61 protein-coding genes, 2 other RNA genes, 1 pseudogene and 2 riboswitches (1 of these 66 only partly in view) are annotated in these 54,089 nt (G+C 57.2%); of the genes and pseudogenes, 34 read left to right on the forward strand and 30 right to left on the reverse strand.

Going from position 1 to position 54,089, the window contains the following annotated elements:
* Positions 1–123 precede the first annotated feature (123 nt).
* The 4 genes and pseudogenes from ACKXF9_RS11805 to ACKXF9_RS11820 form a co-directional block, all read left to right on the forward strand.
* Positions 124–306 (forward strand): annotated as a pseudogene (locus ACKXF9_RS11805) (helix-turn-helix domain-containing protein); the annotation flags it as partial.
* Positions 307–309: 3 nt separating this feature from the next.
* On the forward strand, positions 310–789 hold the full coding sequence (locus tag ACKXF9_RS11810; RefSeq protein WP_418266380.1) for a LexA family protein: 480 nt from the start codon (positions 310–312) through the stop codon (positions 787–789).
* Positions 790–838: 49 nt separating this feature from the next.
* Positions 839–1,588, forward strand: coding sequence for a hypothetical protein (locus tag ACKXF9_RS11815; protein ID WP_418266320.1), 750 nt, complete (start codon positions 839–841; stop codon positions 1,586–1,588).
* 67 nt (positions 1,589–1,655) lie between these two features.
* On the forward strand, positions 1,656–2,744 hold the full coding sequence (locus ACKXF9_RS11820; protein WP_418266321.1) for a tyrosine-type recombinase/integrase: 1,089 nt from the start codon (positions 1,656–1,658) through the stop codon (positions 2,742–2,744).
* A gap of 97 nt (positions 2,745–2,841) precedes the next feature.
* Here the strand turns inward: ACKXF9_RS11820 and ssrA are convergent.
* From ssrA to pta, 7 genes are all read right to left on the reverse strand, one after another.
* Positions 2,842–3,192, reverse strand: a transfer-messenger RNA (tmRNA) gene (gene ssrA, locus ACKXF9_RS11825).
* 70 nt (positions 3,193–3,262) lie between these two features.
* Positions 3,263–3,745, reverse strand: coding sequence for an SsrA-binding protein SmpB (smpB, locus tag ACKXF9_RS11830; protein ID WP_005941729.1), 483 nt, complete (start codon positions 3,743–3,745; stop codon positions 3,263–3,265).
* 98 nt (positions 3,746–3,843) lie between these two features.
* On the reverse strand, positions 3,844–4,443 hold the full coding sequence (recR, locus tag ACKXF9_RS11835) for a recombination mediator RecR (protein WP_249238578.1): 600 nt from the start codon (positions 4,441–4,443) through the stop codon (positions 3,844–3,846).
* 19 nt (positions 4,444–4,462) lie between these two features.
* Positions 4,463–4,801, reverse strand: coding sequence for a YbaB/EbfC family nucleoid-associated protein (locus tag ACKXF9_RS11840; protein WP_249238577.1), 339 nt, complete (start codon positions 4,799–4,801; stop codon positions 4,463–4,465).
* An 87-nt stretch (positions 4,802–4,888) separates the two neighbouring features.
* Complete coding sequence (gene dnaX / locus ACKXF9_RS11845; protein WP_418266322.1) at positions 4,889–6,751, reverse strand: DNA polymerase III subunit gamma/tau; 1,863 nt, start codon at positions 6,749–6,751, stop codon at positions 4,889–4,891.
* A gap of 86 nt (positions 6,752–6,837) precedes the next feature.
* Positions 6,838–6,936, reverse strand: an RNA gene (ffs, locus tag ACKXF9_RS11850) — signal recognition particle sRNA small type.
* A gap of 453 nt (positions 6,937–7,389) precedes the next feature.
* Positions 7,390–8,415, reverse strand: a complete 1,026-nt coding sequence (pta, locus tag ACKXF9_RS11855) for a phosphate acetyltransferase (protein ID WP_418266323.1) — start codon at positions 8,413–8,415, stop codon at positions 7,390–7,392.
* Between the two features lie 198 nt (positions 8,416–8,613).
* Here pta and ACKXF9_RS11860 point away from each other — a divergent pair, with 198 nt between their 5' ends.
* Genes ACKXF9_RS11860 through ACKXF9_RS11870 form a run of 3 tightly spaced genes read left to right on the forward strand, consistent with a single transcriptional unit; the run spans position 8,614 to position 12,861 of the window.
* Entirely contained in the window at positions 8,614–9,183 is a 570-nt protein-coding gene (locus ACKXF9_RS11860; protein ID WP_249238573.1) for a uracil-DNA glycosylase, read from the forward strand.
* Positions 9,184–9,240: 57 nt separating this feature from the next.
* Positions 9,241–10,326 (forward strand): hypothetical protein, encoded by a 1,086-nt coding sequence (locus ACKXF9_RS11865; RefSeq protein WP_418266324.1) that lies wholly within the window; start codon positions 9,241–9,243, stop codon positions 10,324–10,326.
* A gap of 45 nt (positions 10,327–10,371) precedes the next feature.
* On the forward strand, positions 10,372–12,861 hold the full coding sequence (locus tag ACKXF9_RS11870; RefSeq protein WP_418266325.1) for an ATP-dependent DNA helicase: 2,490 nt from the start codon (positions 10,372–10,374) through the stop codon (positions 12,859–12,861).
* Positions 12,862–12,944: 83 nt separating this feature from the next.
* Here ACKXF9_RS11870 and ACKXF9_RS11875 read toward each other — a convergent pair whose 3' ends face one another.
* The 4 genes from ACKXF9_RS11875 to glyA all read right to left on the reverse strand — a co-directional run bounded on the left by ACKXF9_RS11875 (position 12,945) and on the right by glyA (position 16,312).
* Positions 12,945–13,904 carry a ketopantoate reductase family protein gene (locus ACKXF9_RS11875; RefSeq protein ID WP_339394744.1) on the reverse strand — a complete coding sequence of 320 codons (960 nt, stop codon included), beginning with the start codon at positions 13,902–13,904 and terminating at the stop codon, positions 12,945–12,947.
* Positions 13,905–13,940: 36 nt separating this feature from the next.
* A complete protein-coding gene (locus tag ACKXF9_RS11880) occupies positions 13,941–14,201 on the reverse strand; it encodes a heavy-metal-associated domain-containing protein (RefSeq protein WP_418266326.1) in 261 nt (86 codons plus the stop codon).
* A 240-nt stretch (positions 14,202–14,441) separates the two neighbouring features.
* On the reverse strand, positions 14,442–14,957 hold the full coding sequence (locus tag ACKXF9_RS11885; protein ID WP_418266327.1) for a cob(I)yrinic acid a,c-diamide adenosyltransferase: 516 nt from the start codon (positions 14,955–14,957) through the stop codon (positions 14,442–14,444).
* 101 nt (positions 14,958–15,058) lie between these two features.
* Positions 15,059–16,312, reverse strand: coding sequence for a serine hydroxymethyltransferase (gene glyA, locus ACKXF9_RS11890; protein ID WP_339394741.1), 1,254 nt, complete (start codon positions 16,310–16,312; stop codon positions 15,059–15,061).
* 242 nt (positions 16,313–16,554) lie between these two features.
* Here glyA and ACKXF9_RS11895 point away from each other — a divergent pair, with 242 nt between their 5' ends.
* From ACKXF9_RS11895 to ACKXF9_RS11905, 3 genes are all read left to right on the forward strand, one after another.
* The gene (locus tag ACKXF9_RS11895; RefSeq protein ID WP_418266328.1) at positions 16,555–17,127 is read left to right on the forward strand and encodes a 5-formyltetrahydrofolate cyclo-ligase; all 573 of its coding nucleotides are present in this window, start codon (positions 16,555–16,557) and stop codon (positions 17,125–17,127) included.
* The gene (locus tag ACKXF9_RS11900; protein WP_418266329.1) at positions 17,118–17,753 is read left to right on the forward strand and encodes a cyclodeaminase/cyclohydrolase family protein; all 636 of its coding nucleotides are present in this window, start codon (positions 17,118–17,120) and stop codon (positions 17,751–17,753) included. Before ACKXF9_RS11895 ends, ACKXF9_RS11900 begins: the two co-directional genes overlap by 10 nt.
* Positions 17,754–17,894: 141 nt before the next feature.
* Positions 17,895–18,749: a bifunctional 5,10-methylenetetrahydrofolate dehydrogenase/5,10-methenyltetrahydrofolate cyclohydrolase gene (locus ACKXF9_RS11905; RefSeq protein ID WP_418266330.1), complete on the forward strand. Its 855-nt coding sequence runs from the start codon at positions 17,895–17,897 to the stop codon at positions 18,747–18,749.
* 352 nt (positions 18,750–19,101) lie between these two features.
* Here ACKXF9_RS11905 and ACKXF9_RS11910 read toward each other — a convergent pair whose 3' ends face one another.
* Entirely contained in the window at positions 19,102–20,055 is a 954-nt protein-coding gene (locus tag ACKXF9_RS11910; RefSeq protein WP_249238563.1) for a phospho-N-acetylmuramoyl-pentapeptide-transferase, read from the reverse strand.
* Between the two features lie 305 nt (positions 20,056–20,360).
* Between ACKXF9_RS11910 and ACKXF9_RS11915 the strand changes: the two genes are divergently transcribed.
* Positions 20,361–21,779 carry an MATE family efflux transporter gene (locus tag ACKXF9_RS11915; RefSeq protein WP_339394735.1) on the forward strand — a complete coding sequence of 473 codons (1,419 nt, stop codon included), beginning with the start codon at positions 20,361–20,363 and terminating at the stop codon, positions 21,777–21,779.
* 123 nt (positions 21,780–21,902) lie between these two features.
* Here the strand turns inward: ACKXF9_RS11915 and ACKXF9_RS11920 are convergent, their stop codons facing one another.
* Positions 21,903–22,502 carry an ECF transporter S component gene (locus ACKXF9_RS11920; RefSeq protein ID WP_249238561.1) on the reverse strand — a complete coding sequence of 200 codons (600 nt, stop codon included), beginning with the start codon at positions 22,500–22,502 and terminating at the stop codon, positions 21,903–21,905.
* 226 nt (positions 22,503–22,728) lie between these two features.
* Positions 22,729–22,928: riboswitch (FMN riboswitch) on the reverse strand.
* A gap of 344 nt (positions 22,929–23,272) precedes the next feature.
* Between ACKXF9_RS11920 and ACKXF9_RS11925 the strand changes: the two genes are divergently transcribed.
* The gene (locus ACKXF9_RS11925) at positions 23,273–24,358 is read left to right on the forward strand and encodes a mechanosensitive ion channel family protein (RefSeq protein WP_418266331.1); all 1,086 of its coding nucleotides are present in this window, start codon (positions 23,273–23,275) and stop codon (positions 24,356–24,358) included.
* 323 nt (positions 24,359–24,681) lie between these two features.
* On the opposite strand, the gene ACKXF9_RS11930 is transcribed toward ACKXF9_RS11925, so the two are convergent.
* On the reverse strand, positions 24,682–25,425 hold the full coding sequence (locus tag ACKXF9_RS11930) for a ZIP family metal transporter (RefSeq protein WP_249238703.1): 744 nt from the start codon (positions 25,423–25,425) through the stop codon (positions 24,682–24,684).
* A 447-nt stretch (positions 25,426–25,872) separates the two neighbouring features.
* Here ACKXF9_RS11930 and ACKXF9_RS11935 point away from each other — a divergent pair, with 447 nt between their 5' ends.
* Entirely contained in the window at positions 25,873–26,148 is a 276-nt protein-coding gene (locus tag ACKXF9_RS11935) for a hypothetical protein (protein WP_418266332.1), read from the forward strand.
* Between the two features lie 127 nt (positions 26,149–26,275).
* Here the strand turns inward: ACKXF9_RS11935 and ACKXF9_RS11940 are convergent, their stop codons facing one another.
* A complete protein-coding gene (locus tag ACKXF9_RS11940; protein WP_418266333.1) occupies positions 26,276–26,848 on the reverse strand; it encodes a chromate transporter in 573 nt (190 codons plus the stop codon).
* Positions 26,845–27,417, reverse strand: a complete 573-nt coding sequence (locus ACKXF9_RS11945) for a chromate transporter (protein WP_249238556.1) — start codon at positions 27,415–27,417, stop codon at positions 26,845–26,847. The genes ACKXF9_RS11940 and ACKXF9_RS11945 overlap by 4 nt, the downstream gene beginning before the upstream one ends.
* Before the next feature lie 108 nt (positions 27,418–27,525).
* On the opposite strand from ACKXF9_RS11945, the gene ACKXF9_RS11950 reads away from it, so the two are divergent.
* Positions 27,526–28,326, forward strand: a complete 801-nt coding sequence (locus tag ACKXF9_RS11950) for an aspartate dehydrogenase domain-containing protein (protein WP_249238555.1) — start codon at positions 27,526–27,528, stop codon at positions 28,324–28,326.
* Positions 28,327–28,341: 15 nt separating this feature from the next.
* The gene (locus tag ACKXF9_RS11955; protein ID WP_418266334.1) at positions 28,342–29,238 is read left to right on the forward strand and encodes an NAD(P)-dependent oxidoreductase; all 897 of its coding nucleotides are present in this window, start codon (positions 28,342–28,344) and stop codon (positions 29,236–29,238) included.
* 42 nt (positions 29,239–29,280) lie between these two features.
* Here ACKXF9_RS11955 and ACKXF9_RS11960 read toward each other — a convergent pair whose 3' ends face one another.
* Positions 29,281–29,817: a TIGR00730 family Rossman fold protein gene (locus ACKXF9_RS11960; protein ID WP_418266335.1), complete on the reverse strand. Its 537-nt coding sequence runs from the start codon at positions 29,815–29,817 to the stop codon at positions 29,281–29,283.
* Positions 29,818–29,914: 97 nt separating this feature from the next.
* Positions 29,915–30,017, forward strand: a riboswitch (TPP riboswitch).
* Between the two features lie 62 nt (positions 30,018–30,079).
* On the opposite strand from ACKXF9_RS11960, the gene thiD reads away from it, so the two are divergent.
* Positions 30,080–30,880 carry a bifunctional hydroxymethylpyrimidine kinase/phosphomethylpyrimidine kinase gene (gene thiD, locus ACKXF9_RS11965; RefSeq protein WP_418266336.1) on the forward strand — a complete coding sequence of 267 codons (801 nt, stop codon included), beginning with the start codon at positions 30,080–30,082 and terminating at the stop codon, positions 30,878–30,880.
* Positions 30,873–31,550, forward strand: coding sequence for a TENA/THI-4 family protein (locus ACKXF9_RS11970; RefSeq protein WP_418266337.1), 678 nt, complete (start codon positions 30,873–30,875; stop codon positions 31,548–31,550). The genes thiD and ACKXF9_RS11970 overlap by 8 nt, the downstream gene beginning before the upstream one ends.
* Positions 31,551–31,967: 417 nt before the next feature.
* Here the strand turns inward: ACKXF9_RS11970 and trpA are convergent, their stop codons facing one another.
* The 9 genes from trpA to ACKXF9_RS12015 form a co-directional block, all read right to left on the reverse strand.
* Positions 31,968–32,741 carry a tryptophan synthase subunit alpha gene (gene trpA / locus ACKXF9_RS11975; protein ID WP_418266338.1) on the reverse strand — a complete coding sequence of 258 codons (774 nt, stop codon included), beginning with the start codon at positions 32,739–32,741 and terminating at the stop codon, positions 31,968–31,970.
* Positions 32,734–33,924 carry a tryptophan synthase subunit beta gene (trpB, locus tag ACKXF9_RS11980; protein ID WP_418266339.1) on the reverse strand — a complete coding sequence of 397 codons (1,191 nt, stop codon included), beginning with the start codon at positions 33,922–33,924 and terminating at the stop codon, positions 32,734–32,736. Before trpB ends, trpA begins: the two co-directional genes overlap by 8 nt.
* A gap of 6 nt (positions 33,925–33,930) precedes the next feature.
* Entirely contained in the window at positions 33,931–34,551 is a 621-nt protein-coding gene (locus ACKXF9_RS11985) for a phosphoribosylanthranilate isomerase (protein ID WP_418266340.1), read from the reverse strand.
* Complete coding sequence (gene trpC / locus ACKXF9_RS11990) at positions 34,548–35,330, reverse strand: indole-3-glycerol phosphate synthase TrpC (protein ID WP_418266341.1); 783 nt, start codon at positions 35,328–35,330, stop codon at positions 34,548–34,550. The genes ACKXF9_RS11985 and trpC overlap by 4 nt, the downstream gene beginning before the upstream one ends.
* Positions 35,327–36,358, reverse strand: a complete 1,032-nt coding sequence (trpD, locus tag ACKXF9_RS11995; RefSeq protein ID WP_418266342.1) for an anthranilate phosphoribosyltransferase — start codon at positions 36,356–36,358, stop codon at positions 35,327–35,329. Before trpD ends, trpC begins: the two co-directional genes overlap by 4 nt.
* Positions 36,359–36,362: 4 nt before the next feature.
* The gene (locus ACKXF9_RS12000; protein ID WP_339394926.1) at positions 36,363–36,443 is read right to left on the reverse strand and encodes a glutamine amidotransferase-related protein; all 81 of its coding nucleotides are present in this window, start codon (positions 36,441–36,443) and stop codon (positions 36,363–36,365) included.
* 509 nt (positions 36,444–36,952) lie between these two features.
* Entirely contained in the window at positions 36,953–37,564 is a 612-nt protein-coding gene (locus ACKXF9_RS12005) for a rhomboid family intramembrane serine protease (RefSeq protein WP_418266343.1), read from the reverse strand.
* Between the two features lie 77 nt (positions 37,565–37,641).
* Positions 37,642–38,130: a CYTH domain-containing protein gene (locus ACKXF9_RS12010; RefSeq protein WP_348583661.1), complete on the reverse strand. Its 489-nt coding sequence runs from the start codon at positions 38,128–38,130 to the stop codon at positions 37,642–37,644.
* A gap of 154 nt (positions 38,131–38,284) precedes the next feature.
* Positions 38,285–39,301: a tyrosine-type recombinase/integrase gene (locus ACKXF9_RS12015; protein WP_418266344.1), complete on the reverse strand. Its 1,017-nt coding sequence runs from the start codon at positions 39,299–39,301 to the stop codon at positions 38,285–38,287.
* Positions 39,302–39,567: 266 nt separating this feature from the next.
* Here ACKXF9_RS12015 and ACKXF9_RS12020 point away from each other — a divergent pair, with 266 nt between their 5' ends.
* On the forward strand, positions 39,568–39,741 hold the full coding sequence (locus tag ACKXF9_RS12020) for a hypothetical protein (RefSeq protein ID WP_418266345.1): 174 nt from the start codon (positions 39,568–39,570) through the stop codon (positions 39,739–39,741).
* On the opposite strand, the gene ACKXF9_RS12025 is transcribed toward ACKXF9_RS12020, so the two are convergent.
* From ACKXF9_RS12025 to ACKXF9_RS12035, 3 genes are all read right to left on the reverse strand, one after another.
* Entirely contained in the window at positions 39,738–40,034 is a 297-nt protein-coding gene (locus ACKXF9_RS12025; protein WP_097775523.1) for a hypothetical protein, read from the reverse strand. The two genes, ACKXF9_RS12020 and ACKXF9_RS12025, sit on opposite strands and share 4 nt — an antisense overlap.
* 70 nt (positions 40,035–40,104) lie before the next feature.
* Positions 40,105–40,794, reverse strand: a complete 690-nt coding sequence (locus ACKXF9_RS12030; RefSeq protein WP_418266346.1) for an SHOCT domain-containing protein — start codon at positions 40,792–40,794, stop codon at positions 40,105–40,107.
* Positions 40,795–41,062: 268 nt separating this feature from the next.
* Complete coding sequence (locus tag ACKXF9_RS12035) at positions 41,063–41,470, reverse strand: helix-turn-helix domain-containing protein (RefSeq protein WP_418266347.1); 408 nt, start codon at positions 41,468–41,470, stop codon at positions 41,063–41,065.
* A 142-nt stretch (positions 41,471–41,612) separates the two neighbouring features.
* Between ACKXF9_RS12035 and ACKXF9_RS12040 the strand changes: the two genes are divergently transcribed.
* Positions 41,613–41,837 carry a hypothetical protein gene (locus ACKXF9_RS12040; protein ID WP_418266348.1) on the forward strand — a complete coding sequence of 75 codons (225 nt, stop codon included), beginning with the start codon at positions 41,613–41,615 and terminating at the stop codon, positions 41,835–41,837.
* Here the strand turns inward: ACKXF9_RS12040 and ACKXF9_RS12045 are convergent.
* Positions 41,806–42,171 carry a hypothetical protein gene (locus ACKXF9_RS12045; RefSeq protein ID WP_418266349.1) on the reverse strand — a complete coding sequence of 122 codons (366 nt, stop codon included), beginning with the start codon at positions 42,169–42,171 and terminating at the stop codon, positions 41,806–41,808. The two genes, ACKXF9_RS12040 and ACKXF9_RS12045, sit on opposite strands and share 32 nt — an antisense overlap.
* 147 nt (positions 42,172–42,318) lie before the next feature.
* Here ACKXF9_RS12045 and ACKXF9_RS12050 point away from each other — a divergent pair, with 147 nt between their 5' ends.
* The 15 genes from ACKXF9_RS12050 to ACKXF9_RS12120 all read left to right on the forward strand — a co-directional run.
* Complete coding sequence (locus ACKXF9_RS12050) at positions 42,319–42,510, forward strand: hypothetical protein (RefSeq protein WP_418266350.1); 192 nt, start codon at positions 42,319–42,321, stop codon at positions 42,508–42,510.
* A 15-nt stretch (positions 42,511–42,525) separates the two neighbouring features.
* The gene (locus tag ACKXF9_RS12055; RefSeq protein ID WP_418266351.1) at positions 42,526–42,957 is read left to right on the forward strand and encodes an XRE family transcriptional regulator; all 432 of its coding nucleotides are present in this window, start codon (positions 42,526–42,528) and stop codon (positions 42,955–42,957) included.
* Positions 42,954–43,217 carry a hypothetical protein gene (locus ACKXF9_RS12060; protein ID WP_418266352.1) on the forward strand — a complete coding sequence of 88 codons (264 nt, stop codon included), beginning with the start codon at positions 42,954–42,956 and terminating at the stop codon, positions 43,215–43,217. Before ACKXF9_RS12055 ends, ACKXF9_RS12060 begins: the two co-directional genes overlap by 4 nt.
* Before the next feature lie 2 nt (positions 43,218–43,219).
* Positions 43,220–43,549, forward strand: a complete 330-nt coding sequence (locus tag ACKXF9_RS12065; RefSeq protein ID WP_418266353.1) for a hypothetical protein — start codon at positions 43,220–43,222, stop codon at positions 43,547–43,549.
* Between the two features lie 46 nt (positions 43,550–43,595).
* Positions 43,596–43,910: a DUF3846 domain-containing protein gene (locus tag ACKXF9_RS12070; RefSeq protein WP_418266354.1), complete on the forward strand. Its 315-nt coding sequence runs from the start codon at positions 43,596–43,598 to the stop codon at positions 43,908–43,910.
* A 550-nt stretch (positions 43,911–44,460) separates the two neighbouring features.
* A complete protein-coding gene (locus tag ACKXF9_RS12075; RefSeq protein WP_418266355.1) occupies positions 44,461–44,667 on the forward strand; it encodes a hypothetical protein in 207 nt (68 codons plus the stop codon).
* The gene (locus ACKXF9_RS12080; protein WP_418266356.1) at positions 44,645–45,736 is read left to right on the forward strand and encodes a hypothetical protein; all 1,092 of its coding nucleotides are present in this window, start codon (positions 44,645–44,647) and stop codon (positions 45,734–45,736) included. Before ACKXF9_RS12075 ends, ACKXF9_RS12080 begins: the two co-directional genes overlap by 23 nt.
* Positions 45,727–47,055, forward strand: a complete 1,329-nt coding sequence (locus ACKXF9_RS12085) for an AAA family ATPase (RefSeq protein WP_418266357.1) — start codon at positions 45,727–45,729, stop codon at positions 47,053–47,055. Before ACKXF9_RS12080 ends, ACKXF9_RS12085 begins: the two co-directional genes overlap by 10 nt.
* Positions 47,056–48,141 (forward strand): AAA family ATPase, encoded by a 1,086-nt coding sequence (locus tag ACKXF9_RS12090; protein ID WP_418266358.1) that lies wholly within the window; start codon positions 47,056–47,058, stop codon positions 48,139–48,141. It begins immediately after the preceding gene.
* Between the two features lie 74 nt (positions 48,142–48,215).
* Positions 48,216–48,704: a DUF669 domain-containing protein gene (locus tag ACKXF9_RS12095; protein ID WP_418266359.1), complete on the forward strand. Its 489-nt coding sequence runs from the start codon at positions 48,216–48,218 to the stop codon at positions 48,702–48,704.
* Positions 48,705–50,336 carry a DEAD/DEAH box helicase gene (locus ACKXF9_RS12100; protein WP_418266360.1) on the forward strand — a complete coding sequence of 544 codons (1,632 nt, stop codon included), beginning with the start codon at positions 48,705–48,707 and terminating at the stop codon, positions 50,334–50,336. It abuts the gene before it with no gap.
* Between the two features lie 5 nt (positions 50,337–50,341).
* Positions 50,342–52,576: an AAA family ATPase gene (locus tag ACKXF9_RS12105; protein ID WP_418266361.1), complete on the forward strand. Its 2,235-nt coding sequence runs from the start codon at positions 50,342–50,344 to the stop codon at positions 52,574–52,576.
* 274 nt (positions 52,577–52,850) lie between these two features.
* Positions 52,851–53,255 (forward strand): RusA family crossover junction endodeoxyribonuclease, encoded by a 405-nt coding sequence (locus ACKXF9_RS12110; protein WP_418266362.1) that lies wholly within the window; start codon positions 52,851–52,853, stop codon positions 53,253–53,255.
* A complete protein-coding gene (locus tag ACKXF9_RS12115; protein WP_418266363.1) occupies positions 53,255–53,674 on the forward strand; it encodes a hypothetical protein in 420 nt (139 codons plus the stop codon). The genes ACKXF9_RS12110 and ACKXF9_RS12115 overlap by 1 nt, the downstream gene beginning before the upstream one ends.
* 234 nt (positions 53,675–53,908) lie before the next feature.
* Positions 53,909–54,089, forward strand: partial view of a hypothetical protein gene (locus tag ACKXF9_RS12120; RefSeq protein WP_349137668.1) — the 5' portion only. It continues 206 nt past the right edge of the window; 181 of the gene's 387 nt are visible here — the first part of the coding sequence; its start codon is at positions 53,909–53,911; its stop codon lies off the right edge, out of view.

Raw genomic sequence — 54,089 nt, forward strand, 5'->3', positions numbered from 1 at the left:
ACACACAACAGTCTAGCAGACTAGACAACAAATGTCAAGCAAGTTTGACAAAAGACTTGATTTTTTGTCTAGTAAAATGTATGATGTACTTGACACCATTACAAGAAAGGAAGGTGGTTCAACGTGATTCTGGGCGATTTGATAAAAGAGTACCGCCGAGAACATGGCTACAGTATGGATCAGTTTGCCAAAATGTCCGGGCTGAGCAAGGCATATATATCCATCCTGGAACGAAACGTAAACCCGGTAAACAACAAACCCGTTATTCCATCGCTTGAAACGATCAAAGCGGTGGCACAGGCGATCAACATGGATTTTAACGATGTGATAGCCGTGCTGGACGGAAATCAGCCCGTTTCGCTCAAAGATGAGCCAGAAATCCCCCCGGGCTTTGAGCCGATGCCCAAGATGAAGAAAGTGCCGCTGATCGGAGCCATTGCCTGCGGGGAACCCATCACAGCAGAGCAGAACATTGAAAAAATGGTGGACGTGCCGGAATATATCCGCTGTGATTTTTCCCTTACCTGCCACGGCGACAGCATGGTAGATGCCGGCATCCACGATAAAGATGTGGTGTATATCCGCATCCAGCCGGAGGTTGAAAACGGCGAGATCGCCGCAGTGCGCATTGATGGCGAAGCTACCCTCAAGCGGGTATATTACAACCCAGGCACGCTGACCCTGATGCCTGCAAATCCAGCTTATGCGCCCATGGTCTATACCGGCTCCCAACTGGAAGAGGTGCACATTGAGGGCAAAGCCGTAGGCTGGACTCACTGGGTGGGGTGACTTTGAACTATCGGAACCGTTCCGATAAAAATAAAAAGGAGTGTCGTGTATGAAAAAGAAAATCGCCTCATTATTATTGACATTGGCGCTGGGCCTTGTTTTAACAGTGCCTGCATTTGCTGCGAACTACAGCAAGTGGACCGCTACAGAATTTTCAGGCCAGACAGATTTCGGGTATTTTTACACCTATGCAGGGCAAGATCAATCAACTTATCCTTATCAAGATGCAAATTACAAATGCTTCTCGGTTGTCTCCGCAGATGGACAGCGTTTCTATGCGGCAATTAAAGATGCCCAGTATGAGTATGCCAAAGCTGCGCTCAATAACCAGCAGATTACACTGAAGGGATTGTATCAACAAACCGCAGGTGATGGTTCTCCTATTATTTTAGCCAGTGAGGTTATCACGACAAACGAAAAGGGCGAAAAAGTGAGCACACTGTTTGGCAATGTTGTGTGGGCAGCTATAGACCACGGCAAAACGATTGCAGAAATTTTCAAAAAGTTCTATGAGGTGTACTCGGATCGCATGATTACTGTTGCCGATGACAGTTCCTACCTCATGATCGACACAAACCCCTATAATCAGAAGGGCGGAGACTCAAGGTTGATCGAGGCAGGCCTCGACCATATTGAAACGCTTAATAAGGCACTGGGCTTACCTAACTGGCTCTATGAAGAAATGCTGAAAACTCGCGCTTTGGACGGACGTCAGAAAGAGTCCTTTGATAATGTAACTGTGACTTGGTCTTATCATCCGGATCAAGGCATGGAAGTAATTTACCGTAGCAATCACTGATCATAAAAAAAACACCCCCGGTGCTGCAAACACCGAGGGTGTCTTTGTACAAAAAGGAGGTTTTCTCATGCCGAATCGTGTTGGAACAGCCTCATGGGATGAAAAGCGCCAGCTCTGGCGTATCGATGTCACCAATGAGCAGGGAAAGCGAAAATCTTTCACCTCTGCCAAGCCGGGCCGCACAGGGCAGCGCATTGCCAATGCCAAAGCAGACGAATGGCTCGCGTCTGGCGTTGCTGTCCCCTCTTCCAGAGTAGAAGAGCTCTATGTCCAGTGGATTCAGGACGTAATGCTCACCACCGACAAAAGCAACTATCTGCCCATCCAAAGCCGATGGAAAAATCATGTGCAACCACTAATCGGCCGCAAAAAGGTTTCTTCTCTCACTGAATATGATTTGAAAAATATTGTTGATGTCGCCTATTCCAAAGGGCTCTCCAAAAAGACGTTGACAAGTCTTTGCTATGATCTTAAATCATTTTGCAAGTGGATGCGCCTGAAACGCATTTCCACGCTGCACCCGGAAGATCTCAAACCACCCGCCGGGGCTCGCAATTCTGTCAAGACGATCCTGCAACCGAGCGATGTGCTCAAACTGTTCAACATCGATACCACTCTGCTGCGCGGCCGCACGGTAGCGGATGAATATGTCAATGCCTATCGGTTTCAAGTCGTCACCGGCCTGCGACCCGGTGAGATTATCGGTCTGCGGTGGTGTGACATCCACGAAAGCCGCTGTGATGTACGGCGCAGCATCAATATTTACAAAGAGGAAACGCACGGAAAAAATGAAAACGCCGTTCGTTCTTTTGCTCTGACCGATACAGCAAAGGCAGTCCTCAACGCCCAGCGCGAGCTTACCGGTGACTTTGAAAGCGTGTTTTGCATCAAATCAGAAAGCACCTACCGGCATCGCTGGGCACTCTATTGCAGCTCCAATGGCATCAATCCGTGCACTCCCTATGAGCTGCGGCACACCTTCGTTTCCATGATGAAACGTCTTCCAGAAGGTGAGCTCAAACAACTTGTTGGCCATAGCAAAGACATGGACACCTTTGGCGTATACGGTCACGCATTTGGTTCCGATGCCGAAGATACCGCGCAAGCTGTCAACGGTGTCCTGTTTAAGATTTTGAATCCAGAATCTCGCAAATAGAATGCAATTTTTTCTTTTTTTATTTATGAGTGCGTGACCTCTTGCGTGAGTAAAAGAAAAATAGCGTTAATTCTTGACGAATTAACGCTATTTTTAGTGGTGGAGGCGATGGGAGTCGAACCCATGTCCGAAAAGAGTTCAGTGCAGGTATCTCCGGGTGCAGGCGATCTACAACATTCCCGCCGCGCCACGCCGATCGTCAGGCTAGCGCATTGGTAGCTTCATGAGTTCCTGCCGGTCCGCAAAGCTTAGGTCCGTTCAGGTGCTGTGTCTAAAGGACGCCCCGGCCCCACACGACACAAGAGTGGGCGGAACGCGCAGCACTCAGGCTGCGAGCAACTGAGAATTGTTATTGTCAGTTAATTTTTTTGGAGGAGTTATAGAGCAGTTCCCCCACTGCTACCCGCTGCCCAGACCTCGCTCTCCCCGTCGAAACCTTTACGCCCCCTTATAAAGCACACCCTGCGGTGTGCAGAAAGCTTTGGAAAAGTTCCGCTTCAGGAAGCGGTCTGAAAGAATCAATAATACTTGCCGTTGGACTTCATGGCACGGTCAATGGAACGCTTTGCGTCGCGCTGTGCGGCGTCTGCACGCTTATCGTAGAGCTTTTTGCCTTTGCAAAGGCCCACTTCCATTTTTACGCGGCCATGCTTGAAATAAAGCGAGAGCGGCACAAGGGTGTAGCCCTGCAGCTTGCACTGCTGGTGCAGCCGCCGGATCTCACTTTTGTGCGCCAGTAGACGCCGGACACGCATGGGGTCCTGATTGAACATGTTTCCGTGGTCGTAGGGGCTGATATGCATTCCCTTCACCAGCAGCTCACCGTCTTCAATATCGACCCAGCTGTCTTTCAGGTTGACGCCTCCGGCACGCAGGCTTTTCACCTCTGTGCCCTTCAGTTCCACACCCGTTTCCAGCGCTTCCAGAACAAAATACTCGTGGCGCGCTTCACGGTTTGTGGCGATGGTTTTGGTCGCCGGACGCTCTTTGGTGGGTGCCATGCTGCGCGCCTCCTTTCTCCGTTTCTGTTGTATCAGTATACCATTTTTTCACGGTTTTGCAAGAGCTGTTTTTGAAGAAACTGTAAATTATTTCCAAATTACAGCTCGCCACGGCCAGAAAGTGCACGGTACAAGGTGGTCTCGTCTGTGTACTCCAGACTTGCACCTACCGGCAGACCGTAGGCCAGACGGGTGGTTTTGATGCCCAGCGGTTTGATGAGCTTTGCCAGATACATGGCAGTAGCCTCTCCTTCTACCGTCGGGTTCATGGCCATGATCACCTCTTTCACCTTGCCATCCCCCAAGCGGGCCAGAAGCTCCTTGACGCACAGCTGCTCTGCGGTGATGCCGTCCATCGGGCTGAGCAGGCCGTGCAGCACATGGTACAGGCCATGGTATTCCCGGGTGCGCTCAAATGCCTGAACATCGCGGGGCGTTTCCACCACGCAGATGACAGAGGGATCCCGCTTTGTGCTGGCACAGATGGGGCAAAGCTCTGCCTCCGTATAGTTCTGGCAGATGCGGCAGCGATGAAGCTTGGTGTGAGCACCCTGGATTGCACCTGCCAGAGCTGCAGCGTCTTCATCCGACATGCTCAGTACCTGATATGCCATACGGGTAGCACCCTTGCGCCCGATGCCCGGAAATTTGCTGAACTCTTCGATCAGCTTTTCCAGCGGGGCTGCAGTATAGCCCATGTTCTTCCCTCCTGCCGGATCAGAGACCGGGGATGTTCATGCCGCCGGTCAGCTTGCCCATTTCAGCTTCGGCCGTTTCGTCCACCTGCTTGACGGTAGCATTGATGGCTGCAGCCACCATATCTTCCAGCATTTCAATATCATCCGGGTCCACAGCCTCCGGCTTGATGCTGATGGACAGCACCTCGTGCTTGCCATTCATCCTGACCGTGACCATTTCACCGGCAGCACTGCCAGTGTACTCAGCAGCTTCCAGTTCGGCCTGCTTTGCCTTCATGTCCTCCTGCATCTTCTGTGCCTGACGCATGAGGGCGTTCATATCGGGGCGGCCAAAGCCTGCGGGCATTCTTGCTTTCATAGTTGGTTTACTCCTTTTATTTATTGACCCTCTCAGTCAACCCCTTCGGGAGAGCTGGCGCGCATGCGCCTGAGAGGGTTTTATTGCTTATGATCTCTTTTTTCTTGCGGAATCTTCAATGGACACATCCAGACCCAGCTTTTCCAGTGCCCTGAGAGACTGTTCCGCATTGGAAACAGCCTTGCCTGCCGTTTTGGGCTCATAGGGTCCGATGGGCACTGCCACGCCGGATACATTGGCGATCAGCTTTTTGATGAGCCGCTGGCTGTCCTTATTGGCGCGGATAAAATCCCGGAAGGTCTTTCCGCCGTCGATCAGCACACGGGTACCGTCGAAATAGGCTTTTGACTTGCGCAGGTAGGTGTACAGCATGGGGTCTTTTTCCTGCAGCTGCTGCACCACCTGCTCCCAGTACGGGAAGGGAGCGATTCCCTCCTGTACCGTCTTATCGGACTTGCCGGGTACAGGGTCTGCCGTTTTTTCCTGCACCGGCGGGACAGACGGCTGCTGAACCGGTTCCGGGGCAGCGGGCTGCTCCACCGATGCGGGTGGTTCCTCCCACGGCAAAGGAGTTTCTGTCTGCTGCACCGGCGGTTCCTCGGGAAGCGGCAGTGTTTCCTCCGCCGGAGCAGGAGATATTTCTGCCTGTTCCGGCTCTACAGTCTGCGGTACGGATGCAGCAGGCACCGCCGACTGCACCGGAACAGCTTCCTGGGGCTGCGCCGGTGTCGGTTCGGCGGTCGGAGCAGGCCGGGCCGGAGCACTTGCAAATGGCTGCGCCGCCGGTGCCGAAGCAAACGGCTGCACGACTGCAGGCTGAGCCGCCGCACGGGCAGGCACGGCCTGTACGGGTACCGCCTGCATCTGCTGAGGCGGCTCCGAAAGGCTGAACAAGGCAAGTTCCAGCTCAATGCGCTGGTCGCTGCCGCGGGTCATGTGCTCCAGCGCACTGCCCAGAGCACGGATCGCACGGATGGCCTCCCGCTGTCCCAGCTGAGGGCCTTTTTCCAGATAAAGGGCTTCTTCCTCCGGCGAAACACCGGACAGCAGCGCCTGCCCGCCGGGCAGCGCCGCCAGCATCAGGGCACGATAGTGGGCGATCAGCTCCTCTGTCAGGCGCTTGACGTCCACCGACTGCTGACGCAGCTGGGCAAGCTGTGCCAGTGCCGCAGCACCGTCCTGCGCTTCCAGCGCATCCGAAATACGGAACAAATAGCTGCGGTCGGTCACGCCGGCCATACGGCGCACCACATCTGCGTCGATCTTCGCTGTCACGCCGGCGCAGGTGTCCAGAATGGACAGTGCATCGCGCAGTGCGCCATCTGCCAGACGGGCGATCAGCTCGGCTCCGTCCGGGGTCAGCTCCAGCTTTTCCTCCCCTGCGATATACTCCACCCGGCGGGCAATGTCCTCCGGCCCGATGCGGGTAAAGTCATACCGCTGGCAGCGGGACAGAATGGTGGCAGGCACCTTCTGGATCTCGGTCGTTGCCAGAATAAAGATGACATGGGCAGGCGGCTCTTCCAGTGTCTTGAGCAGTGCATTGAAGGCTGCTGTGGACAGCATGTGCACCTCATCGATAATGTATACCTTATATTTACAGGCGCTGGGCGTGTAAGCAGTCTCATCGCGCAGGTCGCGGATATCATCCACGCCGTTGTTGGAGGCAGCATCCATTTCCACCACATCCAGAATGCTGCCGTTGTCGATGCCCCTGCAGATCTCGCACTCGCCGCAGGGGTCGCCATTTACCGGATGCAGGCAGTTGACCGCCTTTGCAAAAATTTTAGCGCAGGTGGTTTTGCCGGTGCCGCGCACACCGGTGAACAGATAGGCGTGGCCCACACGGTTTGCCGTGATCTGATTTTTCAGAGCGGTGACGATGGCCCGCTGGCCCACTACGTCTTCAAAGCGCTGGGGTCTCCACTTGCGGTACAATGCGCGATACATGGTCTGTTCCCCCTTCCCGGCAAATCTGCAAACAAAAAGGACAGCGCACGACGGGGTTTTGTCCCCGCCTTGCGTAACTCGGCATACGGATGCAGGCTTACTGAAACGCACGAACGCACTGCTTAAGGCTGCTTGGTTCCCCACCTGACCTGGTTCACAGCGAATCCATCGTACAGGACCCGCATCCGTATGCCGAACCACGCAGCAGGCGCTGTCCGACACATTCATTGAATGCTAGGATATTGTACCATAAACGCAGGCAGATTGCAAGAGGGGCACGGCCGGTTTTTGCCGGTGCAAAAAAGCTGCGCCGGACGATTTAAAATGGCCTCCGCTGCGCTCTGGCCATTGTTCAGGGAATTGCATTTTAATATTTGAGGTTCCGAAACACCTGCGGGCGTTTCGGAACCTCTTTTTCACCGAAGGGGTCGCAACCGGAAACGGTATCTGAAACAATAGATGGTACTATTCTATCGCAAGACAAGATAAATCGGGTTATTTTTCTTCACGACTTCTCTCGTGAAAATGCCCAAAGCACTGCGGAGGGCATCCCTGATCGTTCTCACGCAAAAAAGACTGCCGCACAAAAAAGTACGACAGTCTTTGAAAAGGCAGATGCTATTCAGCCGGTCGGCAGTTTAGGACTGGCAGGCAGTGATCAGGCTCATCTTGTAGACCTCGTCTGCGTTGCAGCCACGGGACAGGTCGTTGATGGGAGCGTTCAGGCCCTGCAGGATGGGGCCGTAAGCTGCGTAGCCGCCCAGACGCTGAGCGATCTTGTAGCCGATGTTGCCGGCCTCGATGCAGGGGAAGATGAAGGTGTTGGCCTGACCAGCCACCTTGCTGCCCTTGCACTTGACCTGTGCAACCTCGGGAGCAACGGCAGCGTCAAACTGCAGCTCGCCGTCCACAGCCAGCTCGGGGTCCATTTCCTGAGCCTTGATGACAGCGTCATGGCTCAGAGCGACCGTGCCGCCCTTGCCGGAGCCCTTGGTGGAGAAGCTCAGCACTGCAACCTTCGGGTCAATGCCGAACAGCTTTGCGGTCTTGGCAGTCTCAACAGCGACCTCAGCCAGCTTTGCAGCAGCAGAGACCTTGACCTCGCCGGTAGCCTTATCAACGGTATCGGTGTAGTCGATGTTCACGGCGCAGTCGCCCATGGCAATGCGCTTCAGGCCCTCTTCGCCGCAGTCGCGGTCCAGAATAAAGCAAGAGCTCACCAGATGTGCGCCCTTCTTGGTCTTGACCAGCTGCAGGGCGGGACGGATGGTATCGGCGGTGGAGTAGGTAGCGCCGCCCAGCAGGCAGTCAGCCTTGCCCATCTTCACCAGCATGGTGCCAAAGTAGTTGGACTTTTTCAGCAGAGCAGTGCACTCCTCAGCGGTCTGCTTGCCCTTGCGCAGCTCCACCATGGTGTTGACCATCTCATCGAAGCCTGCGTAGTTCTCAGGGTCGATGATCTCGGCAGCGGAAATATCAAAATTACCGGCGGCGGCAGCAGCCTTGCACTCAGCCTCGTTGCCCACCATGACGACCTTCAGCACGCCCTCAGCCAGCAGCTTTGCAGCAGCCTCCAGAATGCGGGGATCATTGCCCTCGGTGAAAACGATCGTCTTGGGATTTGCCTTCAGCTGTGCTACCAGCGGTGCAAACATATCAGCCATTGTGATTACCTCCGAATTAACTTTCCAATATTCGCATCCCGGCGTCTGTTGGACACAAGGATGCCTTTCTTCTTTATTCTAGCACACCCGGCAAAAAGTTCAAGACAAAATTGGCTTTTTGTGCTATTATTTTAGGAGAAAAAGCGTTTCTATTTGTGAATAAAATATCATACTGCTTCAAGAGGAGATCGTGTCGTCATGGATTGGGAAACTTTGCGATCGGGCTGTCTGGCCTGCACACGCTGCGAGCTGTGCAAGACCCGCACCAACGTGGTGTTCGGTCAGGGTGTTGAAAATGCCGAAGTATTGTTTGTAGGCGAAGGCCCCGGCCAGAGCGAGGATGAACAGGGCCTGCCTTTTGTGGGCCGCAGCGGCCAGCTGCTGGATCGATATCTGTTTGCCATCGATCTGGACCGCAGCCGGAACTGCTATATTGCCAACATCGTCAAATGCCGCCCGCCCCAGAACCGGGACCCGCTGCCCGCCGAGAGCGAGGCCTGCATGCCCTGGCTGCGGGAACAGTTCCGTCTGCTGCGGCCAAAGATCGTGGTCTGTCTGGGCCGCATTGCCGCGCAGCGGATGATCCGCCCGGACTTTTCGGTGACAAAGGAGCACGGGCAGTTCATCGAGAAGGGCGGCATCCTGTTCATGGGCACCTTCCACCCTGCTGCCCTGCTGCGTCAGCCGCAGAACAAGCCCACTGCCTTCGAGGATTTTGTCGCCCTGCGGGAGACCATTGAAAAGGTGTGTGACCATACCTATCAATAAGAACGAACCAAACCCTTCCCTTTTGCATACTGTAAAGCAAAAGAGAGGTGTTCAGTTATGGAAACCACACGGCACGATCCCATTGATTTTTTTCTGGGTGCGACCACACCTGCCGGATTCAAGGGCTACTTTGAACCGCTGCGCCGCGAACCCGGGATGCAGATGTACCTGATCAAAAGCGGGCCGGGCTGCGGCAAATCCACTTTGATGAAGCGGCTGGCCCGCGCTGCAGAGCAGAACGGCCTGCTTACCCAGCGCATCCACTGCGCCAGCGACCCGGACAGTCTGGACGGCGTGATCCTGCCCGGGCAGCGCCGGGCCATCGTGGACGCCACCGCGCCCCACGTGGTGGAACCGGATGCCCCGGGAGCGGATGAGGTAGTGGTGAGCCTGTATCATACCATCGACGCCGAAAAGCTGCATCTGCACACTGAGGAGGTAAAAGCGCTGTTTGCCCGCAACGCCATCCTGCGCAGCCGGGCGGCGCGGTATATCGCTTCGGCGGGCAGTCTGCTTCTGGACAGCCGCCGGGCCGAGGCATGCAGTGCCAATTTTGACAAGGTGCGCCGCTACGTCAAGCGTTTGTGCGCCCGGGTGCTGCCGCGCACCGAGGGCACCGGCACCGAGGAGCTGCGGCTGCTCTCCGCCGTCACGCCCAAGGGTGAGGTATTCTATCAGGGTACCGTGCAGGCACTTGCCAGCAAGTTCATCGTGTTCCGGGACGATTATGGCGCAGTGTCGCGGCTTTTGCTGGAACTCATCCGCGCCGAAGCCCTGACCCGGGGCTACCACCTCATCACCTGCCCCTGCGCCATGCACCCGGATGACAAGATCGACCACATCCTCATCCCGGAGCTGAAGCTTGCCTTCCTCACGGACAATCGCTGGCATCCGGTGCAGCTGCCCGGCGTGCAGGCCGTGCGCTGCAGCCGCTTCCTTGACCGGGAAAATCTGGCCGGGTATCGTGCACGGCTGCGCTTCAACGAGCGCGCCGCTGCAGAATTGCTGGAGCAGGCCAGTGCCCTGATGGCACAGGCCAAGAGCTGCCACGACGAGCTGGAGACCTACTACCGTGCAGCCGTGGATTTTGGCAAGGTGGATGCGGCAGCAAAAGAATGCATTAGAATGTTTGAATTGGATTAGCTTTTTTACGGAAAGAGCATTTCAAAGCAAAGGAAGTGAACCGCCTTGTCCTCTATCCATCTGCCCATCCGCCAGCTGGTGGAGTTTCTGCTGCGCACCGGCAGCATCGACAGCCGTTTTACCGGCTTTGACCGCGCACTGGAAGGTGCACGCATCCACCGCAAGCTGCAAAAAGCGGCCGGAGAGGACTATCAGGCCGAGGTGTTTCTCTCCGCCGAGCGGCAGGCAGAGGGGCTCACGTTCCTTCTGGAAGGACGTGCGGACGGCATTTTTGCCGACGGTTCCGGCACGACGGTCATTGACGAGATCAAGACCACCGCTGTCCCCTATGAAGCGATCACCGAGGATATGAACCCCTGCCACTGGGCGCAGGGCATGGTATACGGTGCCATTTACTGCGCCCGGCAAAACCTGCCGGAGTTGAACGTCCAGCTGACCTATTATCAGATCGATACGGATCAGATCATCCGCTTTGTGCGTCACTTTTCCGCACCGGAGCTGGAGCAGTTTCTGCACAAACTCCTTTGTCAGTACGCACCATGGGCACGGCGGCAGCTGGACTGGGCGGCAAGGCGCAGCCAGAGCCTTGCCGCTCTGCCGTTTCCTTTTGCGCAGTACCGCCCCGGGCAGCGGGCACTGGCGGGGGAAGTCTACCGCGCCTGCCGTGCCGGAAGGGATGCCGACCACAAAGGCGGCAGCCGTCTGTTCTGTCAGGCACCCACCGGCATCGGCAAGACCATGAGCGTCCTCTTCCCCGCCCTGCGGGCCATGGGTGAGGGCAGCGGCGAAAAGCTCTTTTACCTCACCGCCCGCAATACGACTCAGGCCGCGGCCGAGGATGCCATTGCCCGGCTGCGCACTGCCGCGCCGGAGCTTGCGCTGCGCAGCGTGACCCTGACCGCCAAGGAAAAGGTCTGTCTTCACCCGGACCCGGAAGGGCATCCTGCCTGTCTGCCGGAGCTTTGTCCCTATGCCAACGGCTACTATGATCGCATCAAAGATGCCCTGTCCGCACTGCTGGACGATACCGGCAGCTTTGACCGCGCCGCGCTGGCCGGGGCGGCAAAGCGTTTTTCGGTGTGTCCCTTTGAGCTGGGGCTGGACCTGAGCGAATGGTGCGATGTGGTGATCGGCGACTATAATTATCTGTTCGACCCCGTCGTACACCTGAAGCGGTTCTTTGATGCTTCCGGCGACTGGCTGTTCCTGATCGACGAGGCACACAACCTTCCCGACCGTGCCAGAGCCATGTACTCCGCACGCTTTTTCAAAAGCAGTCTGACCGAGGCAAAACGCGCCCTTGGCAAAGGGAAAAGTTCCCTCCGGACCGCGCTGACCCGCGCAGACCGGGCGTTTCTGGATGTCCGGAAAGCCTGCGTGCGTCTGGCACCGCGCCGCGGCCAGACCAGCGCACCGGAAACCGACACCGCTCAGACCACTCTTCTGCCGTCTTTGCAGGACCCTGTGCCGGAGATGCCCGAGCCGCTGTATGCACAGGACGGCACCGTGTTTTTGCGGGAGCTTCCATCTGCCCTGCTCAGCCCGCTGCGGGCGGTGCAGGCTCCCTTGCAGGATTGGCTGGAAGCGAACCCGGACGCAGATGCCCATGCACAGCTGTTGGAGCTTTATTTTGCAGTGCAGGATATCCTCCGCTCTTCCGAGCGGTACGACAGCCATTTTGTCACCCAGCTGACTGCCCGTGGCAGTGAGCTGGAACTGCAGCTATTGTGTCTGGACCCGGCGCCCTTTGTGGAGGCCAGCCTTGCTGCCGGGCGCAGTGCAGCCCTATTCAGTGCAACACTTACCCCGCCCAGCTATTATCGTGGCGTGCTGGGCTGCGCGGATGCCCGGGCCGTGGCGCTGCCCAGCCCCTTCCCCGCCGAAAATCTCGGTCTTTACTGCATGGCAAATATCTCCACCCGCTACCGCGACCGAGAAACCAGTGTGCAGGCCGTTTCGGATGCACTGGCCCGGCTGACCAGCGGAAAAGCCGGCAACTATCTGGCGTTTTTCCCAAGTTACGCCTATCTCCGGCAGGTATACGAAGATTTTGCAGCACGTCACCCGGACATCCGCACACTTGTGCAGGAGAGCGGCGCAGACGATGCTGCCCGGGCAGAATTTCTTGCACAATTTGTGCCGCAGCCAAAAGAAACTCTGCTGGGTTTTGGGGTGCTGGGCGGTGTTTTTGGCGAGGGTGTGGATCTTGCAGGCGACCGACTCATCGGGTGTGCGATCGTGGGGGTCGGTCTGCCGCAGGTGAACCCCCAGCAGGAAATGCTGCGCCGCTACTACGATGCACAAAACGGCTCCGGATTCGACTATGCCTACCGCTATCCCGGCATGAACAAGGTGCTGCAGGCCGCCGGGCGGGTCATCCGCACACCGGAGGACAGGGGTGTGGTGCTTTTGCTGGACGACCGCTTTGCCCGGCCGGATTATGCCCGGCTGTTCCCGCCGCACTGGCAGCACATCCGGTATCTGCACAGCGCCGAGGAGCTTGGGCAGGCGCTGCAGGATTTCTGGCAGAAATAGCCGCAGACAAAAGCCACCGCCTTTCCGATCTTCCGATCGGTCCGGCGGTGGCTTTATTTTGTCTTATTTGCGACGGCCCGGCATCATTTCTGGTGCTGCAGTGTCTCCCATGGCGGCATCTCGCTGCGCAGCTTTTCCCACATGGGCATTGCCGTACCGGTCTGCCTGCGCAGAGCCTCAAAGGCCTCGTCCAGATATTTCATTTCGGACACCGCGTTCATTGCGTGGTCCGATGCACACAAACGGCCCAGCGGCGTTTTTGCCATCACGAGCACCATGGCTTCCACCTGACGGCGGCCTGCAGAACCCGGCTTGTAAACATCCGTGTTTTCCTTGTCATTCACCGGGATGCCGGCGTCCTTGAGCATCAGACAGGCTTCATAGGCGGCATCGATCATCGCTCCGCGCTGCTGTCGGGTGGCGCGGGTCAGGTCTCCATTGCAGGCGTAGCAGACATAGCACACCGGCAGGATAAAGGCAATGTGACACTTGAGCCACTCGTCCATATCACTGTAGAAGGTAAGCTTATATTTCGTGCCGTCAAAGGCAGTCTTGAGCCGGATGCGGAACGCACCGGACAGCGGTGCTGTTGCGCCGCCCACCGTCATGCCCACCCCGACGTGCGCGCTGACCACGCGGCCATGTTCCCGGTGCCCTGCGGAGTTCTGGAAGCCGAATGCGATCTTATCAGCCGGACGCTGCATGTACTCCAAGACCTGCTTTGCATGAGGGTCGTTGCCCACGAACACAAAGTACTGGCTCCTGTTCGCCTTGAGCACAGGCAGCACATCCGGCAGCTGCCCTGCCTGCACCACCACAAAAACAAGGTCATAGAAGTCATCCGGCGCAAGGACATCAATGGTCTTTACACGTTCTGTGGTTGTTCTGCGCTGCGCCCAGTGGCGGATGACCAGACCTTTCTGGTCGATCATCTCCTTCCACTCACCGCGTGCAAGCAGCGTTACAACGTTCTTTTTGTTCTGCAGCAGCACATGCGTCAGCTCACAGCCCAAAACGCCCGCACCATAAACCAGGATCCTCATACCGATACGCCTCCCTTGATGTGTGTTAGGGTCCGCTTATTTTTTCAAGAACGAGAAAAAGCCTTTTTTCTCGTAAGGTGCACTCTTTACGCCTTTGACCTCGTAACCGGTGGCATTGATGGCATCCCGCAGCTTCTGCTCATCCAGCGGCTGCTCCGAGTGGATCACGGTCTGCCCCTTGGCCTGCGAGGATGCGACCTTTTTCGCCTCCGGAAAGGCCTTGCGCACTGCTTCGTTGACATGGCTCTCGCACATGCCGCACATCATACCATCTACTTTTACGATCGTTTCAATCATTTTATTCCCCTCCAGATGTCCTGCGCACACCGGCCCACAGGTATCCGCTCTGTTAGGAAATACTAACCGCCGTTTCAAACAAAACGCCGCCGAGAACTGCCCCGGCAGCGGTGCGGAGCGGTTCCCTGTCTGCTGTCGGGTCTGCTCAGAAAAATGCACGCATGGTTTCTTGTCTTCATCATATCACACCGGTCGGATAAATGCAAGATAAAAATACCCCGCACCGGTGTCCCGTCTGTGTCAGTATTCAATGCCCTTCCGGGCCGCGATGCCCCTCTGGTACGGGTGGCGGCAGCACTTCATCTCGGTCACATAGTCCGCAGCATCCAGCATCCACTGCGGAGCGGCATGAGCGGTCAGGACACACTCCTGCGCTGCAGGCCGGGCCAGCACAGCCTTTTGCAGCAGGGCCTTATCCACCATATCCAGTTCCCACGCACTGCCCGCTTCATCCAGCACCAGAAGATCGGCGTCTTCGGTCATAGCAGCAGCAAGGTTCCGGTTTTGCAGATCGCGGGTGGCAGCCTTTTCTGCTTCGTTCATCTGGAACACGAATTTCTGCCCGGCCTTGCCCCGGTAGATCTTTGCGCCCAGCTGTTCCAGCAGTGGGATCTCGCCGCTCTGTCCTCCCTTGAGAAACTGCAGGACCACCACCTTTTTTCCGCTGCCCAGCGCCCGCAGCGCAAGGCCCATGGCAGCGGTGGTCTTGCCCTTGCCGTCGCCGTAATATAGATGTAACAGCCCTGTACGCTCCATGGTCATTTCTCCTTTTGTCTTTGTGTTTATGGTAACACAAACTCTGCAAAAAAGAAAGAGGAAGCACCCGAAGGCGCTTCCTCTTTCAAACAGAGCGATATTTACTGATACAGCGGGAAGTCCTGAGTCAGCTTCAGCACACGGTCGCTGATCTCGTCCTTCTTTTCGTCATAATGCCAGATGCAGTCGGCAATGCAGTCCGCAATGACCTTCATTTCGGCTACGCCCATGCCGCGGGTAGTGACAGCCGGAGTGCCCAGACGCACGCCGGAAGTCACAAAGGGACTGCGGGTCTCGCCGGGAACGGTGTTTTTGTTGGCGGTGATGTGCACACTGTCCAGACGTGCTTCCAGCTCCTTGCCGGTGCACTCCTCGTCGCGCAGGTCAATGAGCATCAGATGGTTGTCGGTGCCGCCGGATACCAGCTTGACGCCGCGAGCCTGCAGCGCATCTGCCAGAGCCTTTGCATTTTCCACGATCTTGCGGGCATACTCCTTGAACTCCGGCTTCAGCGCCTCGCCAAAGCAGACAGCCTTTGCAGCGATGACATGCTCCAGCGGGCCGCCCTGCGTGCCGGGGAACACAGCGGAGTTGATGCGCTTTGCAAGGATCGGGTTGTTGGTCAGGATCAGGCCGCCGCGGGGGCCACGCAGGGTCTTGTGGGTGGTGGTGGTCACAACATCTGCATAGGGCACGGGGCTCTGATGATAGCCGCCTGCCACCAGACCGGCAATGTGGGCCATATCCACCATCAGATATGCACCATAGCCGTGGGCGATCTCAGCGATCTTTTCAAAGTCGATGGCACGCGGATAGGCGGATGCACCGGCCACGATCAGCTTGGGGCGGACCTTCTTGACCTGCTTTTCCAGCTCGGCGTAATCGATCACGCCGTCGGCGTTGACACCGTAAGAGACGAAGTTATAGTTCTTGCCGGACATGTTCACCGGAGAGCCGTGGGTCAGATGACCGCCCTGAGACAGATCCATGCCCATGACGGTATCGCCCAGATCCAGCAGAGCAAAATAAACTGCCAGATTGGCCTGTGCACCGGAGTGCGGCTGGACATTGGCATATTTTGCGCCGAACAGTTTGCAGGCACGCTCGATGGCAATGTTCTCCACCTCGTCCACATAGACGCAGCCGCCATAGTAGCGCTTGCCGGGCAGGCCCTCAGCATACTTGTTGGTCAGGATGCTGCCCATTGCGGCCATGACGGCGGGAGAGACGATGTTCTCACTGGCGATCAGTTCAATGTTCTGGCGCTGACGGTTCAGCTCGCGATCCATGGCTGCAGCCAGCTCCGGATCAACGGTATTGACCAGACCGATGGTGTCCATCATTTCATTGTACATAATATTCTACCCCTCTCAATTTCCGGAGAAAGCCCCGGATCTCTTCAAGCCACCCTGCTCCGCGCACGAACCGAATTGCTTTCTCTTATCATAGCAGAAAGCTGCAGAATCTTCAACTTCCATTTTGACAAAAGGCTTGCTTTTTTCGTCTGAAGTGTTTATTATACTTGTATAAAAATGCAATGTTGTTTTTGTATATTTTTCAAGTCAGTCAACCTTCAGATGAAGCGAGGTGTTCTCCGGTGACGGTCAGCGAACAAAAGCAGGCACAGCGCCGGGCAGGCCGTGCCGCACGCAGAGCGCTTTCTGCTCAGGCACGCGCCGCAGCAAATGCAGCCCTGTGTGCGAACCTCTGGCAGCTGGATGCCGTACAGAATGCGCAGACCATCCTGCTGTACGCGGCGTTTGGTTCCGAAGCCGACCTTTCTGCCTTTGCGGAAAAGGCGCAGGCGCAAGGCAAAACGCTGGCCTATCCGGTGTGCGGCGAGGCGTATTCCCTTACCGCCGCTGTGCCCGGCCCGGACGGCTGGGCGGTGGGACAGTACGGCATCCGCACCCCCATCCTGAGCCGGTCGGAGATTCTGCTGCCGGAAGCGCTGGATCTGGTCCTTGTGCCTTGCACGGCTTTTGATGCAGACTGCTTCCGGGTCGGCATGGGCAAGGGTTATTATGACCGCTTTCTTCCCCGCTGCACCCATGCGGGAAAGATCGGCATTGCATTTGAAGCGCAGCGGGTCGCCCGTGCCGCCGTGGACAGGCATGACCAGCGGCTGGACGCCTATGTAACAGAGAGAGGTATTTACCAATGGAAATGATGAAGCGGAGCTGTGAGCAGTTTCTGGCAGAACTGGCCGGCAAAGCGCCCACGCCGGGCGGCGGCGGCACAGCGGCACTGGTGGGTGCCGCCGGTGTAGCACTTGGCAGCATGGTGGGCAGCCTGACCATCGGCAAAAAGAAATATGCCGCTGTGGAAGCGGGCATTCAGGCCCTGAATGCCCGGTCTGACATCCTGCGCAAAGAGCTGGAAGCTCTGGTGCAGGCCGACGCGGAGGCCTTTGCGCCGCTGGCCGCAGCCTATGGCCTGCCGAAAGACACGCCGGAACAGGCCGCACACAAAGCCGCCGTACTGGAAAGCGCACTGGACGCCGCCTGTGCGGTGCCGCTGCAGATCATGGAAAAATGCGCTGAGGGCATTGTGCTGGTGGAAGAATACGCCGCCAAGGGCAGCGTGATGGCCGTCTCGGACGCAGGCTGCGCAGCCGCTCTGTGCAAGGCAGCCTTGCAGGCCGCAAGCCTGAATGTGTTCATCAACACAAAGCTGATGACAGACCGTGCGCATGCTGCGGAACTGGACGCAAAAGCGGATAAATTACTGGGTGAATTTGTACCGAAAGCAGATGCCGTGTTTGCATCGGTGACGGAGAAATTACGGATGCGGTGACCTACGGTCGAAGGCAGGAAGCTTTCTCCGCGAACAGCCCGGGACTCCAGTCCCGCCCCCAGAACATTCGCTGGAAAAACTTCCTGCCCTCCGACCTGAGAAGCTGCTTTTACTATCAATCATTGAGAGAGGAAAAGTATTATGGCAACGATTTTAAAAGGTGCGCCGGTTGTGGCCGCCATGAACGAGCGCAACGCCGCATTGTGCGAGCAGCTCAAAGCAAAAGGCGTCGTGCCCACGCTGGCCGTAGTTCGTGTGGGCGAACGGGAGGACGACCTCTCCTACGAGCGCGGCGTGATCGCCCGCTGCGGCAAGGTCGGCGTGGAGGTAAAGCAGTTTCTGCTGCCTGCCGATGCCTCTCAGGACGAGCTGCTGAAGGTGATTGCAGAGATCAACGCAGAGGATGCCATCCACGGCTGTCTGCTGTTCCGTCCTCTGCCCAAACAGTTTGACGACCGCACTGTGCGTGCGGCTCTGGCTCCGGAAAAGGACATTGACGGCATCACGGACGGTTCGCTGGCCGGAGTATTCACCAATACCGACCTCGGCTACGCCCCCTGCACTGCACAGGCCTGCCTTGAGATTCTGAAGTATTACGGCATCCCGCTTTCCGGCAGGCGTGCTGTCGTAGTGGGACGCAGCCTTGTGGTGGGCAAGCCCGCCGCCATGATGCTGGATCGCGAGAACGCCACTGTGACCATCTGCAATTCCCGCACCCGGGATCTTCCCGCCCTGTGCAGGGAAGCCGATGTGGTCGTGGTCGCCATGGGCAAAATGGGTGCCGTGGGTGCCGACTGCCTGCGGGAGGGCCAGACCGTGGTGGATGTGGGCATCCATGTGAACGAAGAGGGCAAGCTGTGCGGTGACGTGAAATTCGCCGAGGCCGAGCCCGTCGTGGATGCCATTACCCCTGTGCCCGGCGGCGTTGGCACTGTGACCACCTCGGTACTGGTAGGCCACGTGGTGCAGGCCGCCGCCAAAAAGGCCGGAGTGTAAGCGGAAGAATAATTTATAACATTGCAAGCAAGCAAGCCAGACCCGACAAGTTCTGTGGGTCTGGCTTGTTTGCTTTTTTGCGAAAGAGGTTGTTGCGGGCGGCGGCATCTGCCGCGTCGGCTCTTCTCCTGTAAAAAAGAGGTTCAGAGAAATCCGCAGATTTTTCTGAACCTCAAAATAACAAATAATTTTCCGCTGAATATATTCGGGTTGCGGCACCCTGCATCTGCTTCGTGCCTTGGAGCGGCACTCGCATCTTGCAGGCCGCGGCCCCAACAGTTCCTCCCTGTTTCGGTCACTGGCCGCGGTCGTCGCCGTTGCAAAGCGCACGCGGCGGCTATTTTTAATCAGCTTATCCTCGGACAAGGAGCAGCAGCAGGGCCGACGCCACACACTGCAGGATCAGCCAGCGGGCCACCACCTGTTCGTCGCTCCACCCCTTATTCTTGCGCACATGGTCGTGCAGCGGGGTGCGGGTATTCTTGAGGATCGAAATGTGCAGGAAGCGCTTCAGGCTGATCTTGATAATGCCCAGACTTCCATCCACGATGAACACAATGGCTGCCAGCAGGAAGGCAAAGGGGTGGCCGCACTTGAGCGACAGCATTGCAATGAAAAAGCCCATGGCGCGGCTTCCGGCGTCGCCCATCAGCAGGCTGGAAGGTTTTGCGTTGGACCACAGATAGGCCAGCAGTGCACCCATGAACACAACACCTGCGGTGCCGTACTCGGCCAGCTCTGTTTTATAGGCCAGCAGGTAGGTGCCGATGGTCACGACTGCCACGCTGGCAGACAGACCGTCCACGCCGTCGGTGCAGTTGACCACATTGATGCTGGCCCAGATCAGAATGACGATGAGCAGCAGGTACACTGCATACGGCAGGGTAAAGCTCCACTGCAAAAAGTGCACGCCGCAGCCGTTGAAGTTCAGGTAAGTGGCACCGGCTACAATGGCGATCACAAAATCAATCAGGCCCTTTTTGTACTCATTCCACGCGGTCTCTGCCGCATCGTCAAAGTAACCGGACAGCATGGACGCAATGAGCAGCACGGTGTAGATGACATACTCCACCTTGAAGGGCAGGAAGGCCATCGACACCAGCGCGATGCACAGCACGAAGATCAGGCCGGAACCGCGGGCCTTGCCCTTGGAAAGCGCACCATTCACCGCAAACTCGCGGCCATGGTCATGGGGGAGCCTGTCATGAAAAACGGAATCCATCAGAGCCGTGAGAGCAAATGCCAGCAGAAATGCCAGAGCATCCACGCCGCGCTGTCCCACGACCGAAAGCAGCAGTTCGATCATATTCAAAATTCCTCTTTCTTTTATTCTTACTGTGAAAGAAGTGTATCACGCTCCCCGTAAAAAATCAATCACTCACAGCGAAAAATGTGTCTTTGATTGACTTTTGTCGTGCCTGCACTTATAATAGTGTATTAGTTTGTCAAATTCTGCTGTTTGGGCTGCTGCTTGCTTTCCGGACTTCTTTTCGTGAAAAAGCGTTTGGAGCGGGCCGCAGCAAACGCAAACTATAAAAATTTATTTTCCGCTGAATATGGCAAAGCGTATGCGGTGCCATTTTTAATGTGTAATCAGGATAAGGAGAACCAATGACCATTTCCCTTGAGCAGCTCTCGGCGCAGATGCGCCGGGGCGAACAGGTACCGCTGCGGCACACCATGCAGGTGGTGCTGACTCTGAGCATTCCGTCCATCCTGCAGCAGATCGTGGTAACAGCGGTGGAATACATCGACGCGGCCATGGTAGGCCACATCGGTGCATCGGCTACAGCCTCCATCGGCATCGTCAGCTCCAGCACCTGGCTCATGCATGGGATGCTGGCCGGTCTGTACATGTCCTTTGCCATTCAGGTGGCGCAGTATCTGGGGGCCGACCGGCAGGCAGACGCCCGCGGCGTACTGCGTCAGTCTATGATCTTCAACCTTGCAGTAGGCCTTGCGGCAGCAGCCTTTGGCATCGGCATCAGCCGGTTTCTGCCCGGATGGCTGGGGGCAGACCCGTCCCTGCGGGCGGATGCATCGGCTTATTTTGCCATCTGGTCCGCTTCCCTGCCCTTTTTGATGGTCATGGGCACCTATTCCTCCATGCTGCGTTCCTGCGGCGACGCCCTGACGCCGGGCCTGATCAGCGTATTGACCTGCGTGCTGGATGTGATCTTCAACTTCTTCCTCATCAACCCCACCCGGCAGATGACGGTGCTGGGCCGTACCATGACCGTGTGGGGCCTCGGCTGGGGCGTGCCGGGCGCGGCGCTGGGCACCGCCTTTGCCACTGCCATCAGCGGCACGCTGACGCTGGCACTGCTGCTGCTCCGCGATGGCCCGCTGTGCATCCGCAAGCCCGGCTCCTGGCAGATCACCAGAGCCTGCCTGCAGAACCTCTGGAAGGTGGGCACACCGCTGGCCGCCGAACGCGCGGCCCTTTCCTCCGCACAGGTCCTGCTCATCCGCATCGTGTCCGGTCTTGGCACCACTGCCATTGCGGCCAACAGTCTGGGGGTGAGCGCCGAAAGCCTGTGCTATATGGCAGGCTACGGCATTCAGGATGCCGCCCTTGCACTGGTCGGTCAGGCTGTAGGCGCAAACCGCCGGGATATGTCCAGACGTTTTGCATGGCTGTGCACCTGCATGGGCATAGGCATCATGGCTCTGACCGGTGCAGGCATGTATCTGTTTGCGCCCAATCTGATGGGCATCTTCACCGCAGACACCGCAGTTATTGCACTGGGTGCACAGGTGCTGCGGATCGAAGCTCTGGCCGAGCCCATGTTCGGAGCCAGCATCGTTGCCAGCGGTGCCATGCAGGGTGCCGGCGACAGTGCCGGCTGCTTTGTGCTGAACCTCGTCAGCATGTGGGGCATCCGGCTCACCCTTGCCACCCTGCTGGCCCCGCGTTTTGGGCTGGTGGGCGTGTGGTTTGCCATGAGCTTTGAGCTGACCATGCGCGGCGTGCTGTTCCTTGTGCGGCTGGCACGCGGCAGATGGCTGGACAAAGGGGCATTGGCCTGATCGACCACTGGCGAATCTATTTTCCTGTAAATAACAGCTCCCCGGCCGGGAACCGCACTGCGGGACCTGACCGGGGAGTTTTGCTGTGGTTATATGATTTGAGAAAAAAAAGTGGAGAACAAGTTACTTTCTGCCGTGCAGGATGGGAGACAGCGGCTTGTAGATCAGCAGGCACAGTGCTGCGTCCAGCAGGCCCTTGACCAGCGTAAAGGGCATATTAAAGATGACCAGGCACTTGATGAGGCTGTCTGCGGAGGGCAGGATCGCCTGATACATGCCAAGGATCGCCTCCAGCGGCATATGGTAGAAGGTGACATAGGCCGGATAGGTAATAAAGTAGTTGGACGGCACGCTGAACACAGCCATGGCTGCAGCGCCTGCAATAGCACCAATGATGGCGGTCTTGCGGCTCTTGTGGTGCTTATAGACAACGCCTGCCACAGCGGAGAAAACCGCACCCAGCATAAAGTTGCACAGCTCACCCACACACGCGGTGGAGGTGCCCTTGATGACGATGTGCAGCAGGTTCTTCATAAAGCTGATGACCACGCCGTACACCGGGCCAAGTGCGAATGCGCCCAGCAGAGCGGGCAGGTCGGAGAAGTCCATCTTGACGAAGGACGGGATGAGCATCGGGATGGGGAACTCAATGAACATCAGGATAAAGGCCACCGCGCTGAGCATGGCGGCAACGGTAAGATTGTGGGTCGTGTTCTTTTTCATGGTTATGATTCCTTCCCGGGCAAAAGGCCCTGTAAAAATGTTCCGAAAGCTCTTTTCGTATCGCAGAAGCTGTTCCCATAAGCATTGCACACCGCCGGAGCGTCTTTGTCATTCGGTACGCCCTGCTCATGAAAGCAGTTTCTTATTTTGGAACGGGAAGGACAAACAGAAAAGCGCTCTGCTGCAACAAAAAACACTGCAACAGGGCGCGTAGACAACAATTTGCCTGCCGTTTCTTACATCCGGACTATACCGTTGGTCCCGGAATCGCACCGGGTCAGCACCCACAAAAGGTGGTCGCGGACTTGGAGATCTCTCATTGCCCTTGCACGCCGTTTGAACTTTTTTGTTCCTTCGGCACGCTCCGGCAACGAAAACAACTTCTTTACCGCCAGTGGGGAATCACACCCCGCCCTGAAACGAACTTTCTGGCACAGAGTATAGCGTGCCGGCCCCGGCTTGTCAAGAGGAAACTTTTTGATTTGTATATTTTTTATCAAAGTTTTCCATGGAAATCAACTTTTGCAACTTGACCCAGAGCTAAAGCCTTCACCCCTTGGGGGGAAGGTGGCGCGTAGCGCCGGATGAGGGGTATTTAGGGCAAAATGCTGCTGTCCTGCACCCTCATCAGTCACCTTCGGTGACAGCTTCCCCCGACTGGGGGAAGCCTTTATTCGGAAAGTTGATTTTGTGTTTGTTTTCTTCTCGGCCTTGCTCCGGCGGGTGTGATATGATATCATGGATGCGCTGTAAAAATTCAGGAGGTTAAAATGATTTTCTCGATCCGTGATCTCTCGTTTGAGCTTGGCTCGCTGCTTCTGGAAGGCTGGCTGGCGCTGGCCGCGCGTGCGGTGTGCGCCCTGCTCATCCTGCTGGCCGCATGGCTCGTGCGCCGCTGGCTGAACAAAAAGGGCATTCCGGCACTGCTTGCCCGCAGCTGGTATTTTACCGGCACGCCCATCCTGCTGCGCAGTTTTTCCACCCCCATCCTGCGCATGTGCAGCGTCATTGGTGTGTATCTGGCCGCCGCTTCCCTGCCATGGGCCATTTCCGGCATTCCAAAGCTGCTGCTGCTCTGTTTCCGTCTCGCCATGACCCTTCTGGTCTGCGAAGGGCTGTATGCCGCATCCAGTCTGGCCGACCTGCTGCTGACTTCCTGCAGCCCGGAGATCCGCTCCAACAAAACGCTGCGCTCTCTGCTGGATACCACCTACAAGGTGCTGGTCATCGTGCTGTGCGTGGCTGCGCTGGCGCAGGAGGTGGGCTTTCCCATCGGCAGCATCGTGGCCGGTGCCGGACTTGTCGGCCTGACCATTTCGCTGGCTGCACAGGAAAGCGCCAGCAACCTGTTTTCCGGCATCGTCATCCTGCTGGATAAGCCCTTCTCGGTGGGTGACTGGATCACCGTGGGCAGTGTGGAGGGCGAAGTGATCGACATCAATTTCCGCTCCACCCGCATCCGCTCTCTGGATAAGACCATCAATGTCGTCACCAACAGCCAGATCTGTGCCTCCACGGTAAAGAACGCGGCCCTGCGCACCATGCGTCCCTATAAGTTCAACCTTGGCGTCACCTACAACACTACCCGTCCCAAGCTGGAAAAGCTGATGAAAGACCTGCAGGCCATGCTGGATGCCAGCCCGTATACCAACAAGGGCACCAACATCGTGCAGCTGGCAAACTTTGGGGATTCCAGCATCAACATTCTGGTCTCCGCCTATCTGGTGACCAATGTCTACGCCGAGTTCCTGCAGATGCAGAACGACCTGAACCTGAATATCATGGATATCATGCAGGCTGACGGTGTGGATTTTGCCTTTCCCTCCACCAGCGTGTACATCGAAAAAAATTCCTGACACCAGAAAAAAATGCCGTTCCAGCCAAACCGGAGCGGCATTTTTCTTTTGTTTATTCGTTTGCAGCCTTATCCAGCTGCACCTCGACAGCTTCTTGCGCCTCTTCTTCCTTCTGATAGATTTCAAATGCCGACCACATGGGGGCAATGTTCCTGCCGCAGAGTCGGCGCTCAATACAGGACCGCCAGCACCCGGCCCAGCGTCCTGCAGCCCTTCTTGGCCCCCAGACCACTCCATATACGCAAGATTTTCCGAAAAAATACAGGAATTTTCAGTTTGACCTTGTCTATGCTGAATTTTGTTATCGTATGACTTTTCATCGGTTATAATGCCACATCAAGCGCCATCATCAGCGCAAACCCCAGCACGATGCTCACCACACCGGCAGGCTCATCTTCTTCCACCGCCTGCGGGATCATCTCCTGCGCGGTCACGCACACCATGCAGCCTGCCGCCGCACTGAGCAGCCACGGCAGCGCAGCACCGACCTGCTCCGCAAGGGCGAAGGCCAGCAATGCGCCCAGCGGCTCCACCAGCCCGGACGCAGCGCCCGCCAGAAACGCCCGAAGCCGTGTACAGGAGCCATGGGCCAGCGGCAGACTGACCGCCGCACCTTCCGGGATATTCTGCAGGCCGATGCCAAGGCTCAGTGCCAGTGCCCCGCTGATGGCATCCGGCTCCCCGGTCGACGCCATGGCAGCGGCAAGCCCCGCCACCATGCCCTCGGGCAGATTGTGTAAGGTCACAGCCAGGATCATGCGGCCGCTGTGTCCTGCCCCGCCTGCCAGCAGCTGCCCGGCAAACTGCTCCACCTGCAAAAGGCCCACTGCGCCCAGTACGAGCCCTATCGCCGACGGGATCCACGCAGGCAATGCCAGACCACGTCCCCGCTCAATGGCGGGCAGCAAAAGGCTCCACACGCTGGCCGCCAGCATAATGCCTGCCGCCATGCCGCACAAAATGCGCTGTGTGCAGGGCCGGGCCTGCCGCCGCAGCAAAAACACACCCGCCGCGCCCAATGTAGTGCACGCCGCCGGAAACAGCAGCACCCATGCAGTCAAGATCATCCGGTTCAAAACAGCATTCCCCCTTTGCCCGTTGTATGTGCGCAAAGGTAAAAAGGTGCAGAGCTGTCCGGAACGCCCTGAAAAAGCTTTCCCATGCGATGCGCCGGCCGCATCCGCACCCGAGATCCTCTCAGCTTTATTTCTGTCCGGAGCAAAGCCTTATTCCGCAGGTTTTATCCAAACAAATTATACGACCCTTCCGCCCTCATAAAAAGTTGTTCCAGCTCATCTGCCGTTTCTTTGCCTCCCGGTTCAATTTTGCCAAAAAGCCTTTGGCTTTTGTCAACAAATTATAACAAAAGCGTAGATTTTCTTGAAGATATCACTTCTTTGTCCAAAAAGCCCTTGATTTTTCAAATAAAAAGACTAGAATATCTTCTTGCAGCAAGGCTCCTCCTGTGGGGCAGCTGCAAGAATACTTTTGCATAAAGCAAGGAGATTTTAGATATGAAACTCAAGAATGTTTGTGTTGCTGTTGTCGCTCTGGCTCTGGCTGTTGGCATGACTGCCTGCGGCGGTTCTGCTTCCTCCACTGCTGCATCCTCTTCCGAGGCTGCTTCTACCAGCACTTCTGTTGCTGCTGAGGCCGATGAGGACGCTTCTTCTGCTGTTGCAGAGGAGAACGGTTCTTCTTCTGAGGCTGCATCCAGCGAGGCTGCTTCTTCTGAGGCCGCTTCTTCTGAGGCTGCTTCCAGCGAAGCTGCTTCTTCTGTTGCAGCTTGATCGCACAGCGCCTAAATTCCAATAAAAGCTGAAGCCGGGCACAGGGAGCCATGAGTTTTCCTGTGCCCGGCTTTTTACAACAAAACGCACCGGATCGTTCAACGAGAACCACCCGGCGCGTTATTTTTTATGCTCCCCAGAACAGGATGCCCAGCGCTGCGGAGAGCAGGATCATCCCAATGGGCGATGGTGCTTTGCCCTTTTTCCGGCGGCAAAGGGCATGCAGCCCCCACAGCAGCAGGAACACCACAATGGAACGGAGATCCGGTGCAATGTCTGCCTTGTCCGCTGCAAACCCGGCCAGCGTAGAAAGCGCCATGTTGACAGCAGTTGCCAGGATCATCGCCACCACACAGGGACGAACGCCGCCAAGAACTGCGTTGACTCCCGCATACTTCATCAGGTTCTGCAGCACCGATGCAACGAGCAGGATAATGACAAAGGACGGCAGCACCACACCCAATGTCGCACACAGCGCGCCCCAGAAGCCGCCCTGCGAAGCACCGATGAAGGTGGCCATATTGATGGCCAGCGGGCCGGGTGTGGATTCCGACACGGCAATGAAGCTGAGGAATTCGCCTTCCGTCAGCCAGCCGTGTCCTAAGACCGTTTCCCGCACCAGCGAGATCATCCCGTAGCCGCCGCCGAAGGACAGTGCGCCGATCATGAGGAAATTCCAGAAAAGTTCTACATAGATCACGGCTTCTTCTCCCCCTTCCGCAGCTGCTGTACTGCATACACCAGCAGCCCGGCCGCACCGCTGAACAGGATGTAAAAAATGGAAGAGAAGGACACTGCTGCAATGGAACAGCCCACCATCGCTGCCGCAACCGTGGTCAGGATGACAATATTGAAGACGCTGTGTTCCAGCTCCTTCAGCATCTTCAGTCCGGCGGAAAGGATCAGATAGATCACACACACCTGAATGCCGTGGAACGCACTTGCCACCACCGAAAGGCGGAGGAACTGGTCAAAGAACAGCGAGATCAGATAAATGACCGCGAAGGACGGGAGACACACCGCCACCGTGGACGCCGCCGCGCCTGCCGCACCCTCGATCTTGTAACCGATATAGGTGGCACTGTTCACCGCCACCGGGCCGGGCGTAGACTCCGCAATGGCCACCATGTCCAGAAATTCTTCTTTTGTCAACCACTTTTTCTCTTCCACAAATTCATTCTGCAGCAAAGCCACCATGGCATAGCCGCCGCCAAACGTGAACGCTCCAATTTTGAAAAACGTCCAGAAAAGCTCCTTTGTTTTCGACATAGCTTTCTCCTTTCTTGCGCCTTATTATATCATTTTTTGTTTTCATATGATATACTTTAATGGAATATGCTGCTTTCTTTGGAAAAAGCAGAAAAAGGAGTTTAGGATATGAAAACAAAATTTGGTATCGTAGGCTGCGGATTTCTGGGCAACATTGTGGCCGATGCATGGAAGAACGGTCTGCTGCCAGACTACGAGCTGGTGGGCGTGACCAGCCGCACCCGTGCTTCGGCAGAAAAGACTGCCGAAACAGTGGGCTGTGCCGTGTGTGACGATGTGGATGCCCTGCTGGCGCTGGAGCCGGAGTACATCGTGGAGACCGCTTCGGTGGAGGCTGTGCGCGCCATGGCTGTGCCTGTTCTGAAAAAAGGCGTGAATCTGGTCATCATTTCCATTGGCGCGTTCGCGGACCTTGCCTTTTATGAGCAGGTCAAGGCCGCTGCCGCAGAGGGTGATGCCAAGGTGCATCTGGCAAGCGGTGCCATCGGCGGCTTTGATGTACTGCAGACCGTCACCCTGATGGCTCAGGCCCAGCAGCTGGCCGAGACCGCAGGCATCGAGACCCACACCGGCGCAAGGGGCTTCCGCAACACGCCCGTATGGGAGGAGCACCTGCTCACCGATACGGAAAAGACCACTGTGTTCACAGGCAATGCCAAGCAGGCCATTGCCACCTTCCCGCGCCGGGTCAACGTAGCCGTGGCCACCTCTCTGGCCACCACCGGCCCGGAGATCACCGGCGTGACCATGCATTCGGTCCCCGGCTGGGTGGGTGACGATCACCGCATCACTGCCGAGATCGAGGGTGTGAAGGCTGTGGTGGACATCTGCTCTTCCACCAGCGCCATTGCTGGCTGGAGTGTGGTTTCCCTGCTGCGCAATCTCGCTTCCCCTGTGTGTTTCTATTAAAAGGAGGATCTGCACATGTTCCATAAACTGGTAGCTATTGAGCCGGTCAGCCTGATCCCCTCCGCTGAGCAGGAACTGCATCAGTATGCAGAAGAGGTGACCCTGTACCGCGATATCCCGGCGGACGATGATGAGATCGTGCGGCGTATCGGAGATGCCGATGCCGTGCTTCTGAGCTATACCTCCCGCATGGGCAAAAGCGTGATCGAGCGCTGCCCGAATATCCGTTACATCGGCATGTGCTGCAGTCTGTATTCGGAAGAGAGCGCCAACGTAGATATCGCCTATGCCCGCACCTGCAGCATCAAAGTGCTGGGCATCCGGGACTACGGCGACCGCGGCGTTGTGGAGTACGTCCTGCACGAGCTCACCGGCATCCTGCACGGTTTTGGGATGCCCATGCTGCGGGACGAGCCGGTGGAGATCACCGGGCTGAAGGTCGGCATCGTCGGGCTGGGTGTGTCCGGCAAAATGATTGCCGATGCGCTGCAGTTCATGGGTGCCGACATTGCCTATTACAGCCGCACCCGCAAGCCCGATGCCGAAGCCTCCGGCATGGCCTACAAGCCGCTGGCACAGCTGCTGACCGAGAGCGAGGTGGTGTTCACCTGCCTGAACAAAAATGTCCTGCTGCTGGGCAAGGACGAATTTGCGCAGCTGGGCGAGGGAAAGGTGCTGTTCAACACCTCCATCGGCCCGGGCTTTGACTCGGCCGCACTGGAAGATTGGCTCACTCTGCCGGGCACCCATTTCTTCTGCGATACCCGCGCCGCTGCAGGCTCGGTGGGCGAGGGCTTTTTTGAACGCGAGAACGTACACTGCGCCAATGTTTCCGCCGGGCGCACCAAGCAGGCCTTTGTGCTGCTGAGCCAGAAGGTGCTGGCAAACCTCCGCACTGCTCTGGGAGAATGATATAAAAAGGGAACGCTTCCCGGCCGTGAGAAGCGTTCCCTTTTAGGCTTTATTCAAAATTGTTGTGATCTCTTCCAGATTCGCCGCAAATCGGATGCCCCGCTGGCGCTGCGGCGTGGAAAGGCCCTTCTCGATCATTTTGTCCAGCAGTGCCTTCAGGCTGTCGTAGTAGCCGTTCAGATTATAAAGGATGCAGGGCGCATCCAGCTGACCCAGCGAGACCCGGGACATCACTTCTGCAATTTCTTCCAGCGTGCCGGTGCCGCCGGGGAATGCGATAAAGGCATCCCCCAGCTCGATCATCTTCGTCTTGCGCTCAGCCATGTCTCTGGTAATGATCAATTCGGTCAGGCCGTCATGCTGCAGCTCCTGCTGAATAAAAAACTGCGGCTCCACACCGGTCACGGTGCCGCCCGCATCCAGTGCGCTCTGCGCCAGCAGGCCCATCAGACCGCTGCGGGAGCCGCCGTATACAAGGTGATGCCCGTTTGCGCCGATCCAGCTGCCCAGCTCCCGGACAGCTGCTGCCAATGCCGGATCGCTGCCTTCATTTGCCCCAAGATAGACTGTAATGTTCATGGTGTTTCCCCTTTTTGTTTTTTCTCATTTTACCACGTTCGCTACGCTTTGCAAGGCCCGGCACTACTTGCAAATAACGCTGCACTGTGGTATGCTTGTGCACAGAAAAGGGAGCTTGCAAAAGCAGGCTGAGAGTGGGCTGTCTGCCCAGACCTGTGACCTGATTTGGATAATGCCAACGTAGGGAGATACCACTGCTTCAGCATGCGGAAATGTCTCCTTGTGGGCATTTCCGCATTTTGATACAAAGGAAGTTATTGCTATGAAAACCGCATTGACCATTGCCGGCAGCGATTCCAGCGGCGGCGCCGGTATTCAGGCCGATATCAAGACCATGACCGCCAACGGCGTGTATGCCATGAGCGCCATCACCGCCCTGACCGCCCAGAATACCACCGGTGTTACCGGCATTTTTGAAGCCACCCCGGAATTTCTGGCGCAGGAGATCGACGCCATTTTTACCGACATCTACCCGGACGCCGTCAAAATTGGCATGGTGTCCTCGGCTGAGCTGATCGGGGTAATTGCCGAAAAGCTGCACACCTACGGCGCAAAGCATATCGTGGTGGACCCCGTGATGGTAGCCACTTCCGGTTCCAAGCTGCTGCGGGATGACGCCGTGCAGGCACTGACCGAAAAGCTGCTGCCCATGGCAGAGGTCGTCACCCCCAATATCCCGGAGGCCGAGATCCTCTCCGGCATGAAGATCACCGACGCGGCAGGCATGGAAGTTGCCGCACAGCGCATCAGTGAAAAATATCACTGCGCCGTGCTGTGCAAGGGCGGCCACCAGATCAATGATGCCGACGACCTGCTGTGGCGGAACGGCTGCGGCAAGTGGTTCCGGGGCAGACGCATTGACAACCCCAATACGCACGGCACCGGCTGCACCCTGTCCAGCGCCATTGCATCCAATCTGGCAAAGGGCTATGATCTGGATGCTTCTGTGGAGCGGGCAAAAGCCTATATTTCCGGCTGTCTTTCTGCCATGCTGGATCTGGGCCATGGCTCCGGCCCCATGAACCACATGTTTGCACTGAAGGGAGAATTTGTTGGTGAGTGAGCAGTCTTTTGTGCAGCAGCTGGTACAGGAAAGCCTGCCCGTGTGGGAGCAGTGCCTGCATTCGGAATTTCTGGAAAGACTTGCGGACGGCACGCTGGACGAAGCCTGCTTTAAGGGCTACATTGTAGAGGACAGCCTTTACCTGCGGGAATATGCCAAGGTGTTCGCATGGGGCATGACCAAGGCGGCAGATATGCAGACCATCCGCACCTACTATTCCCTGCTGTCCTTCGTAAACGAGAGTGAGGACGCCGAACGCCTGCGCTGCCTGAGGCAGTTCGGGCTGACCGATGAGGGCATCCAGAGCCTGCCGCTGCGGCCGGAGAACCGCGCCTATGTGGACTACATGATCGACACCGCCAGAAACAGCGAGGGCGCTGCCGAGTGCATGATGGCCTGCCTGCCCTGCATGCTGAGCTACAGCTGGATCTTTCAGAAGCTGCTGAAAGAGCATCCCGCTGTGCAGGATGCCCCCTATGGTGCGCTGGTAGCAGACTATGCAGGCAGGGACTACGAGGAAGCCTGCCGCGACTGGGCTGCATTTGCAGAAAAGACCTGTGAGGGCCTGAGCCCGGAGCGCCTTGCCCGCTGCCGCGAGATCTTCCATGCCTGCTCTGTGTATGAGCTGGATTTCTGGGCCATGGCGGCTTTGCCCCGCAGTGACCTGTAATGATTCTGAGCATAAAAATGCACCCGGCGTGTGGGCAGGACCACAGCAGCCGGGTGCATTTTCTTTTACGCAGTCAGGCAGACATTAAAAGTCCGACTTCTCGTGATTTTTCGCAAAAGTCGTCCGTAGTGCAAACCACTGCGGGCTTTTTGTTTTTCTGGGAAAGTGTTAAGAAATTAGAGGAGGCATTTCTTATGAAACCATGCTCTCCGCTTCGCTCTGAGCATAAGCAGAGGAATTTATAATTTTATTTGTGGTCTGGAAACAACCGCGGTTGTTTCCAGACCACTTTTTCACGAGAAAGGCCGTTCCGTTCAATGCATTTTGAGCTCCAAAATTTACAGCAAAAAGCGAAGAGGAAACGACCCTCAGTCATTTCCTCTTCGCAAACGGTAAAGTTATATTCTAAGAATATTCTTACCCTCTTACGGCATCCTTCATGCGCTTGACATAGGCACCGATCTGCTCCGGGGCATCCTTGCCGTACTGCTCCAGCAGCTTGATGACGGCGGAACCCACGATCGCACCATCGGCGATGCCCGCCATCTTTGCCGCCTGCTCCGGCGTGGAGATGCCAAAACCGATGGCACAGGGCACTGCGGTGTTTTCCCGCACCACCTTCACGATGGACGCAAGGTCGGTCCGGATCTCGCTGCGGGTACCGGTGACGCCCAGACTGGACACGATATACAAAAATCCCTCGGCTTCTTTGGCGATCATGGCAATGCGGTTTTCAGAGGTAGGGGCGATCATTGAGATCAGGTCCACACCGTACTTATGGCAGGTGGGCGCAAACTCCTCTTTTTCCTCATAGGGCAGGTCGGGCAGGATCAGCCCGTCAATGCCGATCTCCGCGCAGGTAGAGATGAACCGCTCTGCGCCGTAGGAGAACACGACATTTGCATAGGTCATGAACACCATGGGGATCGAAACATCTTTCCGCACCTCGCGGACGAAGTCAAAGATCTTATCCGTGGTGGTCCCCGCTTTCAGGGCGCGGATGTTGGCCCCCTGAATGACCGGGCCCTCGGCGGTGGGGTCCGAGAACGGGATGCCCAGCTCGATGAGGTCGGCGCCGTTTGCCGCCATGGCGCGGACGGCTGCGGCGGTGGTTTCCAGATCCGGATCGCCGCAGGTAATGAACGGAATGAACGCCTTGCCGTTGGCAAAGGCCTTTGCAATGTTACTCATGAAGATCCTCCCCTCTGTAGCGGGCAATGGCGGCGCAGTCCTTATCGCCGCGGCCGGAAATGGTGATGACGATGATCTGTTCCTTGTCCATAGTGGGTGCCAGCCGGATGGCATGGGCCACGGCGTGGGCAGATTCAATAGCCGGGATGATGCCCTCGGTGCGTGCCAGATACTCAAATGCGTTCACGGCTTCGTCGTCCGTAATTGCCACATACTCGGCGCGGCCGATATCATGCAGCCATGCGTGCTCCGGGCCGATGCCGGGATAATCCAGACCGGCAGAAATGGAGTAGACCGGCGCGATCTGACCGTATTCATCCTGACAGAAATAGGACTTCATGCCGTGGAAAATGCCCAGACGGCCCGTATTGATGGTAGCGGCAGTCTCGAAGGTGTCGATGCCGCGGCCTGCGGCCTCACAGCCGATGAGGCGCACATCTTTATCATTGATGAAATTATAGAAGCTGCCAATGGCGTTGGAGCCGCCGCCCACGCAGGCAATGACGGCATCCGGCAGGCAGCCTTCCTTTTCCAGTATCTGTTCCTTGATCTCCTTGGAAATAACCGCCTGAAAATCACGCACGATGGTGGGGAACGGATGCGGGCCCATCACCGAGCCAAGGCAGTAATGGGTATCGCTGATGCGGCTGGTCCACTCGCGCATGGCTTCGGACACGGCATCCTTCAGCGTGCCGGTGCCGCTGGTGACGGGAATGACCTCCGCGCCCAAAAGACGCATCCGGTAGACGTTCAGGGCCTGACGTTTGGTGTCCTCCTCGCCCATGAACACCACACACTCCATACCCATCAGGGCAGCGGCAGTGGCGGTGGCAACGCCATGCTGACCGGCACCGGTCTCGGCGATGAGGCGGGTCTTGCCCATCTTTTTGGCCAGCAGCGCCTGCCCGAGAACATTGTTGATCTTGTGCGCACCGGTGTGATTCAGGTCCTCACGCTTGAGGTAGATCTTTGCACCGCCGAGGTCCTCGGTCATCTTTTTTGCATAGTACAGGCGGCTGGGGCGGCCTGCGTACTCGTTGAGCAGTTCGGTGAGCTCCCGATTGAACTCCGGGTCATCTTTATAATGGTTGTAGGCCTCTTCCAGTTCAATGACGGCATTCATCAGCGTTTCGGGGATATATTGTCCGCCGTGGATGCCAAAGCGTCCGTTGGGGTTTGTCATGGTCGTTCATTCCTTTCCTGATTGGTCGTTTTTGCGTACCGCGGCCACGAATGCCGCCATCTTTTCGGGGTCCTTCTTCCCTGCCGTCTCAATGCCGGAGCTCACATCCACCCCATAGGGGTGCAGACGCTCCACAGCATCGGCCGCATTCTCCGGGCCAAGCCCTCCGGCAAGAAGATAATCCCGCTTGAAATTTTCCAGCAGCGCCCAGTCAAAGGCCCTGCCCGTTCCGCCTGTGCCGGAATCCAGCAGAACAAGGTCTGCCGGGCTTTTTTCCGCCTTTGCAAGGCTTTCGGCATCCGTCACGCGGAAGGCCTGCCAGAGCGGCCTTGCGGTCAGCCCCCGCAGCCGGGCAATGTAAGCGGCATCCTCCTGCCCGTGGAGCTGGGCGATCTCAATGATGCCTGCATTCAGCAGATCAGCCACCGCTTCCGGTGCTTCGTTCACGAACACGCCCACGGCCTGGATCCCGGAGAAAAGCTGTGCTTTTAATTCTGCGGCCAATTCCCAGGAAACATACCGTCTGCTTTTGGGGGCAAACACAAAGCCGATGTACTCCGGCTGCAGGGCATTTGCCGCTGCGATATCCTCCGGACGGGTCAGGCCGCACAATTTGATCCTTGTCATAGCAGTCCTTTCAATTCCCGCATCTTTGCGGTCTTATCCGGCGCACGCATGAGCGTTTCACCAATGAGCACTGCGTCTGCCCCGATGGCTGCAAGCCCGGCAACATCTTCGGCAGTTTTTACGCCGCTTTCCGAGACAAAAAGCACATCCTGCGGGATACGGGAGCGCAGGCGGCGGCTGTTTTCGGTGTCCACCGTGAAGGTTTTCAGGTTGCGGTTGTTCACACCGAGGATGCGTGCCCCGGCGGCAAGCGCACGGTCCACTTCGGCGTCATCATGGGCTTCCATCAGAGCGGAGAGTCCCAAGTCCTCGCAGATGGCAAGGTACTCTTTGAGCTGTGCATCGTTCAGAATCGCGCAGATGAGCAGCACCGCCGAAGCGCCCAGAAGCTTTGCTTCGTAGATCATGTACGCATCCACGGTAAAATCCTTGCGCAGGCAGGGTGTGGAGACAGCAGAAGTGATCTCCTTCAGATAGGTGTCACTGCCCAAAAACCACTTTGGCTCGGTCAGCACCGAGATGGCATCTGCCCCGGCGGCTTCGTATTCTCTGGCGATCTGCAGATACGGGAACTCCGGTGCGATGAGCCCCTTGGAAGGCGATGCTTTTTTACACTCACAGATAAAGGCAAGCCCCGGCTTTGCAAGGGCTTTTTCAAACCGGAAGTCCCCTTTAGGCAGGGACAGCGCCTGCCGCTTTATTTCGGCCAGCGGCAGGGTCTGCTTTGCCGCTTCCACCCGCTGCCGGGCGTGTTCGGCCAGCTGGTCTAAGATGTTCATGCATTTTCCTCCGGGCGATTGCTCACTTCGATGAACTTTTCCAGCACAGCCGCTGCCTTGCCGCTGTTGATCAGCTGTGCAGCCAGTGCGATGCCCTCCGCCATCGTGTCTGCCTTACCGCCGATGTAGAGGGATGCGCCCGCGTTCAGCAGAACGGCGTCACGCTTGGGGCCCTTCTCGCCTGCCAGAATGGCGCGGGTGATGACGGCATTTTCTGCCGGGGCACCGCCCACAAGGTCGGCCTTTTCGCAGCGGGTCAGGCCGAACTGCTCCGGCGTAATGGTGTAGCATTTGTACCAGCCATCCTTGATCTCACACACTCTGGTGGGAGCACTGAGGGAGATCTCGTCCAGCTTATCCTTGCCGTAGACCACCATACCGCGCCGGACCCCCAGACTGATGAGCACCTGTGCCAGCGGCTCCACAAGGTATTCATCGTAGACGCCCAGCAGCTGCATGGCAGGCGAACCGGGATTGGTGAGCGGTCCAAGGATGTTGAACACGGTGCGGAAGCCCAGTTCCCTGCGGATGGGGCCCACGTACTTCATGGAGGCGTGGTACTTCTGGGCAAAGAAGAAGCAGATACCCACCTCGTTCAGCAGTTCCACGCAGCGGGCAGGGCTCTGCTGAATGTTCACGCCCAGTGCTTCCAGACAGTCGGCGGTGCCGCACTGGGAGGAGGCGGCCCGGTTGCCGTGCTTGGCCACCTTCATGCCGCCTGCCGCCGCCACCAGCGCCGAGGTGGTGGAGATATTAAAGCTGTGGGCGTTGTCGCCGCCGGTGCCTACGATCTCGAAAAGCTCCATGCCGGCATCCACCTTGGTGGCGTGGTCCCGCATGGCAGCAGCGCAGCCTGCGATCTCGTCGGTCGTCTCCGCCTTAGCGCTCTTAGTGGAGAGTGCCGCCAGAAAGGCTGCGTTCTGGGTGGGCGTGGTCTCGCCGCTCATGATCTCGTTCATCACGGCGTAGGCTTCGTCATAGGTCAGGTCCTGTTTGCTGACGATCTTCACGATTGCTTCCTTGATCATTTTCTTAGCCCTCCATAAAATTTTTCAAGATCGACCGGCCCTGCGGGGTCAGGATGGATTCCGGATGGAACTGCACCCCATAGATGGGGTATACAAAGCGTGGGCTGTATCTTCATGGCCGCTTCCCCTTTCTGTAAAAACAAAAACTCCCCCGGCTCTTCTGCCGAAGGAGTATAAACAAAACGCCCCCGACAGAAGAACTCTCTTCTGTCAGGGACGAATAAAGCCTGGCCTTTTATCCGCGGTACCACCCTGATTTCATGGGTATGACCCCATGCACTTGGCGGGATGCCAACACATCCCCGGCAACTGACGTATGCCCTCACGTTGCAGAATACTATGCGGCAAAAGCGCCGCAGTTCCCTGCACCCTCAGCGGTCCATTTCAGGAAAAGCGACGCAAAATCACACTTTCCTTGACGAACTGTTTCCGGTCTGCTTCTCAGCTGCGCAGGCTCTCTGTACAGGCGTGGTTCGCCGTTATCTCCGCTTCAACGGTTTAGTGTATTGAATTTGGCTATATTAAACCACGGATTTTTCGTTTGTCAATACCTGTTTGCAAATTTTTCAAAATCAGCCTATGTCCACAGTGGGTTCAGCGCTTCCGGCGGCTGTTCGTGCTGGAAAACTTCACCGCTTTTGCCGGTCTGCGGCGGCTGTGCAACGCACTGTAGTAGCCAAAGGCAGTGCCGCATAAGCCGCCCACAATGTGCATGAAGTTTGCCACATTATCATGCACAAAAATGATATCGTACACCTGCTGACCGAAGTACAGCGCTGCTACCAGCAGCATGGTGACCGGGATGCCTCCGGAAAAGCCCGCCAGCGAGGAGAGCATGATGAGCATGAACACGATGCCGGACGCGCCCAGCAGCCCCGAACGCGGGAACAGCACACATTGCAGCACACCGGTGACCAGAGCGGTGAACACCATGCCGCACAAAAGCGGCTTGCTGCCGTACTTTTCTTCCATTGGCGGGCCAACAACGAGCAGCAGCAGCATGTTGTTCAGAAAGTGGTCCCAGCTGGCATGGCCCAGCACATGGCCGAACAGCCGGATGTAGAACAGCGGGTCCTTCAGCGAGGAGCGGTAGACACAGAACAGGTGCATGGTTGTCCACCCGTCCGTCCACTGGTCGAGGAACAGCACCAGAAGTGACAGCAGGAAAAATGTGAGGATCACAGGGGAGTTGTATTGCAGTTCCAATTTTAGTTTGACTTTTTTCGTGAGTTGTCATTCCCTTCTTTGTATATCTGTAGGACATGCCAGTGTGTCGGCAGCCCTCACCCCCTCGTCTCCACCCAATATTCACCCATGCTCTGGCCGGGCTGACCGGTCACCTCATCGCTGAGGTATGCACCAAGGCCACAGCTTTCCGGCTGCCATGCAAGGGCCGCTTCCACCGTGGGGTACTCCACCTCGGCATACCAGAACTCGGTGGGCTGGCCTTCGTCCACATGGTTCACTTCCAGCACAGAACCGTCCGGCAGGGTGTAGCTGCGGCGCAGCTTCGGGATGAGAGGTTTGCCGATGATCTTGTGTTCCAGATCCTCAAACAGCGCTTTGTCGATGCTGCGCTCGATCTCCTCGCGGGCAAGGCCGCCCCCGGATTTGAAGCAGAGGATGTAGTCCGTTCTGCCGCCGGTGAGGGCTTCTTCCCGGATGCGCACGGTGGGCCGCACGCTGATATAGCCCTGCCGCATGGCAAATTCCTCTCTGAGGGGCAGCCCCTCCGGCCAGCCCTTCACCATCCATTTGCGTTCGATTTCCATAATGCATCCCTCTTTCATGCGGTTTTTTGGCATTTCTTATTTATAATAACATGATTTTGTGCTATTGCAAAATCACCCACAAGAAAACTTTCGATTTTTCGATTGTTTTCTTGTGTTTTGTCTCTAATTTGTTACTGATTCATCCTAAAATTTATCATTTCAACAGCAAAATCGTCTCCCGCAGCTGTTCCAATGTTTTATGATTGTACACACGATTACCTACATCTTTCGACTTGTGCCCCATCAGAAGATCAATGCATTTACGGTTGGCCTTGGCGTTGTCCAGTGACGTTTCAAAGGTATGCCGCGCTTCGTGCGGGGTCTTGTCTGCACCGATTCTGTCCATGACCTCAGCCCAGCATTCATAATACTTCTGTTTACTCAGTTTCTTACCATCTGCAGTTATCAGGTATTTATGGCCATGTTGAGCCCACGCCTGCACAAAAGGCAGGATCTTCGGATGGATCGGCACAATACGACCCTTGCCAGCCGCTGTTTTGATGCCGCCCTGAAACGTCTTCTGCTGAAGGTCAACCTGTTCCGTCTGCATGTTCAGCAGTTCCATCAAGCGGAATCCTGTGTAAAGGAACACCAGCACGGTATCGACCCACGGTTCATCCTGTATTTCCCACAGGGCAGCAATCTGTTCCGGCGTAAAGGGCATCCGGCTGGTTTCTGGAACGGGCGGTGCTGTGGTCAGCTGAGAATACATCTTACTGATGATGTCACATTCAAAGGCAAACTCATCCAGATGCCCCCACAGAACCTTGATCTGAGCCTGTGTGCTGTATCCCCTTCCGCAGTTGTCAATGCAGTCCCGCATCTGGTAGGCCCGGATGCTGCGGTATTTCATACCGTAGTATTTCTGGCAGTGCTTGAAGGCCGACTTCATCGCGCCCTGACTGGCCTGCCCCATCTTTGGCAGCTTGATCTTCGCCCAGCGCTGGTACAGGTCCACCAATGTGACCTTGTTCCGGTCGATGCTCCATGGGTTGTCGTTGTACTGAGCAAGGATGATGTTCGCCTGCTCCTCGGTCTCTGCGTAGTCGATCGGTACCTGCTTCCCATGCCCTTCGGCATCGTACACGGTAACTTTTACCACCCACGGCCGTGATCGGTTTCCCTTCAGCTTGGTTACGCAGCCATAATGATTCGGCTTTCTTCTTCCCATGTTTCCACCTCCAAAAGGGTACACTTTGACAAGCCTGCCCGGAGGTGGTATCATAGTCTGTGCAGAGGTTCGCCAAAATCTACTGTACAGAGCCGTGACGCCTTCGGGCAAGCGGTTCGGAAACCTCCTTCGGTGCTGGTAACACCGGGGGAGTTTTTTTTTATTTGTTTGTGCAAATCAAAATTATACTATACTTTAGCATAATTTTGATGTATAATGAACGTGAACGAATCTTTTCATTCATACACAGAAAGAAAGGTGCTATCATGTCAGAGCGTCAGAATGCCGTCGAACTTTATCTTGACGAAAAAGACTTCAAAATGAAGTTGAACGGTGTTGAAGTCCATCGCGTCAATGGCTTCTCCATCCAGTGCGATGCGGGCCATCCCCTCGCAGATATGACGCTGAACATTTCGGTGGACAAACTGAAACTCGGTTAATGGAGTTTACTCCACACATCCAGCGCCTTGTCAATGCCGCGTTCGACAGCCGTTTCGCCGTACTCGATAGCCTTCGGAAACAGATCGCAGGCACCCATCATGTAAAGGTCGATATAGCCATCATCACGCAGTTCCGCAAGCGCCTCTCTCACGTCATCCCACGGGATCCCCGGCAATGCAGCCGACACATCTTCTGATGCAAAGTATTTTGCCTGAGACTTCGGCAAGGTTTTGCGGCGCTCCGTGTATGCACGATAAAGTTTCAGCAAGACCTTTTCGGTATCTTTTGTCATCCCGTATTTTCTCCTTCTGCGCCCTCGGTGTTCGCAGCACCGGGGGCGTTTTTTGTTTAGTGATTTTATTTTATAGATTCAATAACTGTTTTTTCTTTGCATTGTACTCGTCTTCTGTAATTGCTCCAATGTCCAGAAGATTTTTAAACTTCATAAGCTCATCCGCAACGCTGGATGAAGCATTCGGAACTTTCCTTATTGTTGTTCTTTCGCTAAAGATTTCTTCGCAAAGTTTCAGAACCTTGCGGGAATATGTAAAAACCGGAGACTCAAATCTTCCAAACGGATATTCCACGACAAACGACATTTTCGGATTCGATTCTTCTGTATGTGAAACCTTCTTTGCCGTGTTACCACCGACAACTGCGCCAACAGGACCTGCAACGATTCCTCCAGCGATTGATCGAGTGACGCTGCCTTTTGTCTCGGTGACAACCTTTGTATCCACTTTGACGGTATAGTCTACAAGCTCATCGAACGTAAACCACCCCGGAATTCCTGCGACCGTCATAAGTCGCTGCGCTCTGTTCACATAAGCAACCATTGTTCCCGGTTCCTGCAGATTTTCAAAGCCTTTCGCCCGCTCACGCCGGTCGTTGAAGAACTTCCATCCTTCTTTTAATTTATCAGCAGGGACAGTTTTGTAATCCATTCCAAGATCGGAAAACAAAGACCGGCATCTTTTACAGACAAAACCGTCTGAGCAAGACTCTCTGTCAAAGATTCCCATCTTCTCGCCGCAGATAGAACAATTTGCCATTGAACATTCCTCCTTTTTCATTCGAAAAAATCCAATTTTTCATTCGATTTTTGCGCAGATAATATTGCTTGCAGGATACAGCAAACAGTTGTATAATATGAGCAAATAGAACAACCGCTGTTGGAGGGCCGCATCATGACACGACAAGAAACCATCAACGCCATTCTGAAACTGCTGGAAAAAGCCGATTTCCGCCAGCTGCGGCTTGTGTGGGTGTACGCAAGCCACCTGATCGGATAAGCAACCAGCCACCACGCGAGGGAAGCCTTTACGGGCTTTCCTCTTTTTTTTGCGTCAATTTTTCGGCCATACGTTCCAGCAGCTCCCAGTCCGCCGGGCTCAGGCCTGCCAGCATTTCAACAAAACGCTTTTTAAAGGTGTCACTGTCATCCTTGGTCAGGTCGGCCAGAAAAGCAGCTACCTGCTCCGACTGGGTGTCCTGCACAAACATTTCACCCTCGCCGGTACGCAGCCACGCTTCCCGGACGCCGAACTTATCGCAGATATCTTTAATGGTGCGGTCACTGGGTTCAACAACATTCACTTCATAACTGCCAACAGTGTTCCGTTTAAGGTTCAGTCGATCAGCAAACTCCTGTTGCGTCAGCTTTTCGTTTTTTCTTACTTCTTTAATTCGTTCACCTATCGTCATTTTGTTCACCTCCTTTGCCATCATTATAGCAGGTGTAAACCAGCTCGTCAAGATATTTTGTTGGAAAAATCAACAAAGCAGCTCTTGACAAACGTCATTCAATGACTTATACTTGTCATGCAATCAACAAATTGCAATCAGGTCAACACGAAGGGAGGTGAACCACATGACCGACAACAAAAAGCCCATCGCACCTATGGAAGAGGAACGCCGGGCGGAGCTGGAAAGCGAGATCGAAGAGTTTGAACGCCAGACGGAAAGGAACGAAGCAGAGCGCTGGGCGCGCATCGAAAAGAAAGAAAAGGCTGCAACGGTCAAGTCTGCGCTGTCGCTTGCATTCAACATCATTGCGCTTCTGATCATTTTAGCCAAGCGGCTATTATTGCAATGATGGATACCGCAAGACTGATACCTGCCCAGATCTCTGCATTTTGAGCGCGAATCTCGGCTCTTTTTGCACGTTCTTCAGTTTCTTCAAAGTGCTGCTGTCTGCGCAATTCCGAACGCCCACCGGCATTGATCTGATAGATGTAGTCTGGTCCGTCATAAGGATCCACATAGCCATCTTCATCTTGATATCGAGAAACCATATCGTGCTTGTACAGCCAATCCAGCGTTTCACCGTCTGCCGGCACTCCGCACTTTTCCATCTGATAACTGGAAAACGTTTCATCCGGGTGCTCATTTAAAAACCTAAGTATTTTCAGCGTTTTTACATCAAGCATTTTTACACTTCCTTCCTACGCCAGTATAGCACGGGAAGGACACCATCCACAACCCACCCGATGATGGCCGCATGGCAGCGGCCGAAACCATTCCGGTGACGCAGCCGGGATGGTCGTGGGAGCCACCCACAGAAAGGAGTGCTTCGTATGGCACGTAAGAACAATTCCCTGAACCCCGCCATGTATGGCCTGACGCAGCAGGATGTGGAGCGCGTGATCCGCATTCACACCATGTGCAAGGACATGGACGAGGACGCATTCGAGCAGATGGAGACCGCTGCGGCATCCATCAATCTGGTGGCCAGTCTGAAGAAGCTGGACGGGCGGCCTGTGGCATGAAAGGAGGAATGACACATGTTCAAAGACAGGTTGAAGAAAGCCATGAAAGACCTGCATCTGAATCAGGTACAGGTTTCCGGGATGACCGGCAGATCCAGAGCGTCCATCTGTCAATATCTGGCTGGTGCACAAGTGCCGCCCGATGCCGTACAGCGCAGTATGGCTGCGGCCCTTGGGCTGGATGCCGAATACTTTACCGCGCCGGATGCGCCCCAGTACACCGATCCTGTCCCCAAACGACACGGCGGCATCCGGCAGCTGAGCCTTAAACAGGCTGCCGCCCTGCTTGGCGTTGACAAGGAAACGGTCGGCAAGGGCTTGCAGCAGGGCGTATTCCCGTGGGGGTACGGAGTCAAGACATCTGCAAACCGCTGGCGCTACATCATCAATGCCGATCGGTTTTCTCAGATCGAAGGCGTTGAAATTCAGGAAGGAGAATCCGCATGAAGATCAAATCCGGCGTGTGGTACTGGCTGGCCGTGGCCAGCGGGACCGTGGGCCTGCTGTACGGCATGGGGCTGGAGGGCAGCTTCCAGACCGGCGGCACCGTCTCGGACGGCGCGTTCATCACGGCCATGGTGCTGATCCTGCTGGCGGTGTTCTTTGCCCGGCTGGGCTTTGCCGCCCATGACCGGGAGCAGCAGGAGCGCCGCAAGGTACACCAGCAGCCCCGGAACACCGTAAAGAGCGGCAGGAAGGCAGGCTGAGCATGAGCGACTTCAAGACCTACACCCGCATCTGCGTGGACTGCGGCAAGGTGCTCTGCAATGTCGGACGCTCTGCTCAGCGCTGTCCCGAATGCGGCAAAAAGCACGCCAACGCTCAGAGCCTTGAATGGGATCGCCGGCGCAATGAAGAACTGCAGGCCCGGCGTCAGGGCCTTGCCGCTGAGCGCAGCAGCCTTGCCCTTCACGCCGAGGTCCGCGCTGCAGAAGAAGCCGGCCTGAGCTACGGCAAATACATGCTGCAGAAAATGCAGGCAAACAAAAAGCCCGCCGGTGCGCCAACACCGACGAGCCCAAAGGGTGATGGAATTTGAAAGCCCCATCACCCTTGATGATATCACATCAGAAAGGATTTTACAAATGAAAGGTATTTTAGCCGAACCGGGCGCAGAGCCCGTGGTCACCACCCTGCCGGACAGCCTGTGGGCCATTGAGAAACGGCTGGGCACCCGCAGTGAGATGATCGTGCTGCCCCGCACCCCGGCGGTGCTGTTCGTGGGCCGGTACGATGGCCCTATCCAGCCCGCCAGCCTGCTGAACCGGACGTACCGGGGCCGCCAGCTTTACGGCCCTATCCTCTGCTACGGCTGGAAGGGCAACAACATCCAGTCCATGAGCAAGGATGTGCAGGCCGAGATGCTGGATCGCCTCAAGGACACGGAGGTGCGGGTATGACTACCTATATCTGCAAATGCGGACGGCGAGTGAAGAAATCCACCGATGCCAGTACCACTGGCAACCGTCTGTCTGGCTATGCACCCGGCCATGAGTGCTGGGGATGCCCCTACGCCATGCCATACGGAAACTTTCAATGGGACGAAAGTGCCAAAACTGTCGCCCTGGAGACTCGGGGCTATGAGTGTCGGATGAGCAAGACTCTCACTTATGCATCAGAATTCTCTGGCTCCATCAAGGACAAATGCACCTGTCGAGTGCACAGTTTGGACTTCGACTTTTTGTCTCAGGTCTCCGCATGGATCAAAGATACTTATCCAGACAGAGAGATTTTTGGCTCGTTTTCCAAAGATATTCGTGCATCGGACTATGGATCTGACGGCCGTTACTGCCTGACTATCACCTGCGCTCAAAATCTGAAAGGTGTTGCCGCAAAAAGAGAGCTGCTTGGTCAGTTTTTTACCCCGAATGGCAGCCGCAAGGACATGACACCGCAGCAGGAAATGGAAAAGATTCTTGCCGACATTAAAAAAGCAAAGGAGGTTTTCGCATGTGCACCTGCCCAGAATGCGGATGCTGCTGTGACTACGGCAGAGAATGCTGTCCCGACTGCCACAGCGGCAACGCCGACCATCTCGGAGAGCGGGGCGGATGCAAGCGCATCGACCCCCGCGACATCCCTGCAGAACTGCGAATCGGTCCCTGCCGCATCGGCGGGCGGTTCTTCTGCACCGATGCCTTCGGCACCTGGCTTTGACTTTTCCGCTCTGGGCGACCTGTCCGATCAGGCCGTGGAGACCGACCAGCAGTTCGATCTGCACTACGGCACCGCGCAGGATGAATACCTCATTTCCTGCATCTACGTTGCCAAAATGCACGCACTAACGGCCAAGGCTGGCCGCTATGGCGGCGGTACATGGACAAAGTGGTATGAGAGCAAGGGCATGAGCAAATCCAGCGTCTGGAATATGCTGCAAACAGGTGAAGGTTTTAAAGGTTCAACTGTTGAACAATTAACTTCAATCCCTGAACTTTCTCGCAAAGACCTGAACCTGATCGCCCGCTCCGGCTGTGCTGAACAGCTCACCGCAGCCGCCGGAGACAGCCAGCGGGTGCAGGAGCTGCTGGCCCAGCTCAAGGCCGAGAAAGACCGTGCCGACACCGCAGAGAAGTCCGCTCAGAACGCCCGCAAGGAAAATGCCTATTTCAAGGAGCTGGTGAAAAGCGCCGAAGCCCAGACCCATAAGGACGCGGAAAAGCGGGAAGAAGCAGAAAGCCGCTATGAGTCCGCTCTTGCCGACATCAGCGGTCTGAAAGAGCAGAACGCCCAGCTGAAAGAGCGCGCCGACTCTGCCGAAGCCCGGGAAGAGGAAGCATGGAAGATGCAGAGCAAGGCCGAGGCCCGGGCCAAAAATGCCGAGGGCCAGCTTTCCGGCTCCCGGCAGGTGGCCGAAGCGGCAAAGCTCCGGGCGGATAAGCTGCAGGAAGAAAATGCGGCCCTGAAAAAGCAGCCCATCGCCGCTGTGGTGGACGAGGAAGAAGTGGAACGCCGGGCAAACCAGCGGGCCCATGACATTGCCGAGGACTTAGCCGCCGAGATGACCGCCGACCTGCAGGCACGGCTGGAACAGGCCTCTTCCGGCAGCGAACAGGACGCCCGCGATGCCTACGACAGCATCATTCTGGCCGGGCGCTCCATCACAAGCATCGTTCAGTCCGCCAAAATGCAGTTCCGCAAACTGCCGGACGACCAGCGGGAGACCGCAATCAACCAGTTCGTTCACACACTCGCATCCGCTCAAGGGGAGGTATCCGCATGTCTGTAAAGATCATGGCCTTAGAGGCCGAAAACGTCAAACGCATCAAGGCCGTTGCGCTTACGCCGTCGCCCACCGGGCTCACCCTCGTGGGCGGCAACAACAATCAGGGCAAGACCAGCGTGCTGGACGCGCTGGCGTGGGCCCTCGGCGGCGACCGCTTCCGCCCGGACGCCGCCCAGCGGGACGGGGCCGTGGCTCCCGCCCACCTCAAGGTCAGGCTCTCCAACGGTGTGGTGGTGGAGCGCAAGGGCAAGAACAGCACCCTGACCGTCACCGACCCCACCGGACGCCGCAGCGGCCAGCAGCTGCTCAACGCCTTCATCGAGCCGCTGGCGCTGGATCTGCCCCGCTTCATGGAAGCATCCGACAAGGAAAAGGCGGACATCCTGCTGCGGATCATCGGCATCGGCACCGAACTCCACACCCGGGATCTTGAGATCAAGGCCCTGTACGACAAGCGCACCTTCACCGGCCAGCTGGCCGCGCAGAAAAAGCACTTTGCCGAGGAGCTGATCTCCTACCCGGATGCACCGGAGGAGCCGGTCAGCGCCTCCGACCTCATTCGCCAGCAGCAGGAAATTCTGGCCCGTAACGGCGAGAATCAGCGGCTGCGGGCACAGTACACAGAGCTTGAGCGTCAGGAGCAGCAGTGTGTGGCCGAACTGAAACGCACCCGTGAACACATTGCCGAGCTGGAACAACAGTATCAGGAGCTCGACGCCAAGCACACCCGCCTGTTCAATCAGCGGAAAACCGCTCAAAAGACCGTCGCCCAGCTTCAGGACGAATCCACCGCCGAACTGGAAGCTTCCATCCGGGACATTGAGGAGATCAACCAGAAGGTGCGGGCCAATCTGGAAAAATCCCGGGCTGAGGACGAAGCCGCCCGGTATGCCAGCGATTACGACAAGCTCACCGAAGCCATCACCCGGAAGCGGGCCGACCGCATGGCCCTGCTGAACGGTGCCGACCTGCCCCTGCCGGAGCTGAGCGTGGAGGACGGCGCACTTACCTATAAAGGCAAGCACTGGCGGGATATGTCCGGCAGCGACCAGCTGCGGGTGGCCGCCGCCATCGTCCGCCGCCTGAACCCGGACTGCGGTTTCGTGCTGCTGGACAAGCTGGAACAGATGGACATGACCACCCTGCAGAAGTTTTCCGCATGGCTGGAAACAGAACACCTGCAGGCCATTGCCACCCGGGTCTCCACTGGCAGCGAGTGCCAGATCATCATTGAGGACGGCATGGTGAAGGATACCGAAACCTCCCTGCCGCCCGTCACCGAAAAGCCCCAGCAGAAAAGCTGGACGAAAGGAGCGTTCTAAATGAGCAAATATGCAGTTACCACCGGCATCCAGAATGCGCCGGTCAAGACCGTGCTGTACGGCCCGGAGGGCATCGGCAAAAGCACCTTTGCATCCCATTTCCCGAATCCTGTTTTCATCGACACCGAGGGCGGCACCAAGCGGCTGAACGTCAAGCGCCTGCCCCAACCCACCAGCTGGGCCATGCTGTTGGATGAGGTGGCCGAGGTACGCAAGGGCAGTGTCCCCTGCGGCACGCTGGTCATTGATACCGCCGACTGGGCTGAACGCCTGTGCATTCAGGCCGTGTGTGCCAAAGCCAAGGTGAACGGCATCGAAGATTTCGGCTACGGCAAGGGCTACACCTATGTTAAGGAAGAGTTCGGCAAGCTGCTGGACGCTTTGGAAGAGGTGCTACAGGCCGGGCACAACGTGGTGGTGCTGGCCCATGCCGCTATTACCAAATTTGAGCAGCCGGACGCTGTGGGCAACTACGACCGCTGGAGCATGAAAACTTCCAAACAGGTGGCCCCGCTGCTGCGCGAGTGGTGCGATATGCTGCTGTTTGCCAACTACAAGACCGTTGTGGAAAAGGTGGGCGACGGCAAGAACGCCAAGAGCAAGGCCAGCGGCGGCAGGCGTGTACTGTACACCGCGCATCACCCCTGCTGGGATGCAAAAAACCGCTTTGACCTGCCGGAGGAAGTACCCTTTGACTATGCCAGCATTGCCGCCTGCATCCCCGGCGCAATGTCTGCACAGGCACCAAAACCGGAACCGCAGCCGCGTTCCCAGCCGGAAGCCGACATCCTGCCCAGCCCGCAGCAGGAAGCAAAGCCGGTGGCTCAGCCGCAGCCCGCACCGCTGCAGGAAAGCTCTGAGAAAAATGTTCTGCTCAGTCTGGGCGTGCCGGAAAAGCTGGCCGCTCTGATGAGCGCCAACAAGGTCAGCTGTGAAGAGCTGCAGGGCGTTGTGGGCAAACGAGGCTATTTCCCGGAGGATATGCCCATCAAGGACTACCCCGCTGACTTTGTGGAGGGCTGTCTGATCGCCGCATGGCCGCAGGTGTTCCAGATGGTGCTGGATAACCGTGATATCCCGTTTTAACAGGCTCCCTCACGGAGGGAGCTGGCACGTGTAAGCGTGACTGAAGGAGTTTTATAATAAAGGAGTAATTACTTATGAACGAAATGAACACCACCGACCGCGCCCTGAGCTGGGACGACGAATTTACCAACGAACAGCAGGAGTTCGTGCTCCTGCCCGAGGGCGAGTATGCCTTTGAGGTCACCGGCATGGAGCGTGCCCGCTTTGAGGGCAGCGCAAAGCTCCCGCCCTGCTCCATGGCAAAGCTGACCCTGAAGATCTTCGGCGGGGCCAAGGGTGATACCACCGTGACCCACCGCCTGTACCTGCACACTAAAACGCAGGGCCTGCTGGGGGCTTTCTTTGAGAGCATCGGTCAGTGCAAGCGGGGCGAGACCTTCCGCCCCCGCTGGAACGAGGTCGTGGGTGCCAAAGGCATCTGCAAGCTGGGTATCCACGAGTACACCAAGCAGAGCGGTCCTCATGCAGGCGAGACCGGCCAGAGCAACGAAGTGCAGCGCTTCCTGCCGCCGCCCGAACCCAAAGCTGCACCCACTCAGGGCTGGACACAGGGGGCGTTCTAAATGGCCGAGACACAAACCCTGCGCCCCTACCAGCAGCAGGCCCGTGAACGCATCCACGCAGAGTGGGAGAACGGCCACACCCGCACCCTGTTGGTGCTGCCTACCGGCACCGGCAAGACCATCGTGTTTGCATCGGTAGCAGCCGATCAGGTGCGGGCGGGCCACCGGGTGCTCATTCTGGCGCATCGCGGTGAGCTGCTGGAACAGGCAGCGGACAAGCTGCAGCGCTCCACCGGCCTTGTCAGCGCGGTGGAAAAGGCAGATGCCACCTGTCTGAATACATGGTTCCGTGTGGTGGTGGGCAGCGTGCAGACCCTGCAGCGCACCGCCCGGCTGGAACGCTTTCCGCATGATTACTTTGGCACTATCATCATCGACGAGGCCCACCACGCCATTACCGACGGATACCGCCGCATCCTCGACTACTTCGGCAGCGCCAAGGTGCTGGGCGTGACCGCCACGCCGGATCGCGGCGACATGCGCAATCTGGGCGAAGTGTTCGACAGCCTTGCCTTTGAGTATAAGCTGACCGATGCCATCAAAGAGGGCTATCTGTGCCGCATCATGGCCCAGACCATTCCGCTGAAGCTGGACATTTCTTCTGTCACCATGAGCGGCGGGGACTACGCCGTGGGAGACCTCGGCACTGCGCTTGACCCCTATCTGGAACAGATCGCCGCCGAGATGGCCCAGCGCTGCAAGGACCGCAAAACAGTCGTATTCCTGCCCCTCATCAAGACCAGCCAGAAGTTCCGGGACCTGCTGAACGCCAAGGGCTTCCGCGCCGCCGAGGTCAACGGCCAGAGCGCCGACCGCAAGGAAGTGCTGGCGGATTTCGATGCAGGCAAATACAACGTGCTGTGCAACTCCATGCTGCTCACCGAGGGCTGGGACTGCCCGTCCGTGGACTGCGTGGTGGTGCTGCGGCCCACCAAGGTGCGCAGCCTGTACAGCCAGATGGTGGGACGCGGCACCCGGCTCTCCCCGGGCAAGACCGACCTGCTGCTCCTCGACTTTTTGTGGATGACCGACAAGCACGAGCTGTGCCGCCCGGCGGATCTGGTCTGCGAGGACCGCGCCGTGGCCCGCCAGATGACCGAAAATCTGGCCGGGAGCGGCTGCCCGCAGGACATCGAGGAAGCCGCCGCCGAGGCCGGCGAGGACGTGGTGACCCAGCGGGAGGAAGCCCTTGCAAAACAGCTGGAAGAACAGCGCCGCAAAAAAGCCAAGCTGGTGGACCCGCTGCAGTACGAGATGAGCATTCAGGCCGAGGACCTTGCCGGGTATGTGCCGGCCTTTGGCTGGGAAGCAGGCCCGCCCACCGAACAGCAGGCCGCCGCGCTGGAAAAGCTGGGCATCCTGCCGGATGCGGTGGAGTCGGCAGGCAAAGCCAGCCTTTTGCTGGACCGGCTGCACAAGCGCCGGGACGAAGGCCTCACCACCCCAAAGCAGATCCGCTGTCTGGAAAAATACGGCTTCCAGCACGTGGGCAGGTGGAGCTTTGAGCAGGCCAAACACATGATCGACCGCATTGCGGCGGGCGGCTGGCGGGGTGTGCCCAAGGGCGTTACTCCCAGCACCTACACGCCGCCCGCAGAACCGGCCTTTCCGGATAGCAGCTTTGGATGGTGATGCGAATGGAACATGAAAATGAACTCAAAGAAGCATTGGACTTCATCTCCCCGGCCTCCCTGACCTACGAGGAATGGACGATGGTGGGCATGGCGCTGAAGGATTCCGGCCTGCCCGTCACCGTCTGGGAAGCATGGAGCGCCCGGGACGGGGGCCGTTACCACAAGGGCGAGTGCGCCAAAAAGTGGGAGAGTTTCCACGGCAGCACAAAGCCTGTCACCGAGAGCAGCATCTTCCAGCTGGCCTATTCCCACGGTTGGAGCGGCCCGGCAGGCCACGCGCTGGACTGGGGCGACGAGCTCTCTGCCGGGCCCGGTGCCCAGACCGAGGGCCGCGTGGTAGATCCCCGGTGGGTGGAAGCCCACGAGCTGGATCTGCCCGCAGAGTGGCACCCGGCAGAGCAGATCAAGCGGTATCTGCAGGCACTTTTTGAGCCGGAGGAATACGTTGCCTACGTCACCGAGAGCTACCGGAAGGAAGACGGGCGCTTTGCCCCCAACGGCTGCTCCTGTCAGCTGACCGCCGGGCAGCTCATCATGGAGCTGGATCATTACGGCGATGATATCGGTGCTGCCCTTGGCGACTACAACCCCGAAGCCGGTGCGTGGATCTGCTTCAACCCCATGGACGGCGGAGGCCGCCGCAACGAGAACGTGACCGACTTCCGCTACGCCCTCGTGGAGTGCGACAACATGGAGCTGGGCAAACAGCAGGCCATCATCCGGCAGCTGGAACTGCCCTGTGCCGCGCTGGTCTACTCCGGCGGAAAGAGCGTCCATGCCATCGTCAGGGTGGATGCCCCGGACTATGCCGAGTACCGCAGGCGGGTGGATTACCTCTACGCCGCCTGCCAGAAAAACGGCCTGACCATCGACCAGCAGAACCGCAACCCCAGCCGCCTTTCCCGGATGCCCGGCATCCTGCGCGGTGACAAACGGCAGACCCTGCTGGAGACCAACATCGGGAAATCCTGCTGGGATGAGTGGCGGGACTGGCTGGAAGCGGAGACCGACGAGCTGCCCGAGACCGAGAGTCTGGCCGACGACTGGGAGAGCCTGCCCCCGCTGGCCGATGCCCTCATTACCGGGGTGCTGCGCAAGGGCCACAAGATGCTGCTGGCGGGCCCCAGCAAGGCGGGCAAGAGCTTTGCCCTCATCGAGCTGTGCATCGCCATCGCCGAAGGCAGGCCGTGGCTGGGCCGGTTCTCCTGCGCACAGGGCAAGGTGCTGTACATCAATCTGGAGCTGGACCGGGCCTCCTGCCTGCACCGCTTCAAGGATGTGTACACCGCCCTCGGCCTGCCCCCGCAGAACCTGCGGAACATCGACATCTGGAATCTGCGCGGTGCGTCCGTGCCCATGGACAAGCTGGCCCCAAAGCTCATCCGCCGGGCCCAGAAAAAAGGCTACACCGCCGTGATCCTCGACCCCATTTATAAGGTCATTACCGGCGACGAGAACTCTGCCGACCAGATGGCAAAGTTCTGCAACCAGTTCGACCTTGTGTGCCGTGCGCTGGACTGTGCCGTGATCTACTGCCACCACCACTCAAAAGGTGCCCAGGGCGGCAAGCGCAGCATGGACCGTGCCAGCGGCTCCGGCGTGTTCGCCCGCGACCCGGATGCCATGCTGGACATGACCGAGCTCACCCCCACCGATGCCATCCGGGAACAGCTCCACAACAAAGCCGCCTGCCGGGTCATCAAGGCCATGCTGGACAAGCGCGGCCATGGGGATGCCTACGGCCCGGACGATGTCCTGAGCCGCAGCCGGATGCTGACCATTGCCAAAGAACACCTTGGCCTTGCCGACCTGCGGGCCATCGATGCCGAAGTGGCCGCCGCCCAGAAGCAGGCCGACAGCATGACCGCATGGCGCATCGAGGGCACCCTGCGCGAGTTTGCCCGCTTCAACCCGGTGAACCTCTGGTTCGACTACCCCGTGCACAAGCCGGACACCGGCCTGCTGGAGGACCTGCAGCCGGACAGCGATTTCAAAACGCTGGGCAGCCGCGGTGCCGCCAAGCGCTGGGGCGATAAAGGCAAGGTGACCAAGGACAAAAAGGCCGAGCTGGACACTGCCTTTGAAGCCTGCATGATGGATGGCAAGGTGACGGTCTACTCCATGGCCGAATACATGGGGCTGAAACCGGACACCGTACGCCGCCGTCTGAAAGCGGACGGCGGTTTCTGGATCGACGGCGCGGACATCGGCCGCAAGGAACCCGGCAGCGCAGGATAAATTACAGTCCGCAATATTTTGTTTTACGCATGGTACAAAAACGGTAAAATAGCGGCTATCACAAATCCGCATCCGCTTACGGATTTCGGAAAATAGCGGCTATTTTTCCGAATCCGGGACGGAAAATAGCCTATATATAATATACAAAATCCGTCCGTGTGTGATGGGGTCTCCCGAAGGATGGGGCGACCACAGCCCCCATCCATTCGGGGAACCCTCCCCATCACGTTAGCGCTAAAACCTGAAAAAGAAAAACGAGGTGAACCCCATGTACATGCAATTCTTTCTTCCCATGCAGCCGCCTACCACCACCCACAACGCAAAGCAGCTGCACGCCTACATGAAGGGCGGACAGCCGCACGCGGTGCTCCACGACAGCCCGGAGCTGAAACAGACCCGTGCCAAGCTCCACGCCCATCTGGCACCCCACGCGCCGGAAAAGCCCATCCCCGCAGGCCGTCCGGTGCGGCTGCTGGTCAAGTGGTGCTTCCCTGCCGAGGGTCGCAAAAACGGCAGCTGGCGCACCGCAAAGCCGGACACCGACAATCTGGAAAAGGCCCTCAAGGACGAAATGACCCGCCTGCACTTCTGGGCCGATGACGCGCAGGTGTGCAGCGAGATCGTAGAAAAATTCTGGTCGGACCCCTGCGGCGTGTTCGTCCGGGTGGAGGAACTGTAATGACCTACGAAGAGAAAAAGGCATGGCTCTGGCGGTACCGGACGGCCAAGCGGTTCGAGCTGCTCAAGCTGGACGAACTGGCCACGCTGCAGACCGACGCCACCCACACCACCCAGCGCTTTTCTCCTGTGCCGGGCGGCAGCGGTGACGGACAGGCTCTGCCCCGCAGTGTGGAACGCATCGACGAGGCCCGCCGGGCCGCTGAGGCGCAGTCTGCCGTCTGCGACGCCATCCGGGCCGAGATCATGGAGGTGTTCCGCCAGCTGGACGACGAGGTGGATTTCATGATCCTGTTCCGGCGGTACATCCTGCTGGAGGACTGGCCGGACATCGCGGTCAACGTCCGCATTTCCCGCAGTCAGATGTTCCAGCGCCACAGCGCGGCCATCAAAAGACTGGAGATCAAAAGTCCGGACTGAACCGGAGCGAACCGGACTTGATAATCCTGTCAACCCCTGCTAAAATTTAAAATGCCGAAGCCCGCAGGAAAGGTCTACTCCCTTCGATCCTGCGGGCTTTGTGCTGCCCGGCTGACACAGAGGATCACCTTTCCCGACCAACAGCCTGAATGCATCAGTCGGGCGTTTTTTGAATTTCCCGCCGTTCGGATCTTCCGGGCGGCTTTTTGATTTTACGGCAAGAGAGGTGGTGACGTGGCCAACGAAGAAAATCTCATCCCGTTCAACGAACGAACGGAGAGCGAACAGAGACAGATCGCCCAGAAGGGCGGCATTGCTTCCGGTGCGGCCCGCCGCCGCAAGCGCAGCATGAAAGAAGCGGCCGACTACTATCTCAGCCTGCCGGAGACCGACCGCCGCCGGGTGAATGCCCTGC

The sequence above is a fragment of the Faecalibacterium sp. 9 genome, from assembly GCF_048320955.1.
GTDB lineage: Bacteria > Bacillota > Clostridia > Oscillospirales > Ruminococcaceae > Faecalibacterium > Faecalibacterium wellingii.

Excerpts from the sequence above, each read along its gene's own strand:
- ACKXF9_RS11905 (WP_418266330.1), top strand. The coding sequence starts at position 17,895 with ATGGCAACGATTTTAAAAGGTGCGCCGGTTGTGGCCGCCATGAACGAG.
- ACKXF9_RS11925 (WP_418266331.1), top strand. The coding sequence starts at position 23,273 with ATGATTTTCTCGATCCGTGATCTCTCGTTTGAGCTTGGCTCGCTGCTT.
- ACKXF9_RS11900 (WP_418266329.1), top strand. The coding sequence starts at position 17,118 with ATGGAAATGATGAAGCGGAGCTGTGAGCAGTTTCTGGCAGAACTGGCC.
- ACKXF9_RS12040 (WP_418266348.1), top strand. The coding sequence starts at position 41,613 with ATGACCGACAACAAAAAGCCCATCGCACCTATGGAAGAGGAACGCCGG.
- ACKXF9_RS11810 (WP_418266380.1), top strand. The coding sequence starts at position 310 with ATGGATTTTAACGATGTGATAGCCGTGCTGGACGGAAATCAGCCCGTT.
- ACKXF9_RS11950 (WP_249238555.1), top strand. The coding sequence starts at position 27,526 with ATGAAAACAAAATTTGGTATCGTAGGCTGCGGATTTCTGGGCAACATT.
- trpA (WP_418266338.1), bottom strand. The coding sequence starts at position 32,741 with ATGAGTAACATTGCAAAGGCCTTTGCCAACGGCAAGGCGTTCATTCCG.
- ACKXF9_RS11920 (WP_249238561.1), bottom strand. The coding sequence starts at position 22,502 with ATGAAAAAGAACACGACCCACAATCTTACCGTTGCCGCCATGCTCAGC.
- ACKXF9_RS12045 (WP_418266349.1), bottom strand. The coding sequence starts at position 42,171 with ATGCTTGATGTAAAAACGCTGAAAATACTTAGGTTTTTAAATGAGCAC.
- ACKXF9_RS11930 (WP_249238703.1), bottom strand. The coding sequence starts at position 25,425 with ATGATCTTGACTGCATGGGTGCTGCTGTTTCCGGCGGCGTGCACTACA.
- ACKXF9_RS11960 (WP_418266335.1), bottom strand. The coding sequence starts at position 29,817 with ATGAACATTACAGTCTATCTTGGGGCAAATGAAGGCAGCGATCCGGCA.
- ACKXF9_RS11880 (WP_418266326.1), bottom strand. The coding sequence starts at position 14,201 with ATGATTGAAACGATCGTAAAAGTAGATGGTATGATGTGCGGCATGTGC.
- smpB (WP_005941729.1), bottom strand. The coding sequence starts at position 3,745 with ATGGCACCCACCAAAGAGCGTCCGGCGACCAAAACCATCGCCACAAAC.
- ACKXF9_RS11935 (WP_418266332.1), top strand. The coding sequence starts at position 25,873 with ATGAAACTCAAGAATGTTTGTGTTGCTGTTGTCGCTCTGGCTCTGGCT.
- ACKXF9_RS12100 (WP_418266360.1), top strand. The coding sequence starts at position 48,705 with ATGGCCGAGACACAAACCCTGCGCCCCTACCAGCAGCAGGCCCGTGAA.
- ACKXF9_RS11885 (WP_418266327.1), bottom strand. The coding sequence starts at position 14,957 with ATGGAGCGTACAGGGCTGTTACATCTATATTACGGCGACGGCAAGGGC.
- ACKXF9_RS12020 (WP_418266345.1), top strand. The coding sequence starts at position 39,568 with ATGTCAGAGCGTCAGAATGCCGTCGAACTTTATCTTGACGAAAAAGAC.
- ACKXF9_RS12050 (WP_418266350.1), top strand. The coding sequence starts at position 42,319 with ATGGCACGTAAGAACAATTCCCTGAACCCCGCCATGTATGGCCTGACG.
- ACKXF9_RS11985 (WP_418266340.1), bottom strand. The coding sequence starts at position 34,551 with ATGACAAGGATCAAATTGTGCGGCCTGACCCGTCCGGAGGATATCGCA.
- ACKXF9_RS11860 (WP_249238573.1), top strand. The coding sequence starts at position 8,614 with ATGGATTGGGAAACTTTGCGATCGGGCTGTCTGGCCTGCACACGCTGC.
- ACKXF9_RS12090 (WP_418266358.1), top strand. The coding sequence starts at position 47,056 with ATGAGCAAATATGCAGTTACCACCGGCATCCAGAATGCGCCGGTCAAG.
- ACKXF9_RS11815 (WP_418266320.1), top strand. The coding sequence starts at position 839 with ATGAAAAAGAAAATCGCCTCATTATTATTGACATTGGCGCTGGGCCTT.
- recR (WP_249238578.1), bottom strand. The coding sequence starts at position 4,443 with ATGGGCTATACTGCAGCCCCGCTGGAAAAGCTGATCGAAGAGTTCAGC.
- ACKXF9_RS11915 (WP_339394735.1), top strand. The coding sequence starts at position 20,361 with ATGACCATTTCCCTTGAGCAGCTCTCGGCGCAGATGCGCCGGGGCGAA.
- ACKXF9_RS12025 (WP_097775523.1), bottom strand. The coding sequence starts at position 40,034 with ATGACAAAAGATACCGAAAAGGTCTTGCTGAAACTTTATCGTGCATAC.
- ACKXF9_RS12085 (WP_418266357.1), top strand. The coding sequence starts at position 45,727 with ATGTCTGTAAAGATCATGGCCTTAGAGGCCGAAAACGTCAAACGCATC.
- ACKXF9_RS12010 (WP_348583661.1), bottom strand. The coding sequence starts at position 38,130 with ATGGAAATCGAACGCAAATGGATGGTGAAGGGCTGGCCGGAGGGGCTG.
- ACKXF9_RS11875 (WP_339394744.1), bottom strand. The coding sequence starts at position 13,904 with ATGAGGATCCTGGTTTATGGTGCGGGCGTTTTGGGCTGTGAGCTGACG.
- ACKXF9_RS12105 (WP_418266361.1), top strand. The coding sequence starts at position 50,342 with ATGGAACATGAAAATGAACTCAAAGAAGCATTGGACTTCATCTCCCCG.
- ACKXF9_RS11840 (WP_249238577.1), bottom strand. The coding sequence starts at position 4,801 with ATGAAAGCAAGAATGCCCGCAGGCTTTGGCCGCCCCGATATGAACGCC.
- ACKXF9_RS12075 (WP_418266355.1), top strand. The coding sequence starts at position 44,461 with ATGTGCACCTGCCCAGAATGCGGATGCTGCTGTGACTACGGCAGAGAA.
- ACKXF9_RS12080 (WP_418266356.1), top strand. The coding sequence starts at position 44,645 with ATGCCTTCGGCACCTGGCTTTGACTTTTCCGCTCTGGGCGACCTGTCC.
- ACKXF9_RS12115 (WP_418266363.1), top strand. The coding sequence starts at position 53,255 with ATGACCTACGAAGAGAAAAAGGCATGGCTCTGGCGGTACCGGACGGCC.
- ACKXF9_RS12055 (WP_418266351.1), top strand. The coding sequence starts at position 42,526 with ATGTTCAAAGACAGGTTGAAGAAAGCCATGAAAGACCTGCATCTGAAT.
- ACKXF9_RS12030 (WP_418266346.1), bottom strand. The coding sequence starts at position 40,794 with ATGGCAAATTGTTCTATCTGCGGCGAGAAGATGGGAATCTTTGACAGA.
- pta (WP_418266323.1), bottom strand. The coding sequence starts at position 8,415 with ATGGCTGATATGTTTGCACCGCTGGTAGCACAGCTGAAGGCAAATCCC.
- thiD (WP_418266336.1), top strand. The coding sequence starts at position 30,080 with ATGAAAACCGCATTGACCATTGCCGGCAGCGATTCCAGCGGCGGCGCC.
- glyA (WP_339394741.1), bottom strand. The coding sequence starts at position 16,312 with ATGTACAATGAAATGATGGACACCATCGGTCTGGTCAATACCGTTGAT.
- trpB (WP_418266339.1), bottom strand. The coding sequence starts at position 33,924 with ATGACAAACCCCAACGGACGCTTTGGCATCCACGGCGGACAATATATC.
- ACKXF9_RS11945 (WP_249238556.1), bottom strand. The coding sequence starts at position 27,417 with ATGTCGAAAACAAAGGAGCTTTTCTGGACGTTTTTCAAAATTGGAGCG.
- ACKXF9_RS11955 (WP_418266334.1), top strand. The coding sequence starts at position 28,342 with ATGTTCCATAAACTGGTAGCTATTGAGCCGGTCAGCCTGATCCCCTCC.
- trpC (WP_418266341.1), bottom strand. The coding sequence starts at position 35,330 with ATGAACATCTTAGACCAGCTGGCCGAACACGCCCGGCAGCGGGTGGAA.
- ACKXF9_RS12095 (WP_418266359.1), top strand. The coding sequence starts at position 48,216 with ATGAACGAAATGAACACCACCGACCGCGCCCTGAGCTGGGACGACGAA.
- ACKXF9_RS12015 (WP_418266344.1), bottom strand. The coding sequence starts at position 39,301 with ATGGGAAGAAGAAAGCCGAATCATTATGGCTGCGTAACCAAGCTGAAG.
- ACKXF9_RS11910 (WP_249238563.1), bottom strand. The coding sequence starts at position 20,055 with ATGATCGAACTGCTGCTTTCGGTCGTGGGACAGCGCGGCGTGGATGCT.
- ACKXF9_RS12035 (WP_418266347.1), bottom strand. The coding sequence starts at position 41,470 with ATGATGGCAAAGGAGGTGAACAAAATGACGATAGGTGAACGAATTAAA.
- ACKXF9_RS12110 (WP_418266362.1), top strand. The coding sequence starts at position 52,851 with ATGCAATTCTTTCTTCCCATGCAGCCGCCTACCACCACCCACAACGCA.
- ACKXF9_RS12060 (WP_418266352.1), top strand. The coding sequence starts at position 42,954 with ATGAAGATCAAATCCGGCGTGTGGTACTGGCTGGCCGTGGCCAGCGGG.
- dnaX (WP_418266322.1), bottom strand. The coding sequence starts at position 6,751 with ATGTATCGCGCATTGTACCGCAAGTGGAGACCCCAGCGCTTTGAAGAC.
- ACKXF9_RS12065 (WP_418266353.1), top strand. The coding sequence starts at position 43,220 with ATGAGCGACTTCAAGACCTACACCCGCATCTGCGTGGACTGCGGCAAG.
- ACKXF9_RS12070 (WP_418266354.1), top strand. The coding sequence starts at position 43,596 with ATGAAAGGTATTTTAGCCGAACCGGGCGCAGAGCCCGTGGTCACCACC.
- ACKXF9_RS11865 (WP_418266324.1), top strand. The coding sequence starts at position 9,241 with ATGGAAACCACACGGCACGATCCCATTGATTTTTTTCTGGGTGCGACC.
- ACKXF9_RS11820 (WP_418266321.1), top strand. The coding sequence starts at position 1,656 with ATGCCGAATCGTGTTGGAACAGCCTCATGGGATGAAAAGCGCCAGCTC.
- trpD (WP_418266342.1), bottom strand. The coding sequence starts at position 36,358 with ATGATCAAGGAAGCAATCGTGAAGATCGTCAGCAAACAGGACCTGACC.